We start from the raw sequence: 46894 nt of genomic DNA, 5'->3' as shown, positions 1-46894 counted from the left end.
ATAATAACTTGCATTTTCAACCAAAAGGGCATAATTTTCGTTAGTAGAATTGCTAATATATTCTCTCAGAGCACGAATATCTAATTTCTTTCCTTTAAATTCTAAAACTTCAACACCTTTCTTCTCTAAATAGGAGCCAACAAGTTTTAAAATGCAATCTTTCCCACAAAAAGCATTTCCATATAACGCTAAACAATAATTATTATTTTTAGAAAAATCTATTTGATTTATTTTTTCGTATATTTCATATATGCTACTTGGTTCAAACAGCCATCCTTCTTTCAAATCATACCAATTACTATTATATCCTTCATAAAGTTTACTTTCATATGGTTCTTCTTTCGGAACAGAATTTAGTATATCTTTTAACGGATATATTCCAGAATAAATCAAACGCATTTTTCGTTTTTCTAACTCTGTTGGATTAAAATTAATTTTTTTAACAAATTTTAAAAATTCTTCCGTTGTCCATTTAATAATAGTTCCTTCCAATCTTTCAACCCTCATCTGTAATTTTAAAGTTGGGTAAGGTTCTATAAAAAACAGCTTTCCTTTTCGAAAATGTCCAGCATTTTCATATTGACTTATATAATAATCGATATCTCGTTCATCCAAACTTGCCCCAACAAAAATAAAGTTTTCATTCTGAATATCCGAAATCAACTTATTATGCTTAAAATTCAATCTTGAACTAATCAGATTATCATACTCTGTTTTGCTAAATATAAATGGTTCATCTGGCGCATTAACACAACCGTGTAACTTAACATATTCCAATTCATCTTTAACAGATTTTTCTTTTGATGTATTTTGCACTACAAAATCTATATGATTCTTGTGACATATATGTTCCACCAAATCATCTATATTTACCGTATAAATCTTTTTCCAAGGATATTCTGACAATAGATAATGAAACGATGCCGGTTCAACATCTTGAAATCTATTAATCAGATAACTTTTTAATTCATCTTTTTTCTTAAGATGGTCGTTAACAAATCCACACAGTTCTTGCAACGTAAACTGCTGTACTTCCGTTTCATAGCTATCTTTAATCGCACCCTTTACGAAAATATTATATATTTCATCCTTTAAAACATTTCCTGTTGCCATGTCTCCATAGCTATTCTTACTTCCATACGAAAATCCTGCCCCTAAAAATAACATTGGATTTCCATTTATTAATACTTCTTTTAGTTTTTGTATATCGTCCATATTTATCCATTCATCCCCTCTACGTTTATACTTTTGTTTATTGTTCCAACTCAAAAATCTTATCTAATGTCTTCTCCATATCTGCCACCAGATTAACTACTAATGCATTTCCCATCATAAATCTACGTTTTCTCAATGGCATCTCCACTGTTTCTCCTTTAACCAGACAATACTTTGTATGATCTGTAGGAAATCCCTGGATTCGTTCTGCTTCTGTTGCGGTAAGCAGTCTCACTCTTCCAGTCATCTTATCTTTCACGATATGAGTTGTTCTACTGAATCCACCTTCGGATGTCAGCATTGTACGTGCCGGTTTATCTTCCTGATCAATCATGGAAATAGCACCCTCTGAGAATACATATTCATGACCTGTCGAACTTGTACGTAATAATTTTTTTGCACCTTTTAGATACTGCCAGGTCTGTCTATCTTCCTTTGGAAGACGCTGCTCTGTTTCATCACTGTGTGTAACCGTTGAATCTGTATAATATAACTTTTCTTCTGGAATAAAATACTGCTCTTCTACTTGTCCTGTTTCCATAACATCACCAAGAGTTATCTGCTTTCCATGATAATTCGGAACAGTCTTCATTGTGTATATTATTCCGTCTTTCATTATTCCAGAATTTTCAAATGCACATTGAAATGTTTCCGATACTTCACCTAGTTCTACCGGCAATTCCTTAGTTTTCATCTTAGCAGATTCTACTTTATTTACCGGAAATGTTTCTGCAAAAAATCCTTCTTTTAAGACTGCATTTTCCATGCATTCTTGCTTGCATTCTTCTTCCAACGCATCTGTATATCCAATTGTATTTAAAATTCTGTCTGCATATTTTGTATTATTTTTATAAGCAAAAATAAATGTTCTACGCCGCCTCTGCTGGTACCCATATTCTGCTGCGTTTATCACACGCCATTCCACGGTATATCCTTCATCACGAAAACATGCAAGTATCACGCCAAAATCTCTACCTCTTTGCTTTGCAGGAGATTTTAATAATCTATCAACATTTTCCAATAATGCGAATGGTGGTTTCTTTGTTTCTAAGGTCTCACGTATTGACCACCATAAAATTCCCTTTTTTCCTTCAAGCCCTTTGGAAGTAGCTAACGAAGATGCTACTGAATAGTCCTGGCACGGAAACCCGCCGACCAACAAGTTAAAATCAGGAAGTGTTGTTTTATCTACATCTTCAATATTATAATTCGTAGTATCGTCACCATTATTATCTAATCGTGTTCCAAATCGATATACATAACAGTCATGTGCGTACTGTGTACTTTTCTCTGCTGGCTCCCACTGGCTAAACCAAACTGTATCCCATTTTTCTTTTTTACCATAATCTTCTGCTGTTCTTATATTATTAAGTCCACATCTAAATCCACCTACTCCGGCAAACAATTCGCAAACTGTTTTCTTCACTTTATATTACCTCTTCTTTTATTATTCGAACGATCGTTCTTGAATATAATAACCTATTTTTATATTCTTGTAAAGATCCTTTTCTATTTTTTAGTATGATTTTATAAAATCTTTAATCTGCTGTTTCATATATTTCTTATTAAACCAAAAGCACTGTTTGGTCATGTATTCTCCAGTAGGTATCGGAGTATCTTTCAATTCCGCTGGAATTTCTTTTAAAGTGATAACCTCTGCAGGATTTTTTAATTTTACTGAATTTGCATTTTCACAAAAATATTCGCTCTCTCCTGCCTTATTTCTTACATGGGCCACTTTATTAAAGCTACTCTTCGGGAAATTATTTTCATACACAAATATTAACCTTCCCGCTCTGTCGTGAGATAATTTCTGTTCTAACTTTATTCCATTTTTAATAACTCTTCTTGCTTCTTTCCAAACATCTTTTACTTTATTTACATCCTTTTTCGGAATATACCATATAAGGGCATTATTCAATATTTCTTGCCCTTCTGAATTCTTTGAAAATATCACAAGTAAAAACTTCGAATCTACCATTTCATCATAAACGATAGATTCTGTCCAGTTCTTTTCTTTCAGTAATCCATCAAAATCAAACGCCGAAAATGACATATCCTGCGTTGGTGTTCCTTTTTCGTCAACTGTAATGGTTCTTAATCTATAATTAGCTTTTTGGAATTCATCTGTTTCTTCTAAATCATTTTCACTCTTGTATATCTGCTTAACAATATCGTTCTTTTCACTATATCCGTTACGATAATTAGGGAATTCTTTTTTCAATGATTCAACTGTTCTTCCAAAATATGGTTTCAAAGTTTCAATCAGAATATCATCAAATTCTTTTTCCTTTGGCAATACCGCACCTGGCAAAATATAAGATATTTCCTCTAGGGTAAGCATTCTCTCATTAAACAATTTTGTCATATACGACTTTTTAAATGAATACGCTCTTGGTTTTGCTTTCGGATATTTGTCATTATATTTTACTTTCTCATCTCCACCGGCACCTTTTCTAGCAGGACTGAGATACATAAAATCTCGTTCTGACAATTCATGTGCTTTACCCGCTTTTACATAACGTGCAATCTTTTCCCAATCATGCCGAATAATCATCTGATCTCTCTCCGGCAATTCTTCCAGCAAAATCTCATCTACTTTCTCTACACTGAACTCCTCGCGTTTTACATTTCGGATATACTGGTAATACATAACCAGCAGATGATGATTCTTTGTCCAAAATCTACTTTCTTCATATTCATTCCAATTTTCATCTCTATAGTTTATTTTTCCAAGTGATAATCTCTCTTTTGCTCTATATCCTCTACTATTAATTAAAAATGGAGTCACTTTCAATTCAACATCTGCATCTTTAAAATCTGGTTCAGCTTCTTCATTGCACGTATAGTTAAACCAGCCTTCTTCGTAGGCTTGTCCAATGTCTCCCTTTCCGTGCTTTTCTTTTAACCCATTTTCTTGTTGATATTTTCGAGCCAACTCAAATATTTCTTTGAAGGTATGTCCTATTGCTTCTTCCGCTCTCTGCTTTACTTCTTCTGAAGTTTTATATTCTTTATTACCCATTATCAATCCTCAATAAAATTCTTATCTAACTGCGACAAAATGTAACTATTATTCAACCAGAAACATTGCTTTGGATACTGCCTTCCGTCTGGAAGTTCGTAAGTATCTTTTGAATTTTGTGCATGTGGTCTTACATGGCACACTGGATTTTCTGATGATTTTGGAAAATTATTATAATTTTTTCCATTTTTCTTTTCTATCTGAAGTCCTTCACGAAGCACTCTCTGCGTCCTTTCCCAAACGGCCTTCACATTACCTTCCAAATCATCATATGGAATATTCCAGAACTGACATCCCTTTAACCTTAGTTCATCTTGTTGATCAAACTTATAAACCACAAATAAAAATCGAGTTTCACGTAAATAATTTCCAAATGTAGAATCTTCCCAGTCTTCCTCTACTAACTCTTTAAATTTGAAAGTTGGAAATGACATATTTTCCTTTATCTTATTATTTTTCTCAATACGTATCGTCTTGACTACTACATTTGCTTTTTCAAATTCTTCCGCATGATTCCCTTTTATGCCTAACATCCGATATGCTAACATTGCCTCCAGGCTCTTCGGTTTCTTTTGATATTCTATATGGAATGTTTTACATAAATCAGTAACCGACCAATCACAATACGCATCTATTTTTTCTACAACATAATCTTCAAAAGATTCCTCTGCTGTACCCTTGATAATTGGTTCGTATGTATTTTTTCCTGGAATAATATAATTGTTCAGAACATATGTCATGTATGAATTTTTAAATGCAAACGCCCGTGGTTTTGCTAATTCATCACTAAATGGCTGCTTTCTCCGGTCTTTTGATGTTGCTGCCTTCGGTGCTGCTCCCAGATACAGAGTATCCCCTTCAGATAATTCATGTGCTTTTCCGTTTCTGATTTTCTCAACAATAACCTCAAAATCATGTGCTATAATTTTTATATCTTGCTCCGGTGGTGCAAACAGCTTCACATATCCAATACGATAATCTAACCGATTCTTTATCTCTTGTTGATACAAATAATACACCAATAAAACCAACCGGGCCTTTTGCCACATATGACTATCTTCAAATGTCTCATCAACAACTGAAAAATAATCAATCATTGTCAATATCAGTCTTTCCTTAGCCACCAATGTCCCATTCTTATTTTGTTTATACGGTGTTACTTTTAGTTCTACACCAGCTTTATCAAAATCCGGACGTGCATCATTATTCGTCTGATAGTGAAAGAATCTCTCCTCTATCAGTTCTCCTAAACCGCCTTTTCGCTTCTTATTCTCATGTTTTACTTCGTAATTTGCAGTCTCCCTGACAACCATAGCTTTAGTGATATCATCTTGCCTACACACATCGGCAAATGTTTTTCCAATCAACCTTTTTGCATATGTTTCAATTGAAATAGGATCCGTTTCATCGTATTCTTCCAAATAATTCATCATTATATTTCCTCTTCATCGTCTACTTCTTCCAGTTTCTGAGCAAATATCGTCTCTTCTATCACTCTAACGCACTGTTCTGTATCTTTCAGAATATCTTTTCCCCAGAAATGTATCACAGTCCACCCCATAAAATTTAATTTCTGGTCCTTTTCTTCATCTCTCTGGATATTTCGCTCTATTTTCTTAACCCAATAATCCGGATTTTTTCCTTTCTCTAATCGTGGCTTCAATATTTTCCAATCTTTTCCATGAAAAAATTCACTGTCACAAAAAATCGCAATACGATACTTCGTCAGAACAATATCCGGTCTCCCCGGCAATTCTTTGTAATTTTTTCGATAACGAAATCCCCTATGCCATAGTGCCTTTCTCAACACAACCTCTATACTTGTATCTTTTCCACGTATTCTACTCATATTTTTATGACTTTTTTCCGTAACTTCACCATGAAAACGCGGTTCTTTTGTCGGCATAATTTTCTCACCCTCAATACCGTATAATCCATTTTATTGTATCAAACTAACAGCCACTATTCAATTCCATGCAAACAGAAAAAGACACGTTTTTAATCAACGTGACCTTTCTCATATCATATTTGATTTTCGCGTACATATATCTTCTATGCATGAATCCTTTTCAAGGATACCATTTTCTTTATAATAATTTTAATCAACCGACTTAACAATAAATTCAAAAACTTCACATCAAACCCATTCATTATAACTTTATCGATTTAATCAATAAAGCAAAGTATAAAAATGAAAATTGGAATAATCACAATTATCCCCTCTCCCACATATTGTAAAAATATTTTCAATTGTTGTGTTAATGGGAAATTTTCACTTAAATACTCTTTTAGTTTATCAGCTTCATCTCTATCCTCCATTTTTTCTAAACCTTTTTTATAACGCAACCAGCACACATCATTCTTTTTACATTTTTGTTTTAATGTACGAAAAAAATCTATTTCCGAACGATACTCTGCTTTTGACATGATATTTTCATATTCCTTACGTTTTTCTGCAACATTACCCTCTGTCAATTCTCTCTTTTTTGCTTTAACTTCATTTAATACCCTTTCTGCTGCTTGTATACGCTCTGAATATTTTGCATTTGTAATAATTAGCGAATATGTTAAAACAACAATCGATAATATTATATTAAAATAATTAGATAGTTCCGTGTTGAATTTATCTGGGAAAAACTCTGCTGTAAGGGTGTATACAATCAAAGTGATACTGTAATATGTAATCACAAAATTTGAAAATGATTTCCTAATTTGTAACCTTTTCAACATATTCGAATAATTGCTTTGTGTTGTATTCATAATATCGTACATTTTATTTTTATCATTATAGTTTTTATTTTCATTCATATACTAGTTCTCCTTCATATTCCCCCTTTCATAGTATATATTTTTTCTTTAACAATTTCAATAAATTCCATTCCACTACTATTTTTTATAAGATTTTGAAATTTACATAAAAAACATTTAAATAATCATTTTCTCCCATTACTTATATACACCGTTTTTCAATATATTCTCTTCCGCAACATTCTTAATAGTATTCATCCTCCTAACCCATTCCATCTGATCCTGCATCTTCAATTCTTCCGTCACTCCCCACTGTACAGCCATCTGTTCCATCAGTATCTCAGCTTTTTCTCTTACTTCTTTATCAACCTGATTCAAATGCTCCGTCAGTTTCCCAGTCAGTACCAGATATTGATACTTGGCACTCCTGTGTTCCTTCAGAAACTGCTTTCGCATTATTCCATATTTCCCATATACCGGTTCTTCGTCATTGAGTTCCAGGTCTGGCAGATAATAATCTCCATGCAATGTGTAGCTCAGTCCATTCTTTTCACCATAAATCTGTTTCGTCATATTCTTACAACTCCATTCCTCTGTACTTTGCTTTATTCTTCTTAATTTGTGCATTGTGTTCTTCACTTCGTTCTCTTGCCCATTGTATGCGGTCACCTATTTTTTTCGACATCTGCTCTTTCTGTTTTTTCGCTTCAAGTTCCGCCTGCATCCGGATATCGTCCTGCACCAGTCTTTCTACCATATCTTTCCCCAACATGCGTAAAAGTCGGTTATATCTGTCTGCAATTCCCTGCAGTATTTCTTTCTCACCAGACAATTTCTGATAATCTTTCTGAACTTCTGCCAGTTCCTTTTTTGTTTTTTCATGCTCTTGTTTTTTCTTCTGAAACTTACTTTTCCAACTATCTCTTTCTCTTGTGAGTTCTTTCACCTGTGCAGCCATCGCACCGATTTTATTTTTCATTTCAATGAATAATGGTTTTATTTTCTTATCCCGGTAAGTTACTGCACGTTCCAATGCTGTAGCTTCCGGAAGAAATGTTTTAATCATTCCATACTCTTTTATTTCCTTGCTGACATTATCCATCATCGGTTGCAGGAATTCTCTTCTGTCCTCCAGTTTTTTCAATTCTGTTTCTGCTTTCTTCGCACGTTTTTCCGCTGTTTCTTTATCTTTCTGGAACTGAATTTTTTCTTCTTCCAGTAGCTTAATATCTGCCCTTACTTCTGCAATCTGAGAAGTCAATCCTTCATTCTCTACTGTCAGATTTTCTTTTTCCTGTTCCAATTCCTGCACTTCCTTCTTACGCTCTTTCTTCTTAAAATTATAAACATCCAAATGTTCTTCATGTGTACCTTTCTGCTCCCATTCGATTCCATGTTGCTTTGCAATTTCAGCCAGCACTTCTTTCTCATGATTTATCCACTGATTCAGCTCTGTATCATGCTTATTTCCACCTTGAAAACCAAGACTTTTCAATGCCTGTTTCAATGAAACTCTGGTATCCATTCCTTTTCCCTTCCAGTTGGTCACATAAGGAACAAAGTCAATATGCAGATGCGGAGTAGCTTCGTCCTGATGCAGATAGCAGCTAAATACCCGAAGTGTCGGATTCCGTTTCTGGAAGTCTTTCGCATATTCGTCCAGTACCTTTACAGCCTGATTTCCTTCTGACGTTCCCACTGCCATATCCTCACGATTTCCTATCTGGAAGATCACTTCATGGAACAGCTTCTCCTGTTTGCCCTGTCGGATTTTTTCATAATAATTTGCAATTTGCCGATCCTTTCTTTTCCCGACATTGTATCTCTCCACCGCATCATCAAACAGTTCTTTATAGACTTCTTTCAGATTCTCATTCTTATAACAAATGTTCAGTTGTACTCTGTCTGGATTTACATTTTCTGCTACAAAATCCCGTCTGTTATGAGCCAGTGAGCCGGCTCCGATCATGCCACTGATTGTTCTTTTCATCATAAATTTTCTCACCTCTTTTCTGTTTGAGTGCCAGATATGGCACATAATTTTTATTTACGCCAGACATGGCGATATTTAAGAAACTTTCGCCGGATACGGCGGTTTTGTTACTTTTGTCAAAAGTAACGCAAAAGCACTTTCGACAGCCGTACCGTCCATCAAAAGTCCCCTTGCGCCCTGCCGGGGGCATAACGTCCGGTGGACGTCTGCTTTACACCAGCCGAAGCGGATCGTAGACCTATTTATCCAGGTATCCTTGCCTGCACATATTCCAGATCTCCACAATAAGGTGTCCCCACCAGATGCCATTCTCTTGCCAGATTCATCTCCATTCTGGTCTGTACCCATTCATCACCTACCAGCACTTCCAGTCCTTCTCCACAGTGAAATCCTGTATCAATCCATAAGTCTGATGATAATAATCCATATCTTCCATTACTACTGTTGTATCCTAATCTTCCCTGTTTCATCATTTTCTGCTCCTTTCCAATTTGTAAACGGAATTTGTAAACGGGGCTCAAAAGATTTTAAAAGTTAACTTTTTAAGTTTTTCCTTCAAGTTCCGTTTACATCGTTTACAATAATCTTTACTCAAACGGTATCTCCAACTGTTCCGGTACTTCCATAAAGCCGTCTTTATCTTTCTTCACAGAATCTTCCATCCTTTTCCATGAACGCTGTATTCCATATTCCTTTCCGAACCGATGTGTACCATGTGGTTTCCAGCCTTCAATTGCATTGTTCATAATATTAGCAATCTCTTTACCTTCCCACTGTTTCATTTCTCCGGTTCGATGTAGCGCTTCATCGAACAGAATTCTGGTACATACATACTCGTCATCGTAGTCATCAAGAAATGCCTGTATGATTCCGGCATTGGTATCTTCCGGCATAAATTCTTTTTGCAGACGCTTTGCCTCTTCCTCAATTTCCTTTGTGAATCCTAAGAACACATTTCCCTGTCGATACAGTACCATTGCCTCCGCCCAGGCCTGTTCGATATAAGCTTTGCTCTCTGCTTCATTATCCAGAATATGAACTTCTGCTTTCGACATATCTGTCATCACCGGAGCAAATCGTCTGTTTCCGGTTCTGTCCAGCGGAAGGAAATTCAGATCATTTGAAGTACCACAAAATACACACTGTCGTGGTCTGTCTTCCGGGTGAACTTCATAAGGTACTTTGTAAGTTTCTTTCTGTCTGCTCAAAAACGATTTTATCTGTTCAATATTCTTTGCTGTGATAGTTGCCTTCATTTCCCCCATTTCGATAATCCAGTGATTCTGCAGTTTTCTGTAAATATTTTCATCATCCAGATGATCCAGATTGTCGCTGAACCATTCTTCTTTTATCGCCAGATATTTGAAAAACGTAGACTTTCCGGCTCCCTGACTTCCAACCAGGCACAGCATAATGTCATATTTTATTCCCGGTTCATAAATTCTTGAAATCGCTGCCAACATGTGCATTTTCATTACTCCGATTGTGTATTTACTCTTTTCTGCTCCCAGAAAATGCGGAAGCATATTTTCTATTCTTGGAATTCCGTCCCAAACCAGGCTCTCCAGATAATCTCTGATTGGGTGATATTTATTTTCATTGGAAACAATATCTATTCCCGCTTTGATCACACGCTCACTTGTTATTTCATAATGCTCTTCCAGATACATTTTCAGATTGTATTCGTCTGTATCTGTGACCGTAGGACTGTTATTTCTCCGCTCCCATGGCACCTCTTTTACAATGTCCATTCTTCCGGAAAGCTCATTTCGTTTAATCGCTTTTTTCAGTACCGGATCATTTTGAAGTACCGTTACACAGTTTCTGATTGTCTGCTTTGTTCTTCCCTTATCCGTATGCTCCAACATATCATTAACATCTTCTGTTGTAATCATCTCCTCGTTCACAATATCTTCTAATTCCATCAAGGACTTCTCGCTGATATTCATCAATTCTTTCTTCAATTCGTTCAACCTCCCTTCTCTTCATCTTGAAAAATTCTGCAATTTCTTCTCCTGTTCCAAACATCAGCACGTCCAGATAGTCATTTATCTTTCTTTCATTTGCCAATGCCTCCGTAAATAATTCGTGCCACTCTTCATCTGGTTCTGGTTTGTAAAACTCTTTCCAGAACTGAATCCATTTCAGATATCTGATCAGCACGTCTGTTGCATGTTTCAACCACTGCTCCAGTTTTTCTCTGATCATCACAACTTTAGGTTTCTTTGATATCAAAGTATTCCTGCTTTGGTGCGTCCTTTTGTATTTGTTTCTGTCTTCGTTTTTTATATTCAGTCCAAAATCTTCTATCATCTTTTTCGCAGCTTCATACTGTGATATTCCAAATAACCTTGCTGTAAAATCTATCGCATCACCGCCCACTCCACATGCAAAGCAGTGATATATTTTATCTGCCTTCATACTTGGGTGTCGGTCTTTATGAAACGGACAACACGCCATTCCATTTCTTTTTACTTTAATCCCGTAATGCTCCGCAGCCTGTCTGGCTGTCACACATTCTTTTACCTGTTCAAATAATGTCACTTCCACCTCCTGCCCCTCCGGGCAAGTCTCTGATGAACAGATATTCGGGAATTGTTGTATCGTTCAATTCGTGATATACTGAATCTGCCAAGATGATATATCAGTGAATCTGATTATCAGAGAACTTGCTCAGATATTTTGTCTGGGCTTTTTCTTTTTGTCTGTTAGTAGCCATAGTTCCACTCCTTATACGAATCTCCTTGTTGGGATAATGATAATTTCAAATTTGCTTCCATCCTCTAATTCAAGAAGAATCGCATAATCCGAATCTCGATCCGGTAAAACGGAACTTATCTTCAGCTTCTTACTGTAATTGAGCGTATCAAATATTTTTCTGACTACTTTCTTTGTTTTCATGTGTCTTTTCCTCCATATTTAACGTTTGTTGTCCAACATCTCAGCTACCTTTTTTTGCTGTGACGGATACAGGTGACCATAAGTATTTAATGTCATCTGAATATCTTTGTGCCCCAGTCTTTCCTTGATGATCAGTGGCTCTACACCCTGATAAATCAGATATGCTACATGGCTGTGACGGATATCATGCACTCTGATTGGTTTTACACCGGTCAATGCTTCATATTTCTTGAGCCGTTTCTGCAGTGTTCTCGCCACAATCGGAAATAACCGCTGATTTTCCGGAAATCCATAATGCTTCTTCGCATACTCCTGCACCTCTTCTTTAAGAAAATTAGGAATATCAATAGTACGGACTGAATTTTCTGTTTTTGGAGTATCAATCACATCTCTTTTCCTGATCCGGTTATAAGTCTTATTGATATGCAAAAGATTACCACTCATATCAAAGTCTGAAAGACTCAATGCCAGAAGTTCTCCTTCCCTAATTCCTGTCCAGAACAGGATTTCAAATATCAGATAATCCTCACTCTCTGGCTCAATCCCGGCGATAAAGCTGTCATATTCTGCTTTCGTCCAAAATTCCAGCTTATTAGCATCCGATTTCCCCATCTTTTTTACTTTCTTACATGGATTTTCCTTCAGATTGTAAATTTTCTGTGCATGATTAAACAGTGCATTTAACTGATTCTGGATCATACGCTCATAAGTCTTGCTGTATCCTTTTTCCTGAATGGTATTCTGCCACTGGATAATCTCTGCCGGTGTGATCTCATTCATTTTTCTTGTCCCAAAATACGGAACAATATGCTTGTTCATCATGTGCTGCTTATTACGGATTGAATTTTCTTTCAGTTCATTCTTTTTATCTTCAAAATAAACTTGAATAAAACTGTTCATCTCCATCTTCATATCCGCTGCAGTCTTTCTTATGAATTCCTTTTCATAATTCAATGCTTCTTTCTTTGTCTTGAACCCTCTTTTCAGCTTCTGCGTTTTCTTACCTGTCCAGTCAATATAGCGGAAGCTCACATACCAGGTTCCCTGTGTTTTGTCCTTGTAAGCTGACATCTTAAAACCTCCTTCACACTGCTCTCTGAGAGCATCCATAAAATTTTGTTTCCCAGTAGGGACGTGGAATCTTTCCACGAACTGCCACATATCCTTCCTTTGCCAGTTCATCGTTGAGTTGCTTTAGAATAGAATATGCTTTACTGCGTTTCACTCCTAATTCTTCCATGACATCATCAACAGTCATCATATAATTAGTTCTCATAGCGTCCTCCTTTCAAGTCACTTTTGTGACTCTTTTGATGTTTTTTACTATAATTCACTTTTGTGACTTTGTCAATAACCTTTTGCGAATTTTATTTTTATATTCCATTCTACATTATCAGGCTATGTAAAAATCAACCTCTTTCGCATCATTCACTTTTGTGCTAGAATAGAATCACAAATATTATTAAGGAGGCAGCACATTATGGTAGGTAAAAAAATCCGGGCATTCCGGGAATTTAGAGGATACAGTCAGATACAGTTAGCCGAGCTGTCCGGCATTAACGTAGGAACGATCAGAAAATATGAACTGGGAATCCGGAATCCAAAACCGGATCAGTTAGAAAAGATAGCAACTGCACTGGGATTAAATGTAAGTGTTTTTCTGGATTTTAATATTGAAACAGTCGGAGATGTACTCTCTCTGTTGTTTTCTATTGATGATTCAGTGAACCTCTCACTTGCTGAAACACCTGATCAGAAGGTTGCGCTGACATTCGATAATCCTACAATGCAGGACTTTTTCAAGAAATGGTGTCAATTTAAAAATGTCTTTGAAAAGGAAAAAGCTGAAATATTAGCTATTGAAGATAAAGATAAAAGACAAGAAGAACTGGATAAGCTCAACGCTACCCAGGAAGAATGGAAACTACGTGCCATGGGAACTACGATAGGTTGTCATACCATCGTTAAGAAGGGCACTGAAGGTAATGACATTAAGACGTATGATCTGACTTAATCCACAATCACATCTCTGATTTGTGGATAAATCCACTTTATCTGTTATCATATTTGCGAAAATTATATATTTTGTTATCATTCTGTTATCACAAACGGTTGTCAGGACACTCTCCCGGCAACCGCTTTTCTATACTGTTCGTTATTCTTTTCCGCTTTTTTATATATTTCCAGGAAACAGAAAAACCCGTAGAACCGAAGTTCTACGGGTATCTTACGTTTGGACACAACGTTATCTTGCGATAACAAATCTATATTCAGATTGTATTACTCGATGATTGTAGCAACACGTCCTGATCCTACAGTACGTCCACCTTCACGGATAGCGAAAGTAAGACCCTGGCTCATAGCGATTGGGTGGATCAGTTCGATTGTCATCTCGATGTTATCTCCAGGCATGCACATCTCTGTTCCTTCTGGAAGGTTGATAACACCTGTTACGTCTGTTGTTCTGAAGTAGAACTGTGGACGATAGTTGTTGAAGAATGGTGTATGACGGCCACCCTCGTCTTTAGTCAGAACGTAAACCTGAGCTGTGAATTTTGTATGGCATGTGATTGTTCCTGGTTTAGCAAGAACCTGTCCACGCTCGATCTCGTTTCTCTGAACACCACGAAGAAGTGCTCCGATGTTATCACCAGCCTGAGCCTCATCAAGAAGTTTACGGAACATCTCGATACCAGTTACAACAACTTTACGAGTCTCTTCTTTGATACCAACGATCTCAACTTCGTCAGATACGTGAAGAACACCAGCCTCTACTCTACCAGTAGCAACTGTTCCACGTCCTGTGATAGAGAATACATCCTCTACAGGCATAACGAATGGTTTATCTGTGTCACGCTGTGGGTCCGGAATGTAGCTATCAACTGCATCCATAAGCTCCATGATCTTGTCGCCCCACTCGCTGCTCGGGTCTTCAAGAGCTTTAAGAGCGGAACCTCTGATAACCGGGATGTCATCTCCTGGGAAGTCATACTCGGAAAGAAGCTCACGAATCTCCATCTCAACCAGCTCAAGGAGCTCGTCATCGTCAACCATATCACATTTGTTCATGAATACAACGATGTAAGGAACACCTACCTGACGGGAAAGAAGGATGTGCTCTTTTGTCTGAGCCATAACACCATCTGTAGCAGCAACAACAAGGATAGCACCATCCATCTGAGCTGCACCAGTAATCATGTTCTTAACGTAGTCAGCATGGCCTGGGCAGTCAACGTGTGCATAGTGTCTATGCTCTGTCTCATACTCAACGTGTGCTGTAGAAATTGTGATACCACGCTCTCTTTCCTCTGGAGCTTTATCGATGTTAGCGAAATCTGTAGCTACGTTACCAGCAACTCTCTCAGAAAGTACTTTTGTGATAGCAGCTGTTAAAGTAGTTTTACCATGGTCAACGTGTCCGATGGTACCAATGTTACAATGCGGTTTTGTTCTCTCAAACTTAGCCTTTGCCATTTTAAAATGTCCTCCTTGATTAGTTGGCTCATTCTCTATTAAAATAGAGCGCCATATCGGTTTTAAACTTGCTATCCTTGATTATATTGCAAATCAAGGATATTTGCAAGCTTTTTATAAATTTATGAAATTCTAATTCAGCTTACAGCTAAATCAGTCTTTCTTTGCCAGAACTTTTTCCTGAACACTCTTCGGAACTGGCTCATATTTCTCAAAGAACATGGAGTAGTTACCACGTCCCTGAGTTCTGGAACGAAGATCTGTTGCATATCCGAACATTTCGGAAAGCGGAACAAATCCACGGATCATCTTACCGCCGCCGATATCATCCATACCTTCGATACGACCACGACGGGAGTTGATATCACCGATAACATCACCCATGTAATCCTCTGGTGTGGTAACCTCAACCTTCATGATAGGCTCAAGAAGGATTGGAGCTGCCTTCTGCATAGCATCCTTGAATGCAAGAGAACCTGCAATGTGGAATGCCATCTCAGAAGAATCGACTTCATGATAAGATCCATCGTATACATTTGCATGTACACCAACAACCGGATATCCTCCAAGGATACCAGCCTTCATAGCCTCTTCGATACCTTCTCCTACAGCCGGGATATATTCCTTCGGAATAGCACCGCCGACAACCGTAGACTCGAACTTGTACAGTTCTTCGCCGTTGGCATCCATAGGCTCGAATTTAACTTTACAGTGACCATACTGTCCACGACCACCAGACTGTTTTGCATACTTGCTGTCTACATCAACAGGTTTGGTGATGGTCTCTTTGTAAGCTACCTGAGGAGCACCAACGTTAGCCTCTACGTGGAACTCACGAAGAAGACGGTCAACGATGATCTCAAGGTGAAGCTCACCCATACCAGCGATAATGGTCTGTCCTGTTTCCTGATCTGTATGTGCACGGAAGGTCGGGTCCTCTTCTGCAAGTTTTGCAAGAGCCTCACCCAGTTTGCCCTGTCCTGCTTTTGTCTTAGGCTCGATAGCCAGCTCGATAACTGGTTCCGGGAACTCCATGGACTCAAGGATTACCGGATGCTGCTCATCACAGATTGTATCACCAGTTGTGGTGAATTTGAATCCGATAGCGGCAGCGATATCACCGGAGTAAACCTTATCCAGTTCCATACGCTTGTTAGCATGCATCTGAAGGATACGGCCAACACGCTCTTTTTTGCCCTTTGTAGAGTTATATACATATGATCCGGAATTCATTGTTCCTGAATATACACGGAAATATGCAAGTTTTCCAACGAATGGGTCTGTCATGATCTTGAATGCCAAAGCGGAGAACGGCTCTTCATCAGAAGAATGTCTCACGGTCGGGTTTCCATCCATGTCAACACCATCGATTGGCGGGATATCTGTTGGAGCAGGCATGTACTCCAGGATAGCGTCCAGAAGCTTCTGAACACCTTTGTTTCTATATGCAGAACCGCAGCATACCGGAACAGCTGTACACTCGCATGTACCTTTTCTCAGGGCTGCTTTCAGTCTGTCTGTGCTTGGCTCTTCTCCCTCAAGATATTCCATCATGAGATCGTCGTCCAGCTCACAGATCTTCTCGATCAGTTCTGTATGATAAAGCTCAGCATCCTCTTTCATGTCTTCCGGGATATCGGTGATAGTGATATCATCGCCCTTCTCGTCATTGTAGATGTAAGCTTTCATTTCGAATAAGTCGATGATTCCCTTGAAGTCATCTTCTTTTCCGATTGGGAGCTGCAGGCAGATTGCGTTTTTACCAAGACGAGTCTTGATCTGCTCTACTGCACCGTAGAAGTTTGCACCAAGGATGTCCATCTTGTTGATGAATGCCATACGAGGTACATTGTAGGTATCAGCCTGACGCCAAACGTTCTCAGACTGTGGCTCAACACCACCCTTTGCACAGAATACGCCGACAGCGCCATCCAGTACACGAAGGGAACGCTCAACCTCAACAGTAAAGTCTACGTGGCCTGGGGTATCAATGATGTTGATACGATGCTCAAGAGCGCCTGCTTTTGGTTTGCAGTTCTCTTCCAGGGTCCAGTGACATGTTGTAGCAGCGGATGTGATTGTGATACCACGCTCCTGCTCCTGCTCCATCCAGTCCATGGTAGCAGTACCTTCATGTGTATCACCAATCTTGTAGTTGACACCTGTATAGTACAGAATTCGTTCTGTAAGAGTTGTCTTACCAGCGTCGATATGAGCCATAATACCAATGTTTCTGGTTCTCTCGAGCGGGTATTCTCTACCTTCTTTTCCAGCCAATGGATTTTCCTCCTTGATTAGAAGCGATAGTGAGCAAATGCTTTATTTGCTTCAGCCATCTTGTGCATGTCTTCTTTCCTCTTTACAGATGCTCCGGTGTTATTGGCTGCATCCATAAGCTCGTTAGCCAGTTTCTCTTCCATGGTCTTCTCGCCTCTCTTGCGGGAGAACATGGTGATCCAGCGAAGAGCCAGAGCCTGACGTCTGTCAGCTCTTACCTCGATCGGAACCTGATAAGTAGCTCCACCGATACGTCTTGCTTTAACTTCAAGCTGAGGCATGATGTTGTTCATAGCCTCCTCAAATACTTCAATAGCTGGTTTGCCAGTCTTCTCTTCCATTCTGGCAAATGCTCCGTAAACAATCTTCTGAGCTACACCCTTCTTACCATCTAACATAATGTTGTTGATAAGCTTTGTAACAACTTTATTGTTGTACATCGGGTCTGCCAGAACGTCTCTTTTCTGAGTATGTCCTTTACGTGGCACGTTACTTCCCTCCTTAATCATTCTGATTATCTCATCGGTACTCACGCAGTAAACTATTGCATGTTCGCACTGGTAATGGTCCTATATTTAACCCGCAACCGACAGGGTATATGGAATACCGTACAAATCTCTATAGTCTCCGCAGTAATACGGATGGATTATTTCTTAACTTTCGGTCTCTTAGCGCCGTATTTAGAACGGGCCTGTTTTCTGTTAGCAACACCTGCAGTATCAAGAGTACCTCTGATGATGTGGTATCTTGTACCAGGTAAGTCCTTAACCCTTCCTCCACGGATCAGAACAACGCTATGCTCCTGAAGGTTGTGACCTTCTCCTGGGATGTAGCTTGTTACTTCGATTCCGTTGGAAAGACGAACTCTGGCGATCTTTCTAAGAGCTGAGTTAGGCTTCTTAGGAGTAGCTGTTTTAACAGCTGTGCAAACGCCACGTTTCTGTGGTGCAGACTGCTCAACTGCTTTCTTTCTTAAAGAGTTATAAGTTCTCTGCAGAGCCGGAGCTGTAGATTTCTTAACAGCTGTCTGGCGTCCTTTTCTTACTAACTGGTTGAATGTTGGCATTCCATTTCACCTCCCGATTTATTTCTCCATAGATTCTTCTATGGGGTTTCCTTGCGGTTGCTATTATCTTAGTAAGCGCGGAAAAAAATGCCTTATTTCGCACGCTTTTTGATTATATCCTGTCTGCATATCTCTGTCAAGGTGTTTTTCTGCAATTTTTCCTTATTTTTTCATATGCAAGGCGGAGGATAGCGGCGTAGCGTTGGCTACGGCGACTGACGGCAACGCGGCATATGAAAAATCAGGCAAGTCAATATGGCGGTTACTTAATTTTCGTTGTGCTAGAGCGTGTTTGAAAAAGGCTTTCTGCAAGATGTGCGTCACAATTTGTGGGAGATTTTGTCCGGATGAGGGCGCCGTAGCGGGCTACGGCAACTGAATTCGGGCAAAATATACCGCAAAGTGGGGCGTGCAGATCGCGGGAATGATTTTTCAAACACGCTCTAGTTATTGCGGTAAAGTTTTAATACGTACTGCTTTCTTCTTATTAAAATGTGCTTTCGAAAAAACATTTTTCAAACCCATCCCCTTTCACAGAAACCAAACTTTACATTGCATTCCTATTTATGCGTTATTATAATAAGTAAAAAGATTTCCCAACTGCAGTATCACCAATAAAACCTGACAGTTTGGTATTCTGCAAATACTCGGAAAGGGGACATGCTATGTCTTTGCATTTTGTAAAACCTTATCATAAGCATCTTATAAAAACTTCTTTTTTGCTCTCTTCTCTATTATGGGGCATGATTCCAGGTTCTATACATACCGTTTGCGCCGAAACTGCCGAAACAGACCAGCAGCTTTCCCAGACGGACAGTCACACTGTGGCAATTGATCCCGGGCATCAAGGACCGAATGTAGATATGAGCGCCTTAGAGCCTCTCGGACCTGGCTCCACAGAAATGAAGGCGAAGGCTTCCACGGGTACCCAGGGGGCTTTCACCGGGCTTGAAGAATACCAGCTGAATCTGGACGTTTCCCTGAAGCTGGAACAGGAGCTTACAGACCGCGGCTACATCGTTGTGCTTACCAGAAGAGATAACGACACAGCGATCAGCAATAAAGAGCGTGCAGAATATGCCGTTGAGCAGGGCGCGGAAATCTGTGTGCGGATCCATGCCAACGGGGCTGATTCTGCTGCCTCCGGTGCCCTTACCATTTCTCCCTCTTCTGCCAACCCTTATGTTGCTTCCCTCTATGAACAGTCCAATCTGCTTTCCCAGTGTGTTCTGGACTCCTACTGCCAGGCAACCGGATTTGACAACCGGGGAGTTACCTATGCGGATAATATGACCGGAATCAACTGGAGCACCATCCCAGTCACCATTCTGGAAATGGGATTTATGACAAACGAACATGATGACCTTCAGATGAGCGATCCTGATTTTCAGGATACCATGGTCACAGGAATTGCAGACGGTATCGATTCTTATTTTGAATCCGTCGGAAAGGATGTAGAAAACTGATGAAAAAGAAACGGCCAGCTTCTTCTTATTTGCTGATGCTTCTCAGCGCGATTGCTGTAATCCTTATTTTATTAATTATTTATTTCACCGTTCGCCAGCAAAATGTTTCCACCAGCACGCAGACAGAAATCCAGACCGCCAGTGCCAGGGAGGAAGATGGGTTCACCTCTGGCGATGCAGAGGCTGATGACGGATTTACTTCCGGAGATATTGCGGATGCTTCTGATTCACCGGAAGGCTTTTCGGAAAGAGAAAGCGCCGGCCCTATGCCAGTGACACAGGCTCCGGAGCAGGCAGATGCCAGCCAGGATCCGTCTGCCGATCAGCCGGAACCTGCGCCAGATGACAGTTCCCAGCCGTCAGAAGCACATGCTAATACACCTGAAGCCAATGCCGAAGACGGCGCCATTTCCCCATCGCAGGGCAATTCTGTTTTTGACAATAAAGCGGACCAGACCATGGAAGACCTCCTTGCACAGATCCGTTTGGCACTGCCCGTCTCCAATGGCTCCTGGAGCGTCTACATCTGTGACCTGTCCGGCGGGTCAGAAGGCACCATCAATGATTTTTCCATGCAGGCGGCAAGTCTGATCAAGCTTTACATTATGGGTGCTGTATATGAAAATTACGACAGCCTGACCCAGCAGTACGGGGCGCAGACCATTGATGGATATCTGCTGCCTATGATCACCGTCAGCGACAATGACGCTGCCAACAGCCTGGTGTCCTGCCTTGGCGGCGGTGACAGCAGTGCAGGTATGGAGAAAGTCAACAGCTTCTGTACAGAACATGGATATAACAGCACCTCCATGGGCCGGCTTCTTCTTGCCAGCAACGAGTTCGGGGATAACTACACTTCCGCTTACGACTGCGGAAAATTCCTGAAGGAAATCTATCAGAGCTGTGCAGATACCTCCAGTGATCCGATTCTGGCACACGCAGAGGACATGTATGCACTTCTGAAACAGCAGCAGCGCAGCAACAAGATTCCGGCAGACCTTCCGGAAGGCGTAAAGGTTGCCAACAAAACCGGCGAGCTTTCCAATGTGGAAAATGATGCCGGAATCCTCTATGATACCAATTCCGGCAATGACCTTGTAATCTGTTTTCTTTCAGAGAATCTTACCGATACTGCTGCCGCGCAAAGTACCATCGCCCAGTTAAGCAGAACCATTTATCTGACTTATAATGGCTGAGACGCAATGCTTAACATGAAAACATGAAAGATTTTTCAAAAAGTGTCTGATTTTTCATCCATCGCAATATAAAAAGAACCATGATACAATGTAAACCGTCCTCAAAATTCTAAGCTTTTGAGACAGCACAGTTTCATGGTTCTTTTTATATTGACTCATCTTATTTTTTAGCCGTTGACCGCTGCGTCCCCTTACTCCGCTTTCCCCTCATCTTCTCCCTCTTCATAGGATTTCTCCCAGATCTCGGAGAACACTGCCAGCGGACAGTCTGTAAGCAGACACATCAGCAAAAAGCACTCATACGGATTCACAATATAAATCTCACTCATTCCGCATTTCTTCAGAATGCCCTGGGCTTCTTCTATAAAATGATGGTAACGGTCATAGGGATCGTCATCCTCCATCTCCTGGGACACAATAAAGAATTCGATTGTGAGAAGGTCAAAACGCTCCACCGGGAATTTGTGGTTCAGAATATTGGTAATTCTCTGCCTGCTGAAACGCTTCTGACTGAAATGCTTGGCCAGAATGGAAGCAGACATTTTCTTCAGGTTTCCCATACGGTTGATAGGAATACCATTGCAGATTACCTTCTCAAGATCAGAGGGCGTGATATTCTCTGCTTTCCAGATCTTATTCCGTCCCTTCTCCTCCTCATCCTTCTGGTACATGGCTGCAATAATTTCCTTTGCGCGCTGCAAAAGCCGCTGAAATTCCTGGAAAGCCTGACTCTTCTCGTTCATAGGATCGTCCCATCCGGCTTTCAGGCATGCTAGATATTGAAGAAGCTTCTTCTCTGTATCAATGATAAACTTCCCGCTCATCGCTTCTGCCACAATATCATTATGAGCTGCTGGCTCTATGGTCTTATAGCGATCTTTGTACTCTTCTGCCTTGCTGTAGGGAAGCTGCCTGCTGTAGCAGTACCAGTAGATTACCTCCTCCGGATTGTGAAAATCAAAATCCTGCTCCTTGAGCACTCTGGTAAGGAAATCCGATACATCCTCTGCACTCATGCGAAGCCCAAAGCCCAGAAGAAAAACCGTCTCTCTCTTCACAGAAGCCTGGGTCAGCCAGTTATTCACCAGTGCCGGAAGCTTGGTAGAAGTAGGGTTCATGGACTTGGGCGTATAAGTTTCCTTAAAGGATTCCACCGCAATATCCCTGTATATCTCCTGGGGCACTTCCCCGTAAGGCTCCTCAAGGCCTGCACGCTCATAAATATATCTCTTCAGATGATCTCCAAAGGAAACCAGCTCCATCTCCTTGTAGAGATAATGGAAGATCACTTCTGCATCTTCATCTTCAAAGCTCTCCAGGCTCACCACCTGCCGGAACCTTTGCGCCGCCCTTCTGGTAAATTCAAAATCTTTCACTGCGTCAAATGCCACAGTCTGTTCGAAATCAAGATCCTGCATACGATTTTTCATAATACATCACCTTCATTTTCTTTTTTGTTCTGGCGCAGCCAGGCTCTGAGCGGATGATTCTCACGCTGGATTTCACAGAGAATGATCGTGGTATTGTCTCTGGCGCCTTTCTCCAGAACCTGATCCATAAGAATCTGCACCGTGTCTCCAACAGATTCGCCGGAAGCCATAGCCGTTTCGATTTCCTTATCCGAAAGCATATCGGTCACCCCGTCTGAACAGAGAAGATAACGGTCTCCCTCCTGATATTCCAGAGCCTTTACAGAAGGTTCCAGCTTCATCTCGCTTTCCTCCACTCCCAGAAACTGGGTCAGAGGAGCTTTCCCAAACATATAGCTTCTCAGAACATGATCACTGGAAATCTGCCGGATCTGCCCCTGGCTCTGCTGATAGATCCGGCTGTCCCCAAGATTACAGATATAGACAGACTTCCTGGCAAACACGATCATCGCCATGGTCGTTCCCATGGCATTGATCCGGTTGCTTGCGCTGTAGCTGCACACTGCCTGATTCATAATCCGGCAGGCCTCCAGAAGAAAATTCTCCGGCTGTCTGCGCAGCTTCCCCTTATTTTGTCCATAGTATTTCCCGAATTCCTGGGACGCCAGATAAGCTGCCATCTCGCCCTGGCTCTCTCCTCCCATTCCATCGAAAACGATCAGCACCGGAAAGCTCTCCCGAAGCCGCTCACCGCCGCGCACTTCCTGCATTCCCAGATTCTGGGACGGAAGAATCTCCCCACAGCACCAGAAATTATCTTCATTATTTGATCGCACTTTCCCCGCATGGCAGGTATAAGCATAATTAATACGGTATGTCATATGATTCCTCTTCGCTATTCATCCAGCTGTTCCAGAGCATTTTTCCAGTATTTCTCTCCGCGTTTGGTATACTCTGTACTGTCATTTTCCTTGTCATGGACAACGCCGTCCGTATCGATCCAGCGGATCATCTTGCCGCGCTTATCATAATAATAAAGTTCTTTTTTATTGCCGGTCCATATGTATGCAAAAAACAGTCTCTCATCCCAGTAATAATATTCCTCATAAACACCGTCCTCAGAAGTTTCCGGATAGATCAGTGCTTTTATAAGTTTGCCGTTGCTGTCATAGTAGCGAAGTCGGTCGCCTTCCTTGCCCACTTCCTTACAATCGGCCAGTTCCTCCACAATGGTATTCGCCTGTTCCTTAATGGTCTGGATTGCTGTGGAAAAATCATCGATCTGAGCCGTGCTGTTGTCATTGGCTTCCAGCACTTCCATAACCATGTTGGTGTTCTGTGCCTTCCGGTCCTCGTCATGAATCAGCTTCACATAAACGCCAACAATAATGCATGCTGCCAGCACCACAACCGCAATGGAAATGGTCCATGGAGAAATCCTTCTCTCCTGCTGCAGTGCCTGCCGCTTCTGTCTGGAAGCTGCCTCTGATCTGTCTTCTTTGCGAAGGCTTTTGGATGGCTTCGGCTCCTTTGCGTCCCTGGAGTTCTTTTTCTCCTTCTCTTCTTCCTGACGGATGGCTTTCTCAATCTGCGGTTCTTCTGCCACCTGGGTCCGTTCCATTTTCTCAGCACCTGGTTCTTCCACCACATAATTCTTCTGGTGCCGCTGCTCTATATCACGGGCATCAGCCAGCTGCCACTGGGAGCGTTCCCACTCCTTGGCTGCATTCACAGGTGCGATCCGCAGGCTTTCCAGATCCTGAAGCATATCCTCCGGTTTCCGGTAACGCTTCTGTGGATCATAGGCACATGCCTTCAGTATAATATGGGAAAAGGCAGCGCTTGCCCGGGATGGTGCCGGCATCTTCTCCCCGGCCATGCGCCGTGCCAGTGCATTCTCCTTATCCCGATAGGTAATCAGCTGCTTATCCAGAGACAGAAACGGAAGCCTGTTCTGGTTCATCAGCTTATATAGCACGATTCCAAGGGAATAGATATCAATGCTGCTGTCGTATTTCTCACCTTTATAAATCTCAGGTGCCATGTAGGAGTAGGTACCCTTCTTGGACATATTCCCCACTGTGTGCGCCTGCTCTCTGGCAATTCCAAAATCTCCCAGCTTAAAGTCACCGAATCTGGATACAAAAATATTCTCCGGCTTTACATCCCTGTGAATAATATTCAGCTTCCGGCAGTAAATTAATGCCATGCTAAGATCACAGCCAAGTTTCATTACCTCTTTCTCAGTAAGCTCCTTGCCTGTGCAGTAATCCATAAAACTGGTCAGATATTCCATTCGGATGTAAATATCCCAGCCGATCTCGTCCAGATATTCCACCACTTTAAAATCTTCAAAGGATACAATATGGGAATTTCCGCAGAAATGCTCCATCGTATATATTTCCTGAACGCAGTCCTCCACCAGGTTTCGAAAATATTCTCTGGTAGACTGCTCATCATTCATCTCTGATCTTACGCTGTCAAGCTCTCCCTTATTACCGGGAATCGATATAATCTTAATGGCCGAATAAAAAGTGCGTCCACGCTCTGTCCGCTGCGCCTTATATACTTTCCCAAAAGAGCCTTCCCCTATTTTCTCTACAAGCTGCCACTCTGGCCAGACAGAAACCGGAACCCCTTTCTCCATACAAGCCCCTCCTTTCCCAAAAAGAAAGTCGATTGCTGACCACAATCATCATCCCCGGAACTGCTGCCCGGGTTTTCGTAATATTATACTAGAATATTACCACAAATGATAGTCCCGCCTGTATTTTTCTCTATCCATATCTTTCCAGCCTTTCATTGGCAGGATGTCTGTCATTTTTCTGCGGTGCAGAGGTTTACCAGAATCTCAGACACCTGCCGTATTTCCGGGATGCTGCAGTATTCGCTGCAGCTGTGCACCTGGTTCATGGAGGTGGCGATTACCAGCCCTTCGATTCCGTGCTGGGCAAACACATTGTTGTCGCTTCCCCCGAAGGTTTTCTCGAATTCTGGCTCAAGGCCTGTTTTTTCCACTGCTTTCCTGTAATTTTCTGCAGCTTTTCCGCCAAGATCCGTCTCATATGCAATAATATTCAGCTTTTCTTCCCATTCAAACACTGCTCTGGCCTTCTCTGCCTCTTCCTGGAAAATCTCATGGTACTCCTTAAGAAGCTTCATGGCAATCTCATGATTCAGACTGCGGATCTCCCCTTTCGCCGTGCAGGCTTCTGGTACAATGTTGGTTCCTGTTCCCCCTGCAAAAACACCGATGTTGGCAGTTGTATTTTCATCAATCCTGCCCTGGGGAAGTCTGGCGATGGCTTTGGCTGCTGCCTGGATGCTGTTGATTCCTTTTTCCGGGTAAAATCCGGCGTGGGCAGCCTTTCCCTTTACAGAGGCAGAAAAAGAAATTAAAGTTGGGGCAGCGTAAGCGGCTGCTCCGATTTTGCCGCTAAGATCCAAAGCGTAAGCCTCTTTGGAGCGGACTTTGCTGTAATCGAAAGCATTTGCTCCTTTGCAGTACAGCTCTTCCCCGGTTGTGATCAAAATCTCCACCGTCCTGTGAGGAATGTTCTTCTCTTTCAGATAGCGGACTGCCTCATAGATTGCGGTAACACCGGCAAGGTCGTCTGCACCAAGGACTGTAGTTCCGTTGCTTGTCACAGTTCCGTCCGGGTGAAACACCGCTTTTTTGTTCCGGGAAGGCTCTACTGTATCCATATGCACGCCAAGAAGCAAAGGTTCTGATCCAGCCTCCCCTTCCAGCCGGGCAAAAAGATTGCCTGCATTGGACCCTGTTGCCTCTCCGGTCTGGTCCTCCTCCAGCTCTACGCCGATTTCTCCAAATAATTTCTTCAGGTAGTCTGCCATCTCCCGTTCCTTTAAGGATGGGGAATCAATGGATACCAGTTTGCCAAATACTTCTGCTATTTTCTCATTTTCTCTCATAATCGCAATTGCAAAAAACAGCTGCGCGATACAGCTGTTTTATTCTCCTTTTTGAAATTTTCAGGTGTTCGTTTAAATCATGTACTCCGGCTGTGCCATAATATTCATCTTTCGGAAAAATTCCTGGGTACGCGGGTTCGTCGGGTGGTCGAATACTTCCTTCGGTGTTCCGTCCTCCACCACATGTCCCTTGTCCAGGAAAATCACACGGTTGGATACATGACGGATAAAGTTCATCTCATGGGATACCAGAAGCATAGTGTAGCCCTGTGCTGCAACCTTGCGGATGACGTCCAGCACCTCGCCAACCAGCTCCGGATCCAGTGCGGAGGTAGGCTCATCCAGAAGAAGGATCTGCGGCTTCATTGCAAGGGCTCTTGCCAGCGCAACTCTCTGCTGCTGTCCGCCCGACAAATGCTTGGGATAATGATTTGCCCAGGGTGCCATGCCTACCAGCTTCAGCTGCTCGATGGCAATCTCTCTTGCCTGCGCCTTTGACATCTTCTTTACCACGATCAGACCTTCCATTACATTCTCAAGAGCTGTTTTTTTCTCAAAAAGATTAAAACGCTGGAATACCATTCCTGTATTCTGTCTCAGATATAAAAGGTCTTTTGGCTTTTTCTCGGAAAGATCAATGGTTTTATCCCCGATGGTCACAGTGCCCCGTTCCGGTGTTTCCAGGCGGTTCACGCAGCGAAGAAGGGTGGATTTACCGGTTCCGGAAGGACCAATGATTCCCACTACATCGCCTTTTTTGATATCTAGGCTGATGTCATCCAGGACAACATTATCATTAAATTTTTTTGACAAATGATCAATTTTTATCATGGGTTGCGTCCTCCTCGGCAAAGTTTACCAGCTCCACCTGATCCGGAATACGAATCTTATTTTCAATTATACGGATCAGCTGCTCAATAATCAAGGTAATTACCCAGTAAATAATAGCAAGTGATACGTAAACCTCGAAATAGCGGTATGTTTTTCCTGCAATAATCTGGCCCTGTGCGGTAATCTCCACAACTGCGCAGGTGAAGGCCAGTGATGTTCCTTTGATAATGCTGATCAGGGCATTTCCCAGTGTAGGAAGCGCTACCTCAAAAGCTTCCGGAAGAATGATCCTGCGAAGTGCCTGCGGATAAGTCATTCCAAGTGCGTGGGCGGCTTCAATCTGTCCATTGTCTACGGACTGAAGTGCGGAACGGATGATCTCTGCCATAAAGCCAGCCTGATTCAGTCCAAGTGCGATCATTGCATAGGCAATTCCAGGAATGTCTGCCACTGCAAGATTGGTGCCGAATTTCTGGTTGATGGCTTTGAAAAACATTGGGATTCCAAAGAATGCCACATACAGCTGTACGATTACAGGAGTTCCTCGAAGGAGAGAAATCAGAAGGTTGGTAAGCTGTGTCAGTACCTTGATCTTATGCATTTTTATGATCGCCATCACAAGTCCTAAGATCAGCCCCAGAAGCATGGAAAGCACTGCCAGCTCCAAAGTGATTGGTAATTTTCCCAGCAATTCCGGGATCGATGTGAATACCAGTGATACGTCAAATAATTTTCCCATGATTTTTCTCCTACAAGTTCAGTTTCTATAAATATTTTTCTACAAGCACACAGGTAAATCCAAAAGGTCCCGGCGCATTCTTCGGTCTGGAAGGCTCCTGCTTCGGCTTCTCTTCCTGTTTATGATGCTTGTCGTATACGGACGGGTCCACCTCCGGGTTCAGCTGATAACCCAGCTTTTCATAGAAACCAGCAGCACGGTCCTGGCTGCTGATCACGATGTGGTTTACTCCGTACTCTTTTAACCAGTTCTCTGCTTCCTGGATCAGGATTCTGCCGTAACCGCCTTTTTGTTTTTCCCGGACGACGCAGACACGTTCGATCTTGCCGGTCTTCTCGTCTGGAAAAGCGATTCGGCAGCCTGCCACTGGCTTGTGATCCTCAATCAGGATCACAGCCTGCAGGTCCTCTTCCTTTTCGTCATGGGAAAATTCCAGCTCTATGGGAATGCTCTGTCCCACGCAGAAGGCATCTGTCCTCACGTAATCATAAGCTTTGTATTTCCAGGTCTCTGCCCCTTTTTCTATGCGATAAATTTCCACCATGATCGTTCTCCTTGCATCTATGATTTAGTTGATTGTCTCTTCGAAGTATTTCTCGTCCGGGCTTGTGTCTTTTCCAAGATATTTCTCGGTGATCTCAGCTAAGGTGCCGTCCTCTTTCATTTCCTTCAGCGCTGCGTCCACATCCTCGCGAAGAGCTGCGCCCTCCTCATTTTTTCCAAAGAGAAAATAGGTGTTGTTCTGTGGGAAAAGGAATTCCTGTGTTTCGTCGTCAATTGGATTTGGAACCAGCTGTCCCTCCAGTCCAAAGTTTGGAAGAAGGTTGTCGATCAGCGGGCCATCGTCAATGGCAACGTCTGTAACACCGTCTACAATGTTCTGGTAACGAACCTGGAAATTGGTGTTGTCGTAAACGATCTCGATCTGATGATCCGGGTTCTCCTCATTCCATTGCTCCAGTGCATTGGCTGTCAGGCTTCCGGCTGTCAGCTCGATCTTGTAGCCTCTGTCTGCCAGATCCTGAAGGGAGGTCAGCGGCTCATCATCTGCCCGCTGAATGTACTCATTAAAACTTGTCTTATATGGGAAAGAGAAGTAATAGGATTCTGCTCTCTCGTCTGTGTAGCCGTAATTGTTGATTGCAATGTCATACTGGCCGCTGATTACGCCCTGTAGTGCATCTGCTGTATCAATCTGAAGCTCATACTGAGGAAGACGGTTAAAAACCTCTTTCACAATGTCAATATCAACTCCTGTCAGTTCATTGTCATCTCCTACATAAAAGTAAGGAGCCAGGGAACCGCTTGTAACACCTTTGATCACCTTTACGTCGGAATCTGCAAATACGCTGACTGCACCGCCTGTAAGGCTTGCTGCTGTCACACCTGCCAGTAAAACTGCTGTTAATCTATTAAATCTTTTCATAATCTCTATCCTCTCTCGTAAATTTTTTGCCTGATTCTCATAAAAGTCCCTTCAGCGGGTTAATGGATGCGTCCACGGATAAGGTTCCATTCTTCGGATTTCTGTCTTCCCATTTCGGGCTGTTCCAGATAGTCTTGGAAATGGGGCCTGCGTAATCCTCGTAGGTCTCTCCTTCCGGATGGCGAAGGAATAACTCATCTGGTGTTTTGCTTAATTTTCTTCTCTCGCCGTCGTCTGCCCAAAGCTTTTCGAAATCAACTTTTGAAAGGATTCTGTCGTTGTATCCACGGAAAAGAACCTCTCCTAATTTCTTTCTGGGGCCGTCCAATGCAAGTACCTGCGGATCGCTTCCGTGGCGGAATGCCGGGATTGCGTAGAGCTCTCTTAAGTAGCCCCAGATGTTTTTGTAATCACGGATTGGCTTTTTCACCGGACCGATGTTATGGAAATAGCTTACATCCCAGCGTACCAGGGTAACATAAACGCGGACATCGCTGTCTGTAATGTAATCTCCGAAAAGGAAACGGTTTGTTTCCAGTCTCTTATCCAGCTTCTCAAGTGATTCATAAAAATCTTCATATGCTTCATCATAAGCCTCCGGTGACTGGCAGAATGCCATGCGGTAATGTCCGTTGTTTACATGTGGGAAAAGCCAGTCGTTAAATTCATCGATTTCTTTACGGAATTTCTTCGGGTACAGGTCCGGCGCATCCTTTGGCTGGAAGGGACGGAACTGAACTTCAATGTAGTTTGTAAGACGATGATAATCGTTGTTTACTGCTTTCTTTTCTTTGATGTCTACCAGAGTTGGGGTGGTAGCTCTTCCTTTGAAATCCGAATTGGCTCTTTTGTAAAACTCGCTTAAGAAGTAAGCGCCTGTCTTGGGATCCTTGAATCCTGGCTGATCTCCAAATGCATGTCCGTAGCGGTTAGTCTCGCCGGAATGAGTCACTCTGGTATCTGAGATCACATCCTGAAGTCCAAGAAGATCTCTTACAATGATCGGTCTGTTTGACCAGTTGCATCCGGTTGCCCAGTAGATTCCGTAACGGTTTGCCTCTGCTTTCAGGTCTCCCTCTTCATCACCGAATGGCTGGATAAAAGCGTTTGGCTGTCTGATAAATGCGCCTCTCTCATCGATTTCTACTAAAGTTTCATTTGGTCTTGGATCAACTCCAACTTCTTTCGCAAACTGCTCTGCAAGTGCATCTGTATATTTTACTTCTTCCTTAATTTCCTCTGCTGGTGAAAAACTGCATCCGCATCCACTCATTTTATTTTCCTCCGAATTGTCTGATTTTCTAAAAATGGGTACAAAAATAGCAGGTCCCATATCCGAATCCCTGCTTCAAAAAACTTCTTTGTTCTTATATAGCATCAACGCATATGTATGTAAATCTGTTCTATTTTCTTTCTGTCTTCATGGAGCCGCAACAACAGCAACAACACATAACCTCTTTTTCCATCTTCATGCTGCAACACATCTTCGCGGTTCTAATTGATACTGTCATATTGGTTTCTCCTTTCCTAGTAACTCGATATGTTTTATATATTTCTCTTGATGTTGCTTATTATAAAACAGAACTTCACCATATGCAACCCCTAAATAGCGTTTTGGGAATCGCAGTTTTATAGAGCTAGTTATAGCTTTACGCTATAACAGGTGGGATTTTTGGGCACACTTCAGCTGTAAAAAGGCAAAAAAATCCCCCAGAGCAACATTTCTGTCACCCTGAGGGATCCTAATTCATTTATTCTTCACTGTCGTCAGCGGAGTCAACCTCTTCATCATCGAATGCATCCTCATCCTCTGCGTCTTCCGGAGTTTCACTGATCTCCAGATCTTCAGAATCTTCCGCTACATCAAGCATGTCCTGATCGTCATCCATCTCGTCGAATTCGATTTCTTCCGGCTCCTCCGGCATTCCTGTATCAAGCTCTACATCGCTGTAGCACTTCATACCTGTACCAGCAGGAATCAGTTTACCGATGATAACGTTCTCTTTCAGACCGATCAGATGGTCAACCTTACCCTTGATCGCAGCTTCAGTCAGAACCTTAGTGGTCTCCTGGAAGGAAGCAGCTGACAGGAAGGAATCGGTTGCAAGAGACGCCTTGGTGATACCAAGCATTCCCTGTTTTCCAACTGCAGGACGTAAGCCCTCAGCTTCCAGTTTCTCATTTACTTCCTCATACTCAAGGAAGTCAACAAGTGTTCCTGGCAGGAACTCGGAGTCTCCGTTGTCCTCGATGCGGATCTTCTTCAGCATCTGGTGAACGATAACCTCGATATGCTTATCGTTGATCTCAACACCCTGGAGACGGTATACACGCTGAACCTCACGAAGCATGTAATCCTGAACGGCACGAACACCCTTGATTCTAAGGATATCATGCGGGTTTACACTACCTTCGGTAAGCTCATCACCAGCTTCCATAACCTGTCCGTCCATGATCTTGATACGGGAACCGTATGGGATCAGGTAGGTCTTGGATTCTCCAGACTCCGAATCTGTTACGATGATCTCTCTCTTCTTCTTGGTGTCGTTGATTGTAGCAACACCAGGAATCTCAGTGATAACGGCAAGTCCTTTCGGCTTTCTTGCCTCGAAAAGCTCCTCGACACGAGGAAGACCCTGCGTGATATCTCCACCGGCAACACCACCAGTATGGAAAGTACGCATGGTCAGCTGTGTACCAGGCTCACCGATAGACTGTGCTGCGATAATACCGATGGATTCACCAACCTGTACCGGTTCTCCGGTAGCCATGTTGGCACCATAACATTTCGCACACACACCCACCTTGCACTTACAGCTAAGGATGGTACGGATCTTAACCTGCTCTACAGCACCTCCGGTAATGTTGTCCACGCCCTCTTTCATGATACGTGCGGCACGCTTCGGAGTAATCATATGGTTTGCTTTTACAAGGATTTCACCGTCTTTATTCTTAATGGTCTCGCAGGAGAAACGGCCTGTGATACGATCCTGAAGGCTCTCGATCTCCTCCTTGCCATCCATGAAACCTTTTACATACATACCGGAAATCTCGGATCTGTTCTCACAGCAGTCCATCTCACGTACGATCAGGTCCTGAGATACGTCAACAAGACGTCTTGTCAGGTAACCGGAATCGGCTGTACGAAGAGCAGTATCGGAAAGTCCTTTACGAGCTCCATGAGCGGACATGAAGTATTCCAGTACGTCCAGACCTTCACGGAAGTTTGACTTGATAGGAAGCTCGATTGTATGTCCGGTTGTATCGGCCATCAATCCACGCATACCAGCAAGCTGTTTGATCTGCTTATCAGATCCACGGGCACCGGAGTCAGCCATCATGAAGATGTTGTTGTACTTATCAAGTCCGGACAGAAGTGCGTGAGTAAGCTCATCATCAGTCTTCTTCCATGTATCAACAACCTCTTTGTAACGCTCTTCCTCGGTAATAAGACCACGTTTGTAGTTCTTGGTAATCTTGTCTACAGTATCCTGGGCAGCTTTAATCATCTGCGGCTTCTGCGGCGGCACGGTCATATCAGAAATAGATACAGTCATGGCAGCTCTTGTAGAATACTTGTAACCCATAGCCTTGATAGCATCCAGAACCTCAGCGGTCTTGGTTGCTCCGTGAGTGTTAATAACTTTTTCAAGAATCTGTTTCAGCTGTTTCTTACCAACCAGGAAGTCAACCTCAAGAAGAAGCTCATTTCCCGGAATGCTTCTGTCAACAAATCCAAGATCCTGCGGAAGGATCTCATTGAACAGGAAACGTCCCAGTGTAGACTGTACATTGCCTGTGAAAGTGCTTCCATCCGGCATTACCTTGCTGGTACGTACAAGAATCTTGGACTGCAGGGTAATTACCTGGTTCTCATATGCCAGAATTGCCTCGTTTACGCTCTTGAAGAACTTGCCTTCACCCTTATTTCCAGGTCTTTCCTGGGTCAGATAATAGATACCAAGGACCATATCCTGTGAAGGAACGGCTACCGGGCCACCATCGGAAGGTTTCAGAAGGTTGTTCGGAGACAGAAGCAGGAAACGGCACTCTGCCTGTGCTTCCTGGGAAAGCGGAAGATGGACAGCCATCTGGTCACCATCGAAGTCAGCGTTGAAAGCGGTACAAACAAGCGGATGAAGCTTAATCGCCTTACCTTCTACAAGGATCGGCTCGAACGCCTGGATACCCAGACGATGCAGTGTAGGTGCACGGTTCAGCATAACCGGATGCTCTTTGATAACATCTTCGAGAACATCCCATACAGCTGGCTCAAGCTTCTCTACCATCTTCTTAGCATTCTTAATATTGTGAGAGGTACCGTTTGCTACCAGCTCTTTCATTACGAAAGGCTTGAACAGCTCGATTGCCATCTCTTTCGGAAGACCGCACTGATAAATCTTCAGCTCAGGTCCAACGACGATAACGGAACGTCCGGAGTAGTCAACACGCTTACCAAGAAGGTTCTGACGGAAACGTCCGGATTTACCTTTCAGCATATCGGAAAGGGATTTCAGGGCTCTGTTTCCAGGACCTGTTACCGGGCGGCCGCGGCGGCCATTGTCGATCAGGGCATCAACTGCTTCCTGAAGCATACGTTTCTCATTGCGGACAATGATATCCGGAGCACCAAGCTCAAGAAGTCTCTTCAGACGATTGTTACGATTAATGATTCTTCTGTACAGGTCATTCAGGTCAGATGTTGCGAAACGTCCGCCATCCAGCTGTACCATAGGACGAAGATCCGGCGGGATTACAGGAACAACGTCAAGGATCATCCACTCAGGACGGTTGCCTGACTCACGGAAGGACTCAACAACCTCAAGACGTTTGATGATTCTTGCACGCTTCTGGCCTGTTGCCTTAACCAGCTCTGCCTTTAATTCAGCGGAATCCTTCTCAAGGTCGATTGCCATAAGGAGCTCCTTGATGGCCTCAGCACCCATGCCCACACGGAAGTTGTTTCCGTAGGACTCACGGGCATCCTGATACTCTCTCTCAGTCAGGATCTGCTTGTACTGGAGTCCGGAATCAGCCGGATCCAGTACGATATAGTTTGCAAAGTAAAGGACTTTCTCCAGTGTTCTTGGAGTCAGATCCAGGATAAGTCCCATACGGGACGGAATACCCTTGAAATACCAGATATGGGAAACAGGAGCAGCAAGCTCAATGTGACCCATACGCTCTCTACGAACGGAAGCCTTGGTAACCTCAACGCCGCATCGGTCGCAGACAACACCTTTATAACGGATTTTCTTATATTTACCACAGTGGCACTCCCAGTCCTTGCTCGGTCCGAAAATTCTTTCACAGAAAAGTCCGTCTTTCTCCGGTTTCAAGGTACGGTAGTTGATGGTTTCCGGTTTTAAAACCTCACCTCTTGACCACTCTCTGATCTTTTCCGGGGACGCCAGTCCGATTTTAATGGCATCAAAAGTCATTGGCTGATATGTTTCATTGGTATTGGTTGATTCTGCCATGTATTCTTTTCCCCTTTCTACTCTTCGATATCATCGTAGGAATCGTCGATTTCGGATTCATAATCCTCATCTTCGTCCTCGTCCACATCAACAAGCTCCTCACCGTCAAACTCCTGCTTGGTGTAGCCGTGTTTGCTGAAGGATTCCTGGTCTCTGTGTCCTCTGGAATCTCCCTCGATAACTGCTCGAAGGTCGGTTTCGCCGTAATCTACATTCTCCATGATCTGAACTTCTGTCTGATCATCCTTGAGTACGCGCACATCCAGGGCCAGGGACTGAAGCTCTTTAAGAAGTACCTTAAAGGATTCCGGAATACCAGGCTCAGGAATATTGTCACCCTTGATGATTGCTTCATAAGTCTTCACACGACCGACAACATCATCGGATTTAACTGTCAGGATTTCCTGGAGTGTATAGGATGCACCATATGCCTCCAGAGCCCAAACCTCCATCTCTCCGAAACGCTGTCCACCGAACTGGGCTTTACCACCCAGAGGCTGCTGTGTAACCAGAGAGTAAGGACCTGTGGAACGGGCATGGATCTTATCATCAACCAGATGATGCAGCTTCAGGTAATGCATGTGTCCGATTGTGGTCGGGCCATCGAAGAACTCTCCGGTACGTCCGTCACGGAGCTGAACCTTACCGTCTCTGGAGATCGGAACTCCCTTCCACAGTGCTCTGTGGGCTTTGTTCTCATCCAGATACTGCATTACATCAGGTGCCAGAATATCTTTGTATTTCTCACGGAACTCCTCAAAGTCCTCTGTATTTACATAGTCATTTGCAAGTTCCAGTGTATCCTGGATATCATTCTCGTTTGCACCATCGAATACCGGTGTGGAAATGTTAAAGCCAAGTGCCTTGGCAGCAAGGCTTAAGTGGATCTCCAGGACCTGTCCGATGTTCATACGGGAAGGTACACCCAGAGGATTCAGCACGATATCCAGCGGACGGCCGTTCGGAAGGAATGGCATATCCTCAACCGGAAGTACTCGGGAAACGACACCCTTATTACCATGACGACCAGCCATCTTATCACCAACGGAGATCTTTCTCTTCTGTGCGATGTAAATACGTACAGACTGATTTACTCCAGGAGACAGCTCGTCACCATTTTCTCTTGTGAATACCTTGGCATCTACAACGATACCGTACTCACCATGAGGTACCTTAAGGGAAGTATCACGAACCTCACGTGCCTTCTCACCGAAGATTGCACGAAGAAGTCTCTCTTCTGCTGTAAGCTCAGTCTCTCCCTTAGGAGTTACCTTACCTACCAGGATATCCCCTGCACGAACCTCTGCACCGATACGGATGATTCCGCGCTCATCAAGATCCTTGAGTGCGTCATCACCAACGCCTGGAACATCACGGGTGATCTCTTCCGGTCCCAGCTTGGTATCACGTGCTTCTGCTTCATATTCTTCAATGTGAACAGATGTGTAAACATCGTTCTGAACAAGTTTCTCACTTAAAAGTACCGCATCCTCGTAGTTATAACCTTCCCAGGTCATAAATCCGATCAGAGGGTTCTTACCAAGGGCAAGCTCTCCCTGAGAGGTAGACGGACCATCTGCAATAACATCTCCTGCTTCAACGTGCTCGCCCTGATTTACGATCGGACGCTGGTTGTAGCAGTTGCTCTGGTTACTGCGCATGAATTTGGTAAGATGATAATCATCCTTTGTTCCGTCATCATTCTTGATACTGATATCAGTAGATGTGGAACGAAGTACAGTACCGGACTTTCTTGCAACGATGCAGACACCGGAGTCAACAGCTGTCTTGGCTTCCATTCCTGTACCAACAACCGGTGCCTCTGTAGTAAGAAGCGGAACGGCCTGACGCTGCATGTTGGATCCCATCAGCGCACGGTTCGCATCGTCGTTCTGAAGGAATGGGATCAGGGCTGTAGCTACAGAGAATACCATCTTAGGAGATACGTCCATGTAATCAAACATCTGACGCTCATACTCCTGAGTCTCTTCGCGGAAACGACCGGAAACGTTCTTACGAACGAAATGTCCCTCTGCGTCAAGTGCCTCATTCGCCTGTGCTACATGGTAGTTATCCTCTTCATCTGCTGTCATGTAAACAACTTCGTCGGTTACACGCGGATTCATAGGATCTGTCTTATCAATCTTACGGTAAGGTGCCTCAACAAATCCGTACTGATTCAGCTTTGCATAGGATGCAAGGGAGTTGATCAGACCGATGTTCGGTCCCTCAGGAGTCTCGATCGGGCACATTCTTCCGTAATGGGAATAGTGAACGTCTCGAACCTCGAATCCGGCTCTGTCTCGTGACAGACCGCCAGGTCCAAGTGCGGAAAGACGTCTCTTATGGGTCAGCTCACCAAGCGGGTTATTCTGATCCATGAACTGTGACAGCTGGGAAGATCCAAAGAACTCTTTTACAGCAGCTGTAACAGGTTTGATATTGATCAGGGACTGCGGGGAAATGCTCTCCACATCCTGTGTTGTCATTCTCTCACGAACCACACGCTCAAGTCTGGAAAGACCGATACGGTACTGGTTCTGAAGCAGCTCACCCACCGCACGGATACGACGGTTTCCTAAGTGGTCGATATCGTCGTCATTTCCAATGCCGTATTCCAGATGCATATTGTAGTTAATGGAGGCAAAAATGTCTTCTCTTGTAATATGCTTCGGAATCAGATCATGGATATCTCTGCGGATAGCAGCAATTCTGTCCTCAAGTGTGTCATTTTCTTCCAGAATTTTTTCGAGTACAGGGTAGTATACTAACTCTGTAACACCAAGCTCTTCCAGGTTCTCGATTTCTGGCAGATAGTGATGCATGTCTACCATTAAGTTGGAAAGAACTTTAATTCTGCGGTCTTCTTCACCCTGGATCCATACAAATGGAACTGCAGCGTTCTGAATGGCATCAGCCAGTTCTCTGGTCACGATCTGGCCAGCCTCTGCCAGGATCTCGCCTGTAGAGCCTTCCACCACATCATCAGCCAGTTTGTGGCCAACAATTCGTTTATTAAAATGAAGCTTTTTATTAAATTTATAACGTCCGACCTTGGCAAGATCATATCTTCTCGGATCAAAGAACATCGCATTGATCAGGCTCTCTGCGCTCTCAACTGCAAGCGGCTCGCCTGGACGGATTTTCTTATACAGCTCAAGAAGACCTTCTTCATAATTTGTAGAAGTATCTTTTGTAAAACTTGCAAGGATCTTCGGCTCTTCACCAAACAGATCGATGATCTCTGCATTGGAGCCAACACCAAGTGCACGGATCAGTACAGTGATCGGAACCTTTCTGGTTCTGTCCACACGTACATAGAACACATCATTGGAGTCAGTCTCATATTCCAGCCATGCTCCTCTGTTAGGAATTACTGTACAGGAAAACAGTCTTTTACCGATTTTATCGTGTGCAATGGCATAATAGATTCCAGGGGAACGTACTAACTGGCTGACAATAACACGCTCAGCACCGTTAATAACGAAGGTTCCTGTCGCAGTCATAATCGGCAGGTCTCCCATGAAAATCTCGTGTTCGTTGATCTCTTCTGTTTCCTTGTTAATCAGTCTCACTCGAACCTTCAAAGGTGCGGCATAAGTTACGTCACGTTCTTTACACTGCTCGATGGTATATTTAGCATCTTTTTCATCAAATGTGAAGCCGATGAACTCGAGACTGAGCTTTCCGCCGTAGTCTGCGATTGGAGAAATATCATCGAACACTTCATTCAATCCTTCGTCGAGAAACCACTGGTAAGAATCCTTCTGGACCTCGATCAAATTCGGCATTTCCAGGACTTCTTTTTGTCTCTGGTAGCTCATTCGCATGCTTTTTCCAGTTTTTACAGAACGAATTCTGTTTTTTTCCATTGACGTTTCACCCCTGTTTTATTTTATTTATTACAACATCAGCCAGCCCTGCTTACTAAGCATAGTAGGCATATCTTGCCATAATATAGCATTCTTCACTATAGCACAACAAAAAAAGCCTGTCAAGCACTTTTCCTGTTGTTTTTTTAATTTATTTCAATTTGAAGCAGTCTTTATAATACTTTCTGCTCTGTGTAGGAACGGTTTCCATATTTATCTGTCAGCAGCAACAGAAGCACGCTTCCTTTTTTCTGTTTTGGAATGGAGACACTGTATCTTCCTCTGGAAGTAACATTGCCCTGTCCGATCCTTTTGTTTCCGGATTTTGTCACAACATATACAGTAAGCCTTCTGCCTCCTGCTGCCGTTCCGGTAATTCTTGCGGTGTTTCTGGTGATTCTTGCGGATGCTGGAAGCCTTACCAGAACAGAACCTGTACTGTTCCTGGAATAGACGGCATAGGAACTTCCATTATTCCGCAGCCGGTTTTGCTGACTGCCTGAAATCCTGGACTGGACGATCCGCAGACCGCAGTTCCCGTTTCCTGTGATCGTATTTCCATAAAGGGATTTTAGCTGACTGGAGATCACCTGTACTCCATAGCGTTTTACAGTAGTTACGTTATTAGATTTTATATCAGTATCGCCAATATTTTTCAGGTATATTCCGTCTAGTCTGCAGTCAGATACCTTATTGGATATCACCTGACATTTCTTGCTGTCCAGAACCACAATTCCGCTTTTATTGCTGACACCAACATCATTTTTGCTGATTACAGTACCTGTACTTCCCGTTCCAATGTAGATTCCATCATTTAAAGTGTTATTTATAATATTTCCCGTAATTTTATTGTCTGTTGAAGCAGCATTCAATGTCCTGCCGCCGTTATTAGCACATATTCCATTCCCCTTGCAGTCACCAATCTTATTACTGCTTATCACATTTCCAGATGATCCGGCCAAATAAATTCCCGTGATAGAAAAGGAACTGGCATGCACTAATGAAATCCGGTTTTTGTTTACCACACAATTATCTGCAAGATACATGTAAATTGCATTGCCTACATCAGAAACTAAATTGTTCTCTACCGTAACATTTGTTACTTTATAGATTCCTTCTGGTATACCAGCTGCATTCGCATTCACTTTACTGCCCTGTATTTGGATTCCATATCCCTTCCATCTTTTTCCATTAATTTTATCTGTATTAGAAATAAATATCCGATTATTTTTCACAGAAATATTGGATGAATACTGATTTCCAGCAGTTCCCGGCGCTGCGTCAGGTGCCAGATGGGTATTGGGCGTATACATGCTGCATACAAGTACTCCGCCGCCTACATGTTCCATCGTGTTGTCTTCCACTGCGGAGTCCACATAGTTCAAGCACCATACCGCACGCTTGCGGATGTTTCGGAAAGTGTTATTGCGGATCTGGATGTTTCGATACGGACGGTCGTAAACCATGCTGTGGCTTCCCACGCCTGCAAAAACATCCTCGAAAGTATTATTCTCAATCAGCACATTTTCACAGACAGCACCGTCGAACGGCTGATATCTTGGGAAAATATAGTCCAGGCAGGCATCCAGCTGAATACATTCCTGTCCGCCGCCCTCATAATCTTTCCAGTAGCCACGGAAGGTGCAGCCGGTCACTACAGCATCCTTCACACCTGCAAGTTCAAGGAAATGAGACTTCAGGTTGTTAAGAAAGGTGACATTCTTCACGGTTATATTGGTAGCATGTCCAATACGGAAGCCAACGAAACCGCCTGGATTCTCCTTGCCTTCTACATTCTGATAGTTCAGATCCCAGGTTCCGCCATCAATGGTAACATTCCGATAGCCATTATAGCCGCCATCAGAAAGCACTTCTTCCCCAAGCCGGAGAATAATGTGCTTGTTGGTGCTGCTCTTCGTGATAACTGCACCCTGGGCATAAAGAGTCATATTGCTGTACAGATGAATGGTATTGGAAATATAATAATTTCCCGGAGGAATGATCACTTTACAGGGAGACACATCTGTAGCACGCTGCCCCATAAATTTCAAAACAAGGTTCAGCACATTGGTGATATCAGTTCCATCCTGGACATCCAGGGTAACCTCTGTGGCATCTGCCGGAATTTTGGCAAGAATTTCTGCTTCCTCTTCGGAAAGATCGGCAGCCTGTACTTCTGCCTGTGCCTCATCCGAGCTTCCATCTGTGAATGCCATCTCGTCACTGCTGCCGCTGAAAAAAGCAGCCTCACTTTGCTGTTCTTCTGAATCAGATCCAAAGCTTGCCTCAGCTTCTTCTCCGCTTTCCGGCAGCATCTCCGGATCATCTGTGTCATCCGGAACCTGCACTTTCTCAGTTCCGTCTGTGTAAAAACTATCACTTTCAGTCGTATCGGAAAACTCAGCTGCAATTTCCGGTGCCTCTGCATAAGCAGCTCCGCTGCAGCCCAGTTCCAATGACAATCCCAACAGAATTCCAGCCACAAGTCTCTTCATATTCATCCTCCTGCCTTAAATCATCATAGTCTTTCCCTGCAGGATCCTTTATGTAAAAAAGAAATATCATCTGTTTCCCTTTTACATAAAGGATCCTCGCTGACAAAATCCTTTGCAAAAAAAATCCCCGCAGTTGCCTGCAAACAGACTTCTGCGGGGAGCTTGGTTCGCTTAAATTATTTAAGAGTAACTTTAGCGCCTTCAGCCTCAAGTTTAGCTTTGATGTCCTCAGCCTCAGCTTTGGAAGCGCCCTCTTTAACTGCTTTAGGAGCACCATCAACAACTTCTTTAGCTTCTTTAAGACCTAAGCCTGTGATCTCACGAACAACTTTGATAACTTTAACTTTGTTAGGACCTACTTCTGTAAGCTCTACGTCAAACTCATCTTTCTCCTCTGCTGCCTCAGCTGCACCAGCTGCTGCTACAACAACGCCTGCTGCTGCGGATACACCGAACTCTTCCTCGCAAGCTTTTACTAAATCATTTAACTCTAATACAGATAACTCTTTGATTGCTTCGATAAACTCAGCTGTTGTTAACTTTGCCATTATAATTTTCCTCCATTTTTAAAATTTTTGTGGAATCAATGATTCGATTCAGCGGCAGATTCTTAAATTATTCTGCTGCTGGAGCCTCTGCTGCACCCTCGCCCTGCTGTTCTGCAATCTGATTAAGCACACGAGCAAAGTTGGTGATAGGAGACTGGATACTTCCAAGCAGTTTGCCGAGAAGTTCTTCTCTGGACGGGATCTGGGACAGAGCCTGGATTCCTGCCTGATCGTTGTAGTTACCCTCAACAATACCTGCAACTAATTCAAGTGCCGGATACTGTTTTGCAAATTTAGCAAGGATTCTTGCAGGAGCAGTAGCGTCTGTTGCAGAAATTGCAATAGCGTTTGTTCCATGTAAGTGCTTGTCAAGATCTGCACATGGAGTACCTTCAAATGCACGACGCATTAAAGTGTTCTTGTAAACCTTGTACTGTACGCCGGACTCTCTTAACTCTTTACGTAAAATAGTATCCTGCTCAACAGTAAGACCGCTGTAGTCAACCAGTACGACTGCCTGTGCGTCTTTAATGTTGTTTGCGATTTCTTCTACGATTGGCTGTTTCAGTTCTACTTTTGCCATGAAATGGTACACCTCCTTATAAAATTTGATATACCGCCAAAAAAAAGCCTTGCTGTAAGACAGCAAGGCTTAACGTAATTCTTACTTAAGAATACTTAGTCCTCGGTAGGCGTTTTAATCCTTATGCCTTACGGCACCTACTGTCTTCGGCAGCGTTCTGTAATAAAATACCATGTTCGTTTTTATTTGTCAATAGGTAATTTCATTTTTTTACATTTGTTTTCTTACTACCCGATATTCATCTCCCATGCGGAAATATGGACAATCGTGATTGGTTCCGGTAACAAAGCGGTACATCTCATCTTCATCCAGATTCATCTCACAGGTATAGCACTCATAATCGTCATCATAAGAATAATTTACACAGTACTCGCAGTTTACTCCCTGCTTGTTCTTCATTATTTATAAAACCTGCCTTTCTACAGGAATTTCATTATTCGGGAAAATTAGAGCATGTTTGAAAAAGGCTCTAAGGCTTCCCCCGAATCCATTTGGCGTTTTCGCTTTCGTCAGCTTCCTGGGAGCATATCCGGCCATGACAAAATTTCTCTGGCGATAATATTCTCATAATCACCCTCTATATCCTGGCTCCGTCCTGCTTCATAGATATTGGTCTCAGCGCCCCATACCCGGTCCTCATATTCCCATACATGGAATTTCAGTCCCCGGAAAAGGAAATCGAGGCTTCCGCAGCCGTCTGTCTCTGTATATTCATATTTAATGTTTTTCTTCTTTAATGCATCCTGTACGATCTGCAGCCGCATTTTGCACACCTCACTTTTCGTCATTCTTCTCTACAGTTCCGTTATCAACATGGATACGGTTCTTGCCTGTTTTCTTTGAAACATACATTGCATGGTCCGCAGACAGATACAGGTTTTCGTAATCCTGTCCTGCTGCAGGATAAGCCGCAGCACCAACACTGATGGTAAAATGCGGTTCCTCCTTGGAGGCCGCCAGCACATCCAGAATCTCAGCGCCCTTTGCTTCCGCATCTGCAGCGAATTCTGTATCCGTCATGAATACAATGAATTCATCACCGCCAAGCCTTCCCACAATATCATCCTTGCGGAAATTCTCTTTCAGAATCTTCACAAGATTGATCAGCGCCAAATCTCCCATGGCATGTCCCATAGTATCATTAACTGTCTTGAAATCATCAATATCGATCATGAACAGATAGCCTTTGCAGTTTTTGTTCTGCATAAGCTCACCAATCTTCGCTTCTGCGGATTTACGGTTGAGAGCTCCGGTCAGACCATCTATCGAAGCTTTTTCCAGCAAATCCTGTTCCTTGGTCATTTCATCCTGCACATCCGAAATCTTGCCAAGGAATACCTGGGGAGTACCAAGACGTCCGCGTACCAATCGGCCCATCCAGCGAACCCAGCGATAGTTGCCATTCTTATCCTTAAAGCGGATTACGAAATCGTCAATCTCATCTTTCTTATCTCCGATAGTGGAAAGAAGATTCTTTACCTTCTCTACATCATCCGGATGTACCATTGCAAAATCAGTGTCATTCTCAAATGGACGTATCTGGCCAATTTCCTTCAATCCAAACAAGGTGGTTATATTCGGAGTAAATACCAGTGTCTTATCCAGACAGTCGTATTCAAAAAGTACCGTGTCGGAAAACTCAGACAGAATATCGTATCGCGCCTGCCCCTTCATTGCACGCTTCTGTTGCTTCATATACAAGCGGCCAATCAGAATGATTATAATTGACATACAACCAAACAATGTTACTATTAAAGCACGATTTCCGTTAATAAGCATTGTTCTGTAATTTTTTATTTTATTGGAGCGATAGCCTGATACCAGAATACAATCTCTGTCTTCCAGTTTAGACGCCGCCAGATAAATATCTGATTTCTCTAATTCGGAAAATAAATACGGCTGTCCGAAAGTAAGATTTGCAAGGATATCTTCTATTTCCTCAATATCTTTGTCTTTGATCCGAATAGACCTCAATTCCGTGTCTACTGTATATTCGATATCAAAAATCTTCATATCGCCAGCCAGAATCACACCTTTAGAGTCACATAGGTAATGGAACACCCTGTTTTTATCCTGTTTAATCATTTCCCAGGCTTTCTCTAAACCAGCAGTTTCTCCCTGATCATCACAAAAAGCCTCTATTTCTGATAATGCCTCTGAATGAGCGGACAATAGAGTTTCTTCCATTAGTTCGGAAAAAACCCTCTCAGTTTTCTGACGATATCTTTTCATGAGGAACGTAGTCAAAAAAACCATCACCAGCAAACAAATTAAGACTATAAAAAACCATTGCCTTTTCGTTCTATATTCAGAATTATCTTTCATGCTTTTTTCCATATAATGACATCCAATCCTAATTAAAAGCTTTTATTTAAGTATAAATCTTGCACATAGCTCTGTCAAGTTAACCTTATATTACCTGTGAACAGTTACAAAACGTCACATACTTAGAGCCATTATCTATGGGCTGAAGTCATAGGATTCCATTTTCCGCTTAAATAGTGTCCTGCAAATAATATAAACAGCAGCAAATTATGCCCAATCATGCATCCCCAGGCAGAAATCAGTCCCATTCCCAGCATATGAATGCAGACAAATGTTCCCAAAATCCGAACTCCCCACATACCAACTACATTGAATACAAACGGCGTCACGGTTTTTCCCACACCTTGCATCATTCCTTCTATAACAATAGGAACTCCGTAAAATGGCTCGGAAACAGCAACCATACGAAGTACTGTACTTCCCAGACTAATAATCTGATCATCTGATGAAAAAAGCCTGATCAATACTGGTGCAAAAATGAACAAAAGCCCGCCTGAAACAACCATTAGTCCGATTTCTAATGGCATGATTGCTCTTGCAAGTCCGCTTAGCTTCTTATTATCATTAGCACCTAAAGCGTTTCCTGCCAGAGTGGCTGCAGCTGTCTGCATTCCCCAACCTGGGATGTAGAATGCTGATTCAACTGTATTTGCAATCGTGTGAGCCGCAGTTGCAGTTTCGCCAAGTGAATTAATCATAGATGCAAACGCTACGTAGCCAAGAGATGTTGCAAAACGCTGAAACATATTTGGTACTGCCACTTTCAGACATGGCTTAAGAACTGCCTTATCCAGCTTAAAGCTCTGTCCTTTGGGCGAAATATCCGGGTGTTTCCATAATTTAACTGTAATAGCTATGCCGCCAATGGTATATGCAATCGCACTTGCTGCTGCAGCGCCTTGAACACCCCATCCTGCACCTGGGATTAACACATTTTTTCCACCGATAGAAACTGTCCTTGTGGAATATATAAGAAAATAATTCAGCACAATGTTGATAACATTAAATGCAACGCCTACCTGCATAGGAGTTTTGGTATCACCCACAGCCCTGAGAACTGTTCCAAAAATAATATTTGCAGTTCTAAATAACATTGGGGAGTATAAAATCAAAAAATAGCTGGATGCCAGTCTTTGTATAGAAGGATCTACCTGCATCCATACTGGCACTTTGCTGCTAAGCCCGATTGTCAGAATTGTAAATAAAATTCCTACAATTAGAACTGTGATTACAGCCTGTGCAGAAGCTTTCTTAGCTTGCTGTTTTTTTCCAGCTCCCATTGACTGAGAAATGTATGCCAAAAATCCTACACTAATTGCAGAAATAGTACTGCCGATCAGCCAATTGACTGTGCTGGTAGCACCTACAGCCGCAGTAGCGCGAGTTCCAAGTACACCAACCATTCCTGTATCCATGTACTGCACAGCAGTCTGCATAAGCTGCTCTAGCATAGTTGGCCATGCCAGAGAGAAAATAATTGGCAGCATTTCCTTTGTGTCTTCATCTGTCCTTTTTAGTTTGTTTCTACTAAATTTCATCTGGTTTCTTCCTGTTTACTATTTTTCAAATCTTTACCAATCTATAAAAAAATCCAGGTAACAAAAAAACGATAACCAACCGGCTACCGTTTAAGTCCTGTACCTTCAAAACTACATACATGCTGTATCCTCTTCGGAATCTTTTCGAATCATTTCTCAACCTTGCGAATAAATCGGAAGTTCCATCTCACTTCGTTCGATGGAACGACCTTCGTGCTTAGCACTCAGGTCAAGCCCTCACCCTATTAGTAGCAGTCAGCTCCGTGCGTTGCCGCACTTCCACCCCTGCCCTATCTACCTCGTCGTCTTCAAGGGGGTTTACTTCTTTCGAATGGGACATCTCATCTTGAGGGGGGCTTCACGCTTAGATGCCTTCAGCGTTTATCCCTTCCG

General features: G+C 42.8%; 39 protein-coding genes, 1 rRNA gene, 2 pseudogenes and 1 other annotated feature. Of the genes and pseudogenes, 4 read left to right on the top strand and 38 right to left on the bottom strand.

Going from position 1 to position 46894, the window contains the following annotated elements; translation table 11 throughout:
• From H8S54_RS08180 to H8S54_RS08115, 14 genes are all read right to left on the bottom strand, one after another.
• Positions 1-1215, bottom strand: a 1215-nt coding sequence (locus tag H8S54_RS08180; RefSeq protein WP_186901246.1) for an SIR2 family protein, incomplete at its 3' end; no start/stop codon positions are given.
• Between the two features lie 37 nt (positions 1216-1252).
• On the bottom strand, positions 1253-2641 hold the full coding sequence (dcm, locus tag H8S54_RS08175) for a DNA (cytosine-5-)-methyltransferase (protein WP_186901245.1): 1389 nt from the start codon (positions 2639-2641) through the stop codon (positions 1253-1255).
• Positions 2642-2731: 90 nt separating this feature from the next.
• On the bottom strand, positions 2732-4240 hold the full coding sequence (locus H8S54_RS08170; protein WP_186901244.1) for a Sau3AI family type II restriction endonuclease: 1509 nt from the start codon (positions 4238-4240) through the stop codon (positions 2732-2734).
• 2 nt (positions 4241-4242) lie between these two features.
• Positions 4243-5673 (bottom strand): Sau3AI family type II restriction endonuclease, encoded by a 1431-nt coding sequence (locus H8S54_RS08165; protein ID WP_330600142.1) that lies wholly within the window; start codon positions 5671-5673, stop codon positions 4243-4245.
• Complete coding sequence (locus H8S54_RS08160) at positions 5673-6146, bottom strand: very short patch repair endonuclease (protein WP_186901243.1); 474 nt, start codon at positions 6144-6146, stop codon at positions 5673-5675. Before H8S54_RS08160 ends, H8S54_RS08165 begins: the two co-directional genes overlap by 1 nt.
• A gap of 260 nt (positions 6147-6406) precedes the next feature.
• Positions 6407-7048, bottom strand: coding sequence for an SLATT domain-containing protein (locus tag H8S54_RS08155; RefSeq protein ID WP_186901242.1), 642 nt, complete (start codon positions 7046-7048; stop codon positions 6407-6409).
• 138 nt (positions 7049-7186) lie between these two features.
• Complete coding sequence (locus tag H8S54_RS08150; protein ID WP_186901241.1) at positions 7187-7561, bottom strand: TnpV protein; 375 nt, start codon at positions 7559-7561, stop codon at positions 7187-7189.
• A 4-nt stretch (positions 7562-7565) separates the two neighbouring features.
• Entirely contained in the window at positions 7566-8981 is a 1416-nt protein-coding gene (locus H8S54_RS08145) for a plasmid recombination protein (protein WP_279288571.1), read from the bottom strand.
• Between the two features lie 242 nt (positions 8982-9223).
• A complete protein-coding gene (locus H8S54_RS08140; protein ID WP_186901252.1) occupies positions 9224-9451 on the bottom strand; it encodes a DUF5348 domain-containing protein in 228 nt (75 codons plus the stop codon).
• Positions 9452-9568: 117 nt separating this feature from the next.
• Positions 9569-10906 carry a virulence-associated E family protein gene (locus H8S54_RS08135; protein ID WP_186901251.1) on the bottom strand — a complete coding sequence of 446 codons (1338 nt, stop codon included), beginning with the start codon at positions 10904-10906 and terminating at the stop codon, positions 9569-9571.
• Positions 10854-11525, bottom strand: coding sequence for a CHC2 zinc finger domain-containing protein (locus H8S54_RS08130; protein ID WP_118601500.1), 672 nt, complete (start codon positions 11523-11525; stop codon positions 10854-10856). The genes H8S54_RS08135 and H8S54_RS08130 overlap by 53 nt, the downstream gene beginning before the upstream one ends.
• Before the next feature lie 186 nt (positions 11526-11711).
• A complete protein-coding gene (locus H8S54_RS08125; protein WP_186901239.1) occupies positions 11712-11882 on the bottom strand; it encodes a hypothetical protein in 171 nt (56 codons plus the stop codon).
• A gap of 18 nt (positions 11883-11900) precedes the next feature.
• Positions 11901-12953, bottom strand: coding sequence for a site-specific integrase (locus H8S54_RS08120; RefSeq protein ID WP_044925418.1), 1053 nt, complete (start codon positions 12951-12953; stop codon positions 11901-11903).
• 13 nt (positions 12954-12966) lie between these two features.
• Complete coding sequence (locus H8S54_RS08115) at positions 12967-13158, bottom strand: helix-turn-helix domain-containing protein (RefSeq protein ID WP_009243123.1); 192 nt, start codon at positions 13156-13158, stop codon at positions 12967-12969.
• Between the two features lie 204 nt (positions 13159-13362).
• Here H8S54_RS08115 and H8S54_RS08110 point away from each other — a divergent pair, with 204 nt between their 5' ends.
• Positions 13363-13896, top strand: coding sequence for a helix-turn-helix domain-containing protein (locus H8S54_RS08110; protein WP_118576726.1), 534 nt, complete (start codon positions 13363-13365; stop codon positions 13894-13896).
• A 266-nt stretch (positions 13897-14162) separates the two neighbouring features.
• On the opposite strand, the gene tuf is transcribed toward H8S54_RS08110, so the two are convergent.
• The 5 genes and pseudogenes from tuf to H8S54_RS18935 form a co-directional block, all read right to left on the bottom strand.
• The gene (gene tuf, locus H8S54_RS08105) at positions 14163-15356 is read right to left on the bottom strand and encodes an elongation factor Tu (protein ID WP_117854831.1); all 1194 of its coding nucleotides are present in this window, start codon (positions 15354-15356) and stop codon (positions 14163-14165) included.
• Positions 15357-15509: 153 nt separating this feature from the next.
• Positions 15510-17633, bottom strand: a complete 2124-nt coding sequence (gene fusA, locus H8S54_RS08100) for an elongation factor G (protein ID WP_262579919.1) — start codon at positions 17631-17633, stop codon at positions 15510-15512.
• 17 nt (positions 17634-17650) lie between these two features.
• Positions 17651-18121: a 30S ribosomal protein S7 gene (gene rpsG, locus H8S54_RS08095; RefSeq protein WP_207661336.1), complete on the bottom strand. Its 471-nt coding sequence runs from the start codon at positions 18119-18121 to the stop codon at positions 17651-17653.
• A 158-nt stretch (positions 18122-18279) separates the two neighbouring features.
• Positions 18280-18699: a 30S ribosomal protein S12 gene (gene rpsL, locus H8S54_RS08090; RefSeq protein ID WP_117854826.1), complete on the bottom strand. Its 420-nt coding sequence runs from the start codon at positions 18697-18699 to the stop codon at positions 18280-18282.
• Between the two features lie 262 nt (positions 18700-18961).
• A pseudogene (locus H8S54_RS18935) lies at positions 18962-19075 on the bottom strand (DUF6783 domain-containing protein); the annotation flags it as partial.
• Between H8S54_RS18935 and H8S54_RS18930 the strand changes: the two are divergent.
• From H8S54_RS18930 to H8S54_RS08080, 3 genes and pseudogenes are all read left to right on the top strand, one after another.
• A pseudogene (locus H8S54_RS18930) lies at positions 19025-19279 on the top strand (DUF6783 domain-containing protein). The pseudogenes H8S54_RS18935 and H8S54_RS18930 sit on opposite strands and share 51 nt — an antisense overlap.
• 163 nt (positions 19280-19442) lie before the next feature.
• Positions 19443-20165: an N-acetylmuramoyl-L-alanine amidase gene (locus H8S54_RS08085; protein ID WP_330600140.1), complete on the top strand. Its 723-nt coding sequence runs from the start codon at positions 19443-19445 to the stop codon at positions 20163-20165.
• Positions 20165-21361 (top strand): serine hydrolase, encoded by a 1197-nt coding sequence (locus H8S54_RS08080; protein WP_243176719.1) that lies wholly within the window; start codon positions 20165-20167, stop codon positions 21359-21361. Before H8S54_RS08085 ends, H8S54_RS08080 begins: the two co-directional genes overlap by 1 nt.
• Before the next feature lie 191 nt (positions 21362-21552).
• Here H8S54_RS08080 and H8S54_RS08075 read toward each other — a convergent pair whose 3' ends face one another.
• The 19 genes from H8S54_RS08075 to H8S54_RS07985 all read right to left on the bottom strand — a co-directional run.
• A complete protein-coding gene (locus H8S54_RS08075; RefSeq protein ID WP_021924461.1) occupies positions 21553-22791 on the bottom strand; it encodes a hypothetical protein in 1239 nt (412 codons plus the stop codon).
• Entirely contained in the window at positions 22788-23612 is an 825-nt protein-coding gene (locus tag H8S54_RS08070; RefSeq protein WP_186901237.1) for a PP2C family protein-serine/threonine phosphatase, read from the bottom strand. The genes H8S54_RS08075 and H8S54_RS08070 overlap by 4 nt, the downstream gene beginning before the upstream one ends.
• A gap of 14 nt (positions 23613-23626) precedes the next feature.
• Positions 23627-25378, bottom strand: a complete 1752-nt coding sequence (locus tag H8S54_RS08065) for a serine/threonine-protein kinase (protein WP_186901236.1) — start codon at positions 25376-25378, stop codon at positions 23627-23629.
• Positions 25379-25548: 170 nt separating this feature from the next.
• On the bottom strand, positions 25549-26664 hold the full coding sequence (locus H8S54_RS08060) for a M20/M25/M40 family metallo-hydrolase (protein ID WP_207725598.1): 1116 nt from the start codon (positions 26662-26664) through the stop codon (positions 25549-25551).
• A 72-nt stretch (positions 26665-26736) separates the two neighbouring features.
• Positions 26737-27495, bottom strand: coding sequence for an amino acid ABC transporter ATP-binding protein (locus H8S54_RS08055; RefSeq protein ID WP_021924465.1), 759 nt, complete (start codon positions 27493-27495; stop codon positions 26737-26739).
• A complete protein-coding gene (locus H8S54_RS08050; RefSeq protein WP_021924466.1) occupies positions 27482-28234 on the bottom strand; it encodes an amino acid ABC transporter permease in 753 nt (250 codons plus the stop codon). The genes H8S54_RS08055 and H8S54_RS08050 overlap by 14 nt, the downstream gene beginning before the upstream one ends.
• Before the next feature lie 25 nt (positions 28235-28259).
• Positions 28260-28778 carry a GNAT family N-acetyltransferase gene (locus H8S54_RS08045; RefSeq protein ID WP_207725597.1) on the bottom strand — a complete coding sequence of 173 codons (519 nt, stop codon included), beginning with the start codon at positions 28776-28778 and terminating at the stop codon, positions 28260-28262.
• A gap of 24 nt (positions 28779-28802) precedes the next feature.
• Complete coding sequence (locus H8S54_RS08040; RefSeq protein WP_186901235.1) at positions 28803-29660, bottom strand: transporter substrate-binding domain-containing protein; 858 nt, start codon at positions 29658-29660, stop codon at positions 28803-28805.
• 37 nt (positions 29661-29697) lie between these two features.
• A complete protein-coding gene (locus H8S54_RS08035) occupies positions 29698-30933 on the bottom strand; it encodes a glutathione S-transferase C-terminal domain-containing protein (protein WP_117854869.1) in 1236 nt (411 codons plus the stop codon).
• 478 nt (positions 30934-31411) lie between these two features.
• Positions 31412-35140, bottom strand: coding sequence for a DNA-directed RNA polymerase subunit beta' (gene rpoC / locus H8S54_RS08030; RefSeq protein WP_186901234.1), 3729 nt, complete (start codon positions 35138-35140; stop codon positions 31412-31414).
• Positions 35141-35157: 17 nt separating this feature from the next.
• Positions 35158-39012: a DNA-directed RNA polymerase subunit beta gene (gene rpoB, locus H8S54_RS08025; RefSeq protein WP_117854809.1), complete on the bottom strand. Its 3855-nt coding sequence runs from the start codon at positions 39010-39012 to the stop codon at positions 35158-35160.
• Between the two features lie 173 nt (positions 39013-39185).
• Entirely contained in the window at positions 39186-41507 is a 2322-nt protein-coding gene (locus H8S54_RS08020) for a right-handed parallel beta-helix repeat-containing protein (protein ID WP_186901233.1), read from the bottom strand.
• 176 nt (positions 41508-41683) lie between these two features.
• Positions 41684-42055: a 50S ribosomal protein L7/L12 gene (gene rplL, locus H8S54_RS08015; RefSeq protein ID WP_117854804.1), complete on the bottom strand. Its 372-nt coding sequence runs from the start codon at positions 42053-42055 to the stop codon at positions 41684-41686.
• A 67-nt stretch (positions 42056-42122) separates the two neighbouring features.
• Positions 42123-42638, bottom strand: coding sequence for a 50S ribosomal protein L10 (gene rplJ, locus H8S54_RS08010; protein WP_117854801.1), 516 nt, complete (start codon positions 42636-42638; stop codon positions 42123-42125).
• Between the two features lie 31 nt (positions 42639-42669).
• Positions 42670-42806 (bottom strand) — a sequence feature (ribosomal protein L10 leader region).
• Positions 42807-42848: 42 nt separating this feature from the next.
• A complete protein-coding gene (locus H8S54_RS08005; RefSeq protein ID WP_021924909.1) occupies positions 42849-43037 on the bottom strand; it encodes a DUF6472 family protein in 189 nt (62 codons plus the stop codon).
• A 110-nt stretch (positions 43038-43147) separates the two neighbouring features.
• On the bottom strand, positions 43148-43426 hold the full coding sequence (locus tag H8S54_RS08000; protein ID WP_243000405.1) for a kinase: 279 nt from the start codon (positions 43424-43426) through the stop codon (positions 43148-43150).
• Positions 43413-44723: a sensor domain-containing diguanylate cyclase gene (locus H8S54_RS07995; protein ID WP_181987671.1), complete on the bottom strand. Its 1311-nt coding sequence runs from the start codon at positions 44721-44723 to the stop codon at positions 43413-43415. Before H8S54_RS07995 ends, H8S54_RS08000 begins: the two co-directional genes overlap by 14 nt.
• A 371-nt stretch (positions 44724-45094) precedes the next feature.
• Complete coding sequence (locus tag H8S54_RS07990) at positions 45095-46501, bottom strand: MATE family efflux transporter (protein ID WP_243176716.1); 1407 nt, start codon at positions 46499-46501, stop codon at positions 45095-45097.
• A gap of 225 nt (positions 46502-46726) precedes the next feature.
• Positions 46727-46894, bottom strand: a 23S ribosomal RNA gene (locus tag H8S54_RS07985); the annotation flags it as partial.

Origin of the sequence: Blautia segnis, assembly GCF_014287535.1 — a bacterium.
In the GTDB taxonomy this organism is placed as follows: Bacteria; Bacillota; Clostridia; order Lachnospirales; family Lachnospiraceae; genus Blautia_A; species Blautia_A acetigignens.
Note: the sequence above shows the minus strand (reverse complement) of the source record. Positions and strands in the feature narration are given on the sequence as shown.

What these genes read in the sequence shown, in the direction of transcription:
- H8S54_RS08165 (WP_330600142.1), bottom strand. Translation starts at nt 5,673, where the DNA reads ATGATGAATTATTTGGAAGAATACGATGAAACGGATCCTATTTCAATT.
- H8S54_RS08055 (WP_021924465.1), bottom strand. Translation starts at nt 27,495, where the DNA reads ATGATAAAAATTGATCATTTGTCAAAAAAATTTAATGATAATGTTGTC.
- H8S54_RS08135 (WP_186901251.1), bottom strand. Translation starts at nt 10,906, where the DNA reads ATGGAATTAGAAGATATTGTGAACGAGGAGATGATTACAACAGAAGAT.
- H8S54_RS08115 (WP_009243123.1), bottom strand. Translation starts at nt 13,158, where the DNA reads ATGAGAACTAATTATATGATGACTGTTGATGATGTCATGGAAGAATTA.
- H8S54_RS08110 (WP_118576726.1), top strand. Translation starts at nt 13,363, where the DNA reads ATGGTAGGTAAAAAAATCCGGGCATTCCGGGAATTTAGAGGATACAGT.
- H8S54_RS08075 (WP_021924461.1), bottom strand. Translation starts at nt 22,791, where the DNA reads ATGAAAAATCGTATGCAGGATCTTGATTTCGAACAGACTGTGGCATTT.
- rplL (WP_117854804.1), bottom strand. Translation starts at nt 42,055, where the DNA reads ATGGCAAAGTTAACAACAGCTGAGTTTATCGAAGCAATCAAAGAGTTA.
- H8S54_RS07990 (WP_243176716.1), bottom strand. Translation starts at nt 46,501, where the DNA reads ATGAAATTTAGTAGAAACAAACTAAAAAGGACAGATGAAGACACAAAG.
- H8S54_RS08060 (WP_207725598.1), bottom strand. Translation starts at nt 26,664, where the DNA reads ATGAGAGAAAATGAGAAAATAGCAGAAGTATTTGGCAAACTGGTATCC.
- H8S54_RS08145 (WP_279288571.1), bottom strand. Translation starts at nt 8,981, where the DNA reads ATGATGAAAAGAACAATCAGTGGCATGATCGGAGCCGGCTCACTGGCT.
- H8S54_RS08155 (WP_186901242.1), bottom strand. Translation starts at nt 7,048, where the DNA reads ATGAATGAAAATAAAAACTATAATGATAAAAATAAAATGTACGATATT.
- H8S54_RS08005 (WP_021924909.1), bottom strand. Translation starts at nt 43,037, where the DNA reads ATGAAGAACAAGCAGGGAGTAAACTGCGAGTACTGTGTAAATTATTCT.
- H8S54_RS08170 (WP_186901244.1), bottom strand. Translation starts at nt 4,240, where the DNA reads ATGGGTAATAAAGAATATAAAACTTCAGAAGAAGTAAAGCAGAGAGCG.
- H8S54_RS08070 (WP_186901237.1), bottom strand. Translation starts at nt 23,612, where the DNA reads ATGACATACCGTATTAATTATGCTTATACCTGCCATGCGGGGAAAGTG.
- H8S54_RS08140 (WP_186901252.1), bottom strand. Translation starts at nt 9,451, where the DNA reads ATGAAACAGGGAAGATTAGGATACAACAGTAGTAATGGAAGATATGGA.
- H8S54_RS08080 (WP_243176719.1), top strand. Translation starts at nt 20,165, where the DNA reads ATGAAAAAGAAACGGCCAGCTTCTTCTTATTTGCTGATGCTTCTCAGC.
- H8S54_RS08020 (WP_186901233.1), bottom strand. Translation starts at nt 41,507, where the DNA reads ATGAAGAGACTTGTGGCTGGAATTCTGTTGGGATTGTCATTGGAACTG.
- H8S54_RS08065 (WP_186901236.1), bottom strand. Translation starts at nt 25,378, where the DNA reads ATGGAGAAAGGGGTTCCGGTTTCTGTCTGGCCAGAGTGGCAGCTTGTA.
- H8S54_RS08160 (WP_186901243.1), bottom strand. Translation starts at nt 6,146, where the DNA reads ATGCCGACAAAAGAACCGCGTTTTCATGGTGAAGTTACGGAAAAAAGT.
- H8S54_RS08045 (WP_207725597.1), bottom strand. Translation starts at nt 28,778, where the DNA reads ATGGTGGAAATTTATCGCATAGAAAAAGGGGCAGAGACCTGGAAATAC.
- H8S54_RS08085 (WP_330600140.1), top strand. Translation starts at nt 19,443, where the DNA reads ATGATTCCAGGTTCTATACATACCGTTTGCGCCGAAACTGCCGAAACA.
- H8S54_RS08050 (WP_021924466.1), bottom strand. Translation starts at nt 28,234, where the DNA reads ATGGGAAAATTATTTGACGTATCACTGGTATTCACATCGATCCCGGAA.
- H8S54_RS08120 (WP_044925418.1), bottom strand. Translation starts at nt 12,953, where the DNA reads ATGTCAGCTTACAAGGACAAAACACAGGGAACCTGGTATGTGAGCTTC.
- rpsL (WP_117854826.1), bottom strand. Translation starts at nt 18,699, where the DNA reads ATGCCAACATTCAACCAGTTAGTAAGAAAAGGACGCCAGACAGCTGTT.
- H8S54_RS08040 (WP_186901235.1), bottom strand. Translation starts at nt 29,660, where the DNA reads ATGAAAAGATTTAATAGATTAACAGCAGTTTTACTGGCAGGTGTGACA.
- H8S54_RS07995 (WP_181987671.1), bottom strand. Translation starts at nt 44,723, where the DNA reads ATGATTAAACAGGATAAAAACAGGGTGTTCCATTACCTATGTGACTCT.
- H8S54_RS08150 (WP_186901241.1), bottom strand. Translation starts at nt 7,561, where the DNA reads ATGACGAAACAGATTTATGGTGAAAAGAATGGACTGAGCTACACATTG.
- tuf (WP_117854831.1), bottom strand. Translation starts at nt 15,356, where the DNA reads ATGGCAAAGGCTAAGTTTGAGAGAACAAAACCGCATTGTAACATTGGT.
- H8S54_RS08035 (WP_117854869.1), bottom strand. Translation starts at nt 30,933, where the DNA reads ATGAGTGGATGCGGATGCAGTTTTTCACCAGCAGAGGAAATTAAGGAA.
- rpoC (WP_186901234.1), bottom strand. Translation starts at nt 35,140, where the DNA reads ATGGCAGAATCAACCAATACCAATGAAACATATCAGCCAATGACTTTT.
- rplJ (WP_117854801.1), bottom strand. Translation starts at nt 42,638, where the DNA reads ATGGCAAAAGTAGAACTGAAACAGCCAATCGTAGAAGAAATCGCAAAC.
- H8S54_RS08000 (WP_243000405.1), bottom strand. Translation starts at nt 43,426, where the DNA reads ATGACGAAAAGTGAGGTGTGCAAAATGCGGCTGCAGATCGTACAGGAT.
- rpoB (WP_117854809.1), bottom strand. Translation starts at nt 39,012, where the DNA reads ATGGAAAAAAACAGAATTCGTTCTGTAAAAACTGGAAAAAGCATGCGA.
- H8S54_RS08125 (WP_186901239.1), bottom strand. Translation starts at nt 11,882, where the DNA reads ATGAAAACAAAGAAAGTAGTCAGAAAAATATTTGATACGCTCAATTAC.